This is a genomic window from Treponema sp. R80B11-R83G3, assembly GCF_054786115.1.
In genome coordinates, this window is sequence record NZ_BDHF01000011.1 from 1 (window position 1) to 57671 (window position 57671).

49 protein-coding genes, 1 tRNA gene and 1 pseudogene (1 of these 51 running past the window's edge) are annotated in these 57671 nt (G+C 38.4%); 34 read left to right on the forward strand and 17 right to left on the reverse strand.

Annotated features, from left to right (window positions below; translation table 11 throughout):
* The 28 genes from ACYVRH_RS02735 to ACYVRH_RS02870 all read left to right on the forward strand — a co-directional run.
* Nucleotides 1-193: DUF3791 domain-containing protein (locus ACYVRH_RS02735; RefSeq protein ID WP_461255399.1), on the forward strand; the 193-nt coding region annotated here is incomplete at its 5' end.
* A gap of 81 nt (nt 194-274) precedes the next feature.
* Nucleotides 275-1519, forward strand: a complete 1245-nt coding sequence (locus tag ACYVRH_RS02740; protein ID WP_461255400.1) for an ATP-binding protein — start codon at nt 275-277, stop codon at nt 1517-1519.
* Between the two features lie 14 nt (nt 1520-1533).
* Nucleotides 1534-2307, forward strand: a complete 774-nt coding sequence (locus ACYVRH_RS02745) for a TIM barrel protein (RefSeq protein ID WP_461255401.1) — start codon at nt 1534-1536, stop codon at nt 2305-2307.
* On the forward strand, nt 2291-2866 hold the full coding sequence (gene pseH / locus ACYVRH_RS02750; protein WP_461255402.1) for a UDP-4-amino-4,6-dideoxy-N-acetyl-beta-L-altrosamine N-acetyltransferase: 576 nt from the start codon (nt 2291-2293) through the stop codon (nt 2864-2866). The genes ACYVRH_RS02745 and pseH overlap by 17 nt, the downstream gene beginning before the upstream one ends.
* Nucleotides 2859-3887, forward strand: a complete 1029-nt coding sequence (pseI, locus tag ACYVRH_RS02755; protein ID WP_461255403.1) for a pseudaminic acid synthase — start codon at nt 2859-2861, stop codon at nt 3885-3887. Before pseH ends, pseI begins: the two co-directional genes overlap by 8 nt.
* 1 nt (nt 3888) lies before the next feature.
* The gene (locus tag ACYVRH_RS02760; protein ID WP_461255404.1) at nt 3889-5244 is read left to right on the forward strand and encodes a hypothetical protein; all 1356 of its coding nucleotides are present in this window, start codon (nt 3889-3891) and stop codon (nt 5242-5244) included.
* Between the two features lie 3 nt (nt 5245-5247).
* A complete protein-coding gene (locus ACYVRH_RS02765; RefSeq protein WP_461255405.1) occupies nt 5248-6279 on the forward strand; it encodes a glycosyltransferase in 1032 nt (343 codons plus the stop codon).
* Nucleotides 6280-6286: 7 nt separating this feature from the next.
* On the forward strand, nt 6287-7015 hold the full coding sequence (locus ACYVRH_RS02770; protein ID WP_461255406.1) for a hypothetical protein: 729 nt from the start codon (nt 6287-6289) through the stop codon (nt 7013-7015).
* Nucleotides 7008-7958, forward strand: coding sequence for a hypothetical protein (locus ACYVRH_RS02775; RefSeq protein WP_461255407.1), 951 nt, complete (start codon nt 7008-7010; stop codon nt 7956-7958). The genes ACYVRH_RS02770 and ACYVRH_RS02775 overlap by 8 nt, the downstream gene beginning before the upstream one ends.
* A 6-nt stretch (nt 7959-7964) precedes the next feature.
* On the forward strand, nt 7965-9248 hold the full coding sequence (locus ACYVRH_RS02780; RefSeq protein WP_461255408.1) for a polysaccharide deacetylase family protein: 1284 nt from the start codon (nt 7965-7967) through the stop codon (nt 9246-9248).
* Nucleotides 9245-10321: a non-hydrolyzing UDP-N-acetylglucosamine 2-epimerase gene (wecB, locus tag ACYVRH_RS02785; RefSeq protein ID WP_461255409.1), complete on the forward strand. Its 1077-nt coding sequence runs from the start codon at nt 9245-9247 to the stop codon at nt 10319-10321. The genes ACYVRH_RS02780 and wecB overlap by 4 nt, the downstream gene beginning before the upstream one ends.
* A 97-nt stretch (nt 10322-10418) precedes the next feature.
* Nucleotides 10419-11705 carry an ATP-binding protein gene (locus tag ACYVRH_RS02790; RefSeq protein ID WP_461255410.1) on the forward strand — a complete coding sequence of 429 codons (1287 nt, stop codon included), beginning with the start codon at nt 10419-10421 and terminating at the stop codon, nt 11703-11705.
* Nucleotides 11659-12978, forward strand: a complete 1320-nt coding sequence (locus tag ACYVRH_RS02795) for a nucleotide sugar dehydrogenase (protein WP_461255411.1) — start codon at nt 11659-11661, stop codon at nt 12976-12978. Before ACYVRH_RS02790 ends, ACYVRH_RS02795 begins: the two co-directional genes overlap by 47 nt.
* A complete protein-coding gene (locus tag ACYVRH_RS02800) occupies nt 12975-14057 on the forward strand; it encodes a hypothetical protein (RefSeq protein ID WP_461255412.1) in 1083 nt (360 codons plus the stop codon). The genes ACYVRH_RS02795 and ACYVRH_RS02800 overlap by 4 nt, the downstream gene beginning before the upstream one ends.
* A 16-nt stretch (nt 14058-14073) precedes the next feature.
* On the forward strand, nt 14074-15369 hold the full coding sequence (gene aepX / locus ACYVRH_RS02805; RefSeq protein ID WP_461255413.1) for a phosphoenolpyruvate mutase: 1296 nt from the start codon (nt 14074-14076) through the stop codon (nt 15367-15369).
* Nucleotides 15370-16518 (forward strand): phosphonopyruvate decarboxylase, encoded by a 1149-nt coding sequence (gene aepY, locus ACYVRH_RS02810; protein ID WP_461255414.1) that lies wholly within the window; start codon nt 15370-15372, stop codon nt 16516-16518. It abuts the gene before it with no gap.
* A gap of 9 nt (nt 16519-16527) precedes the next feature.
* Complete coding sequence (locus ACYVRH_RS02815; RefSeq protein WP_461255415.1) at nt 16528-18357, forward strand: 2-aminoethylphosphonate aminotransferase; 1830 nt, start codon at nt 16528-16530, stop codon at nt 18355-18357.
* Entirely contained in the window at nt 18354-21032 is a 2679-nt protein-coding gene (locus ACYVRH_RS02820; RefSeq protein ID WP_461255416.1) for a YidC/Oxa1 family membrane protein insertase, read from the forward strand. The genes ACYVRH_RS02815 and ACYVRH_RS02820 overlap by 4 nt, the downstream gene beginning before the upstream one ends.
* Nucleotides 21029-22252, forward strand: a complete 1224-nt coding sequence (locus ACYVRH_RS02825; RefSeq protein WP_461255417.1) for a CDP-glycerol glycerophosphotransferase family protein — start codon at nt 21029-21031, stop codon at nt 22250-22252. The genes ACYVRH_RS02820 and ACYVRH_RS02825 overlap by 4 nt, the downstream gene beginning before the upstream one ends.
* Complete coding sequence (locus ACYVRH_RS02830; RefSeq protein WP_461255418.1) at nt 22245-24938, forward strand: YidC/Oxa1 family membrane protein insertase; 2694 nt, start codon at nt 22245-22247, stop codon at nt 24936-24938. Before ACYVRH_RS02825 ends, ACYVRH_RS02830 begins: the two co-directional genes overlap by 8 nt.
* Complete coding sequence (locus ACYVRH_RS02835) at nt 24935-26002, forward strand: glycosyltransferase family 4 protein (protein ID WP_461255419.1); 1068 nt, start codon at nt 24935-24937, stop codon at nt 26000-26002. Before ACYVRH_RS02830 ends, ACYVRH_RS02835 begins: the two co-directional genes overlap by 4 nt.
* 31 nt (nt 26003-26033) lie before the next feature.
* A complete protein-coding gene (locus ACYVRH_RS02840; protein ID WP_461255420.1) occupies nt 26034-27131 on the forward strand; it encodes a glycosyltransferase in 1098 nt (365 codons plus the stop codon).
* Nucleotides 27132-27133: 2 nt separating this feature from the next.
* Complete coding sequence (locus ACYVRH_RS02845) at nt 27134-28420, forward strand: hypothetical protein (RefSeq protein ID WP_461255421.1); 1287 nt, start codon at nt 27134-27136, stop codon at nt 28418-28420.
* Nucleotides 28421-28479: 59 nt separating this feature from the next.
* The gene (locus ACYVRH_RS02850; RefSeq protein WP_461255422.1) at nt 28480-30204 is read left to right on the forward strand and encodes a hypothetical protein; all 1725 of its coding nucleotides are present in this window, start codon (nt 28480-28482) and stop codon (nt 30202-30204) included.
* A 50-nt stretch (nt 30205-30254) separates the two neighbouring features.
* Nucleotides 30255-31898 carry a capsule assembly Wzi family protein gene (locus ACYVRH_RS02855; RefSeq protein WP_461255423.1) on the forward strand — a complete coding sequence of 548 codons (1644 nt, stop codon included), beginning with the start codon at nt 30255-30257 and terminating at the stop codon, nt 31896-31898.
* Nucleotides 31899-31943: 45 nt separating this feature from the next.
* A complete protein-coding gene (wbaP, locus tag ACYVRH_RS02860) occupies nt 31944-33398 on the forward strand; it encodes an undecaprenyl-phosphate galactose phosphotransferase WbaP (RefSeq protein ID WP_461255424.1) in 1455 nt (484 codons plus the stop codon).
* Nucleotides 33399-34187, forward strand: coding sequence for a DUF6675 family protein (locus ACYVRH_RS02865; RefSeq protein ID WP_461255425.1), 789 nt, complete (start codon nt 33399-33401; stop codon nt 34185-34187).
* 52 nt (nt 34188-34239) lie between these two features.
* Nucleotides 34240-34321, forward strand: a tRNA-Tyr gene (locus tag ACYVRH_RS02870).
* Between the two features lie 77 nt (nt 34322-34398).
* Here ACYVRH_RS02870 and ACYVRH_RS02875 read toward each other — a convergent pair.
* Complete coding sequence (locus ACYVRH_RS02875) at nt 34399-35067, reverse strand: hypothetical protein (protein ID WP_461255426.1); 669 nt, start codon at nt 35065-35067, stop codon at nt 34399-34401.
* A gap of 23 nt (nt 35068-35090) precedes the next feature.
* Here ACYVRH_RS02875 and ACYVRH_RS02880 point away from each other — a divergent pair, with 23 nt between their 5' ends.
* The 3 genes from ACYVRH_RS02880 to ACYVRH_RS02890 are packed head-to-tail and all read left to right on the forward strand — an operon-like array spanning nt 35091 to nt 37054.
* Complete coding sequence (locus ACYVRH_RS02880; protein ID WP_461255427.1) at nt 35091-35312, forward strand: hypothetical protein; 222 nt, start codon at nt 35091-35093, stop codon at nt 35310-35312.
* Nucleotides 35313-35355: 43 nt separating this feature from the next.
* Nucleotides 35356-36432 (forward strand): sensor histidine kinase, encoded by a 1077-nt coding sequence (locus tag ACYVRH_RS02885; RefSeq protein ID WP_461255428.1) that lies wholly within the window; start codon nt 35356-35358, stop codon nt 36430-36432.
* 10 nt (nt 36433-36442) lie between these two features.
* Entirely contained in the window at nt 36443-37054 is a 612-nt protein-coding gene (locus ACYVRH_RS02890; RefSeq protein ID WP_461255429.1) for a response regulator, read from the forward strand.
* 289 nt (nt 37055-37343) lie between these two features.
* On the opposite strand, the gene ACYVRH_RS02895 is transcribed toward ACYVRH_RS02890, so the two are convergent.
* Nucleotides 37344-37577, reverse strand: a complete 234-nt coding sequence (locus tag ACYVRH_RS02895; RefSeq protein WP_461255430.1) for a DUF5678 domain-containing protein — start codon at nt 37575-37577, stop codon at nt 37344-37346.
* A 253-nt stretch (nt 37578-37830) separates the two neighbouring features.
* Here ACYVRH_RS02895 and ACYVRH_RS02900 point away from each other — a divergent pair, with 253 nt between their 5' ends.
* Entirely contained in the window at nt 37831-38367 is a 537-nt protein-coding gene (locus ACYVRH_RS02900; RefSeq protein WP_461255431.1) for a hypothetical protein, read from the forward strand.
* 179 nt (nt 38368-38546) lie between these two features.
* On the opposite strand, the gene ACYVRH_RS02905 is transcribed toward ACYVRH_RS02900, so the two are convergent.
* The 8 genes and pseudogenes from ACYVRH_RS02905 to ACYVRH_RS02940 all read right to left on the reverse strand — a co-directional run.
* Nucleotides 38547-38879: a hypothetical protein gene (locus ACYVRH_RS02905; protein ID WP_461255432.1), complete on the reverse strand. Its 333-nt coding sequence runs from the start codon at nt 38877-38879 to the stop codon at nt 38547-38549.
* Between the two features lie 99 nt (nt 38880-38978).
* Nucleotides 38979-41441: a leucine-rich repeat domain-containing protein gene (locus tag ACYVRH_RS02910; RefSeq protein ID WP_461255433.1), complete on the reverse strand. Its 2463-nt coding sequence runs from the start codon at nt 41439-41441 to the stop codon at nt 38979-38981.
* A gap of 41 nt (nt 41442-41482) precedes the next feature.
* Complete coding sequence (locus ACYVRH_RS02915; RefSeq protein WP_461255434.1) at nt 41483-43486, reverse strand: hypothetical protein; 2004 nt, start codon at nt 43484-43486, stop codon at nt 41483-41485.
* Between the two features lie 33 nt (nt 43487-43519).
* Nucleotides 43520-45550: a hypothetical protein gene (locus ACYVRH_RS02920; protein WP_461255435.1), complete on the reverse strand. Its 2031-nt coding sequence runs from the start codon at nt 45548-45550 to the stop codon at nt 43520-43522.
* 14 nt (nt 45551-45564) lie between these two features.
* Nucleotides 45565-46116, reverse strand: coding sequence for a hypothetical protein (locus ACYVRH_RS02925; protein WP_461255436.1), 552 nt, complete (start codon nt 46114-46116; stop codon nt 45565-45567).
* Complete coding sequence (locus tag ACYVRH_RS02930; protein ID WP_461255437.1) at nt 46113-46616, reverse strand: FliG C-terminal domain-containing protein; 504 nt, start codon at nt 46614-46616, stop codon at nt 46113-46115. The genes ACYVRH_RS02925 and ACYVRH_RS02930 overlap by 4 nt, the downstream gene beginning before the upstream one ends.
* Nucleotides 46617-46633: 17 nt before the next feature.
* Nucleotides 46634-47008, reverse strand: coding sequence for a hypothetical protein (locus ACYVRH_RS02935; protein WP_461255438.1), 375 nt, complete (start codon nt 47006-47008; stop codon nt 46634-46636).
* A pseudogene (locus ACYVRH_RS02940) lies at nt 47005-47286 on the reverse strand (FliG C-terminal domain-containing protein); the annotation flags it as partial. The gene ACYVRH_RS02935 and the pseudogene ACYVRH_RS02940, both read right to left, overlap by 4 nt.
* 683 nt (nt 47287-47969) lie before the next feature.
* Between ACYVRH_RS02940 and ACYVRH_RS02945 the strand changes: the two are divergent.
* Together ACYVRH_RS02945 and ACYVRH_RS02950 are read left to right on the forward strand one after the other, a co-directional pair.
* A complete protein-coding gene (locus ACYVRH_RS02945) occupies nt 47970-49007 on the forward strand; it encodes a FliG C-terminal domain-containing protein (RefSeq protein ID WP_461255439.1) in 1038 nt (345 codons plus the stop codon).
* 12 nt (nt 49008-49019) lie between these two features.
* Nucleotides 49020-49460: a hypothetical protein gene (locus ACYVRH_RS02950; protein WP_461255440.1), complete on the forward strand. Its 441-nt coding sequence runs from the start codon at nt 49020-49022 to the stop codon at nt 49458-49460.
* 97 nt (nt 49461-49557) lie between these two features.
* Here the strand turns inward: ACYVRH_RS02950 and ACYVRH_RS02955 are convergent, their stop codons facing one another.
* The 7 genes from ACYVRH_RS02955 to ACYVRH_RS02985 all read right to left on the reverse strand — a co-directional run.
* Nucleotides 49558-51156 (reverse strand): HD domain-containing phosphohydrolase, encoded by a 1599-nt coding sequence (locus ACYVRH_RS02955; protein ID WP_461255441.1) that lies wholly within the window; start codon nt 51154-51156, stop codon nt 49558-49560.
* Entirely contained in the window at nt 51153-52280 is a 1128-nt protein-coding gene (locus ACYVRH_RS02960; protein WP_461255442.1) for a BMP family ABC transporter substrate-binding protein, read from the reverse strand. Before ACYVRH_RS02960 ends, ACYVRH_RS02955 begins: the two co-directional genes overlap by 4 nt.
* A gap of 628 nt (nt 52281-52908) precedes the next feature.
* Complete coding sequence (locus ACYVRH_RS02965) at nt 52909-53664, reverse strand: lysostaphin resistance A-like protein (RefSeq protein WP_461255443.1); 756 nt, start codon at nt 53662-53664, stop codon at nt 52909-52911.
* A 75-nt stretch (nt 53665-53739) separates the two neighbouring features.
* Nucleotides 53740-54510 (reverse strand): hypothetical protein, encoded by a 771-nt coding sequence (locus ACYVRH_RS02970; protein WP_461255444.1) that lies wholly within the window; start codon nt 54508-54510, stop codon nt 53740-53742.
* Between the two features lie 82 nt (nt 54511-54592).
* On the reverse strand, nt 54593-55906 hold the full coding sequence (locus ACYVRH_RS02975) for a tetratricopeptide repeat protein (protein WP_461255445.1): 1314 nt from the start codon (nt 55904-55906) through the stop codon (nt 54593-54595).
* Nucleotides 55903-56802 (reverse strand): hypothetical protein, encoded by a 900-nt coding sequence (locus ACYVRH_RS02980; protein ID WP_461255446.1) that lies wholly within the window; start codon nt 56800-56802, stop codon nt 55903-55905. Before ACYVRH_RS02980 ends, ACYVRH_RS02975 begins: the two co-directional genes overlap by 4 nt.
* 264 nt (nt 56803-57066) lie before the next feature.
* Nucleotides 57067-57671: the 3' portion of a DNA-binding domain-containing protein gene (locus tag ACYVRH_RS02985; protein WP_461255447.1), read on the reverse strand. 115 nt of this gene lie beyond the right edge of the window; 605 of the gene's 720 nt are visible here — the last part of the coding sequence; its start codon lies off the right edge, out of view; it ends in the stop codon at nt 57067-57069.

Below are 57671 nucleotides of genomic sequence, written 5' to 3' on the forward strand. Positions count from 1 at the left end.
AACTGATATTGTAAATGATTTTTTAGTTTATGTTATAGAAGAATATAAATTTCTAGAAAACAAAACGGCAAAAGATACAATGGAATTATTTTCTAAATATAATGTGTTCAATTACATATTAAAACATTATAACGCCTTACACACAATGGGTGGCAGAGCAATTGCTGATGATATTAATTGTTTGATAAAATGAAAAAAGTCCCAATGAGAAAGAAATATATATAATTTCCTTGACAAATAAATTTACATAGGATTGTTTGGCGAAAAATACGGAATGGAAGACGCTGAAAGCGTTTCGCCTACCGAAAAGGAGTACGATTTATCAGCCGAATTACATAAAACACGATTAATATATATCAAAAATACGGAAAAGCGCGATAAAAAAGAAGAAATATTAATTAAGAAAATAGAAAAAGATGTTGTTCGTAAGTCTTTTTCTGATTCAGATGAATTAAAAACAGAAGTTTATGCGTCATTGATACGTTACCTTGAAGAAAAAGAAATTATACGTTTGTCTCCATATGACGCAACTTTTAACAGAACGGCGACGCTTGAAGATATTGACGAGAGAAAAGTAACAGACTTTGTTGCAAGAGCGCGAATTAAACGAAATTTTCCTTTTGATGAAAGTGTAAGTTACAAAGCAATTTTATCGCATTTGGATTTAATTGCAGATGAAAGAGTTACAAATGTGGCAATTTTGCTGTTCGGTAAAAAACCGCAAAAATTAATGATTACGTCTTCTGTAAAATGCTGTCAATTTTATGGAAACAAGGTAGAAAAGCCAATACCCTCGTATCATATTTATGATGGCGATGTGTTTCAGCTAATAGATCAGGCGGTAAGTTTTGTGATGTCGCGCATTGACGCAAAAGTGGGAGATAGGAATAAAAGCATTTTAGCGGACGTAGAATCTGAACTTCCGTTGCAAGCCGTAACAGAGGCAATAGTGAATGCCGTCTGTCACTGTGACTATACAAGCAACGCAAGTATACAGGTGATGCTTTTTAAAAATCGCCTTGAAATTTGGAATCCCGGTCAACTTCCTTACGGGTTGACTATCGAAATGCTGAAAACAGAACATCCTTCCCGTCCGGCAAACCCGTTATTGGCGCGTCCGATGTATCTTTACGGTTCCATCGAACAAGTAGGAACCGGTACAGAAATGATTGTGGAAAAATGTATTGCGCAAGGTTTGCGTTCCCCTGATTTTAAACAGGATACCGATTTTGTTACAACCTTTTGGAGAACTGAAAAAGACACTGAAAGAAAAAATATAGCTGAGAAGAAAAGTTCGGAGAAAAAGGGGACAGAAAAGGGGACAGAAAAAATATCAAAAAATCAACAATTGATAATTGACAATATTATTAAGAATCAACATATTACAATAAATGATCTGGTTATTGCCGTTGGTATTTCTGCGAGTAAAATAAAAGAAAATTTATCAAAACTCAAGGACAAATGTCTTATTGAACGTATCGGACCCGACAAAGGCGGTCATTGGAAAGTCCTAAAGTAAATTTTTAAGTGACAATGGATAAAATTTCATATACAAAAATCATGCAATTCGGTTTAAAACTTGGCAGTAAAAACATTAATTACACTAAAGATATCCTTTCATTTTATGAAGCGGGATATTTTCAATATATAGAATTATTTGCCGCCCCTGACAGTATTAATGATACTATTGTGTATTGGAAACAGTTTTCCATACCTATAATTATTCACGCGCCACATTCATTCGCTGGTATGAATCTTTCATTGCCGGAAGAACGAGAGAGTAATAAAAAGAAATTACAGGAGACTTTTCAATTTGCCGATGCTCTTAAATCGGAAACGATTATATTTCATTCCGGGGTTAATGGAAAAATTGAAGAGACGATTAATCAACTTAAGGCATTTGTTGATTCCCGATGCGTAATTGAAAATAAACCGTTAAAAGGGTTGAATGGGGAAAAATGTTTGGGGGCTACTCCGGAAGAAATCAAATATATTTCTAACGAACTTATGTTAGATTTTTGCCTTGATTTTGGTCACGCGATATGCGCCGCCAATTCAATGAAAAAAGAACCGTTTGAATTAATCAAAGAGTTTCTTGCGCTAAAACCACGTATGTACCATTTAACTGACGGCGATCACAAATGTGAATATGATTCGCATCTGCATTATGGCAAAGGAACTTTCCCAATTAAGGAATTGTTTAAAATGGTTCCAGATGGAGCAAAAGTAACCAATGAAGCCAAACATGATTCTGAAAATAAATTAGATGATTTTAAGGAAGACTTTTTCTATGTCAAAAACATATAGATTAATTCCGTTAATCGACTTAGATAAAGAAACTCAATTAAAAGTCTTAGAAATAAGAAATGAAGAGTATATTCGGGCATGGATGTTCACAGGAAATAAAATAAACGCGGATGATCATCTTGCATGGATAGAACGATTAAAGAATGACAAGAGCCAAATTTGTCTGATAATTATTGATGAAGATGACAAAGCCTTTGGCGCTGTAAATATAAAAAACATTGATAAAGAGAATAAAATTGCCGAGTTGGGATTTTACAAGAGCCAAAATATAAATGAAAAGGGACTAATGACTAAATCCTTAAGTACAACTATTGATTATTCTTTTAATAACCTCGGCATGGAAAAGATTTACAGCGAAGTTTTTGACGGTAACATAAAAAGTTTAGCAATACATAAAAGGTTATTGTTTACAGAAGAAGGCTTTTTGCGTTTGCATAAAATTAAAGGGGGAAAACGCATAGGGGTACACTTATTTGGCTTGTTAAAAGACGAATGGGAAACCGGGAAAAAGAAAATAAATATCAGAGATGATATAATTGTAAAAATAAATAATGTTTAAAGAATTAACCAAACCATTTATAATTGCCGAAATGAGCGGAAACCACAATCAAAGCCTTGAGAGGGCATTGGCTATTGTTGAATCTGCGGCAAAAACAGGCGTTGACGCCCTAAAAATACAGACATACACTCCCGATACGATAACAATAAATTCTGACAGAGATGAATTTAAAATAAAAGATAATAACAGCCTATGGAAAGAAGAAACCCTTTACTCGCTATACAGTAAAGCATATACTCCCTGGGATTGGGATAAGCCGATATTTGACAAATGTGCCGAATTGGGAATAATCGGTTTCAGTACCCCGTTTGATTTTTCAGCGGTTGATTTCCTTGAAAAACTAAATGCGCCTTTTTACAAAATTGCCAGCTTTGAGAATTACGATCTGCCCCTTTTAAAATACACAGCAAAAACAGGAAAACCTGTTATAATGTCTACAGGCATGATACAACTGGAAGAATTAAAAGAAAGCGTAAATGTGCTAAAAGAGAATGGTTGTCCTGAAGTTGTACTGTTAAAATGCACCAGCACATATCCTGCTGTTCCAAAAAATACTAATTTGTTGACTATAACCGATATGCAAAAACAGTTTCCAGATTGCGTTATTGGTTTATCAGATCACACATTGGGAACCGCTGTGTCAGTTGCGAGCATAGCATTAGGCGCAAAAGTTATTGAGAAGCATTTTACCCTCTCAAGGGCTGAAGGCGGCGTAGATAGCGCGTTTTCTATGGAGCCGTCCGAAATGAAGGATTTGGTTAATGACGTTAATATGGCTTACCAGTCATTGGGAAACGTGTTTTATGGTCCAACCGAAGCTGAAATTCCATCGTTAAAATTCAGGCGTTCTCTTTATGTTGTCAAAGACATTAAAAAAGGAGAACTGTTTACTCCTGAAAACGTCAGATCAATACGGCCCGCAAATGGGTTATCGACAGAGATGTATAATGATGTTCTTTCAAAGAAGTCTGCCGTTGATATTAGAGCAGGCGTACCCTTAGATAAAGGCATGATTTGTTGAAATGAAAAATTTATTGATATCTATCCCCTGCGCCAGAAATGTCAGATATTTTGTCGATACAAAAATTTTTGATGATATAGCTAATTATTGCAGTCAAAATGATATTCATATTTATTTGGTTCATAAACAAGAAACGCTCTCTAATTTTATTTCGCTTTATAAAAATATTACAGAACTTCGTTACCCAAATATAAATAAATCATCAAAATTAGTTAAGCTTTTTAGAAATCTTGTCAATGAACCTTCATTATTTTGGAAATATCTCTTTCATGGCCGTGTTTCTCCTTTCAAAATATCACCACGTGACTCTATAAAACGAAATATTCTAAGATTAGTTTTATTTCCATTTTCTTTATTATATTATATTCCAATTATTAGTAAGTTTATTATTAATTTTTCTTTTTTTGATATAAACTACATACAATTTTTAAAGAAATTTCAAATCGATGCAGTAATTTTAAATTTACCGGAATGTATTGAAGAAAGATTAATATCTCATTCATGTAATAAAATGAAAATACCTATTGTAGCAGGTTGTGATGGGTGGGATACCTATCTAAATAATGGTTATGTGCATATATTTTCTGGTGTAATGGTCTGGGGGAAAGAAATGGCCATACATGCAAAAGAATCAGGAATTAAAGAACATCAATTAATATATATTGGAATGCCCCATAAAAGCAGAATTCAACATTCTATGGCTAATATGGATAAAGATAAAATACAAAAAAAATATAACATTGATAAAGATAATAAAGTTATACTTATCCCATGTAACAGATGGTATCAGACAAATGATATGGAAAAAAATTTTATTAAAGCGCTATTACATTATATTGAAAATAATAAAGAAATAAATTATATAATCATTTTAAGAGATAATCCCGGCGGAATTCCCAGGAAAGAAGATATAAATTATAAAATTATCTATAAAAACAACAAATATATTCGTTTTCAGGTTCCTGTCAAATCATTTATGGATTCTTGGACAGGTATTATAGAAAACAATATTATTAGCGAAATTGCTGAGTTGTTTTTGATTACTGATTGCGTGTTTTCTATAACGTCTCTTTTTATGCTTGAAGCGGCTATTTCAAATATTCCAGTTAATTTTTATAACATTAAAAATGAAAAATATAATGTCCGATATGCTACAAAAAAAAGATTCTATAAATCATTACTAAATATGGGAATTCCTGAATTAACAGATTATAAAGATATTCCAAGTTTTTTGAATAAAATAAATAAAAAGGATAATCTGGAATATTTAAAAAATATATCATTTGCCTTTGATTATTGTGAACCAAATTATATAAGTAAATTATTTTCCCTACTGGAATTAATTAACAAAGAATGAAATATGAAAAATAAATCTATTATAATCGTTCCATTTAATGAAACTGAACAATATTTATCTTTAATGATAAAAGCTTATAGAGCAAACAATTGTTGCGTTTTATCTTTTTCTATAAATAATTTGTTTAAAGTTAATTATTTAATGCTTAATTGGTTTGAAAATATTTCGTATAAAAATAATTTAAGCTTAATTGTAAAATTTATAAAAAATATAACAGCTATATTGTTTTTTAGAGTATTAAATAAAAAGATTATCTGGACATTACATAATAGAAAACCACATAGAACAGAAATCAATAAAGCTATTGTTAATATTTTTTCTAAAATAATTATGAAATTATTATTTTTAATATCATATAAAATTATTATTCATTCTAAAGCGCCTGTGATAAAATATAACTTATCAAAATTCATTTATGTTCCTCATCCTAATTTTATAAATTTTTATGGAAATCCAGAAACAAAAAATACATTAACAAATGAAAAAATAAAATTGCTTTTCTTTGGAACAATTATACCTTATAAAAATTTAGATATTTTAATTCAGGCGATTAATGAACTTAACTTTCAAAATCTTGAATTACAAATTGCCGGTAAAATTTCAGACAATTATATTAATTATATAAATCATTTAATAGGAAACAATAATTCTATTAAAACAAATTTTAATTTTATTTCAAATCATGATATTCCAAAATTAATAGCAAATTGTCATTTAGTAATAGTACCCTTTGATTTAGAAAGCTGTTACAACGCCTCAACTGCGATTTTATCATTTTCTTATAAACGTTCTGTAATATGTACAGAAATAGGAACTGTTCTTGATATAGAGAATAAAAGCCTATATTTTGGATATACATATGAAGAACGTATACAACACAAACAAAGATTAAAAGAATGTATTAGTCATGTATATAATAATTATTCAGGTAATTACAATAATCTTTTACAACTTGGTGAGCAATGCTATAATTTTATTAACGATAATAATAATATAGAAGAAACGATTAAATCATTACGCAACATTTTTATATAGATAATAAATGAACATACTAAAAGAAAAAATAAAAAAAAGCAAATGCTTCTTATTTTATAAAAAGATAAATAATACAATTTTAAAATTAAAATATATTATTATCGGTAAATTTCTTGGAATAGATATTAGTCTAGTTTCTTATAATCAGAATGAAAATTCTGATTATATCCAATATCAACCTGCATATACTTGGTATATAAAAAAAATAATGAAACTTTTTTCTATAAATCAATCTGATAAACTGCTGGATTATGGCTCTGGAAAAGGAGCAGCTATGATTTTCTTTGCACGGTATTCTTTTATTGAAATAGGTGGTGTTGAATATAATAAAAATCTTCATGAAACGGCAATAAACAATTTTAAAAAAATAAAATTAAATTATTTGAAATCATATAATTATGACGCTGCCTTATTTGCAGATATTGATCAATATACATATTTTTTTATGTATAATCCTTTTATTGGTAATATTCTTGAACTGACTATTGAACAAATAAAACAAAGCCTCATAAGAAATCCACGGAAAATTACTATTTTATATCAAAATCCTATTGGACATGATTTATTTGTTAATTCAAAGTTGTTTCCATATATCAAATCATGTTTTATACCATCATTACTAAATCTTAATAAAAAAAATAAACGTTATGGAAGACAATTCATAAATATATATTGTACAGAAATATTAAATATTAACTTTTCTAAATATGGAATCATATTAATTGATAATGTCTAATAAAAACAAATATATTGAATTTTGTACAGAACGCTCCGATATTCCCATTTTCAGCCAACCGTGGTGGCTGGATGCGGTTTGTCCTAACAGTTGGGACGTTATTCTTATCGAGCAAAATAATAAAATAACAGCGTCTTTCCCATACTATAAAAAAAAAATTAAAGGGATATTTAGCCATATCGGGATACCGCCGCTTACGCAGAAACTTGGCCCTTATATCGTATATGATTCTAAAATAAAATCAGAAAACAAAAAAATTGGATATGAGCATGAAATTTACGGTGAAATAATAAATAAATTGCCCAAATGCGATAGTTTAAAAATAAATTTTGACTGGAAATATAAAAATTGGCTGCCATTTTACTGGAAAGGTTTTAAACAAACAACAAGATACACTTATATGCTGGATAATATATCGGATCACGATTCTATAATTAATAACTACTCAAAAAGCAAAAAACAGCCAATACAAAAAGCAAAAGATATATTTACCTTAAAATACGATTTACCTAAAGATGATTTTTATTCCTACTTTTTAAACGTTGTCCGTGAACGCCATGAAGTTATTGAATTTTCCAAAGATTTATTTAATCGTCTCTATGACGCAGTATATGAACACAAAGCAGGCAGAACATTTTATTGCATAGATACGGATAAAAATATTCATGCTATTAACATGGTTGTATGGGACAGTGAATGCGCGTATTATCTTTTGGCAATAAGAAGCAAGAAATATAATACCAGCGGCGGTACGGAATTCCTTGTTGATGAGACTATAAAATATGTATCGCAATTTGTAAACAAGTTTGACTTTGAAGGCAGTATGATTAAAGGAGTTGAAGAATCTTATCGTCATTATGGAACACGGCAAATTGAATATTATACTATTTCAAAATGCGATAATCTTATTTTAAGAATACTCTATGCAATCAGAAATGATTAATAATTTATGGATAAATTAACAGCCTACATTATTGATTTCCTAGCCCGTTTTCCCCTTTCTGAATCAAGCATTATCCATTATGGTAAAATTGAAGACGCTTCCGTTAATGCAAAAATTATTATTATTCCTGCATTTCATAACTTTGAAATAACAAGTTTACCTGAAACGCCATTTAAACATCTTAATGATACACCAATACTTTATGGCAATTCTAAAATTGAAAAGCAAAACGGAAAATTAACAGTATACGCAGATATTATCGCTTCATCTTTTTTTCTTCTTTCCCGTTACGAGGAAATATTAAAACAGCAATGCCGTGATCATCATGGCAGGTTTTTGGCGAAAGATTCCGTTGTTTTTCAGCAAGGTTACGGAAACAGCCCGTTGGTTGATGAATATGGCGTACTGCTCCGCAAATGGTTACGTGAAATCGGGGCGAATGTTCCCGCCGAAAATAAAGGATTTGGTAAAATATGCCTTACCCACGACGTTGACGAACCGTTTCATTTTAGCCGCCTTCACACGGTATGCAAACAATATCTTAAAAATCTGTTAAAATACAATTATTCTTCTTCTCCTTTTAAAAAATATTTGGATGAGCGGTATGATGAGTATTATACGTTTCCAAAAATTATAAACTATGATAAAACTTTGCGTGAATCATTGCCTGATGTGACACTAGAGAGCATATATTTTTTTATAACGGCAGGATCTTTCTTTAATACAAAATACTATAATTTTTTTTCAAAAAAAATAAATCGTTTAATTAATCTTCTGATTGAAGAAGGCGCCAGACCGGGACTTCACATAAGTTATGAAGCCGGTAAAAACCCAAAAGAAATAAATTATGAAGTAAAAATGTTTAAAAAAAAGTGGGGAGGCGCCAATGTTGTCAGCCGTCATCATTATCTGCAATGGCGCGAACCGGAAGATATTGTATTTATGGAACAGGCGGGAATTAACGATGATTTTACCTTATCTTATGCTGACAGCGCGGGGTTCAGGGTTGGAACTTGCCGTCCATACAGATTCATTAATCCCAAAACAAAAGAAATAACCAATGTAATAATCCATCCGCTTGAAATTATGGAATGTACTCTTAACCTTAAAAAATACATGAATCTTGATTATGAAAAGGCATTAAGTGCATGTAAAGAAATAATTGATCAAGTCTATAAACATAATGGGGAACTCGTGCTATTATGGCATAACACTGAATTTACAGGGTTGAACTATCAGGAAAAATTGTATATTTCTGTTTTGGAATATATAAAAAAAATAAATAAATGAACATCCTAACCGTCATAGGCGCGCGACCTCAATTTATCAAAGCCGCCGTATTAAGCCGCTTTATCCGCGATAATCCTTCTTATGGCATTACAGAGACGCTCCTTCATACAGGCCAGCATTATGACCAGAATATGAGCGACGTGTTTTTTGAAGAGATGGATATCCCTAAACCGGAAATAAATCTTCATGTGGGATCTGGCAATCACGGAAAAACTACAGGGTTGATGCTTGAAAGAATTGAAGAAGTAATTCTTGAACGAAAGCCCGAAGCAGTTTTGGTATATGGAGATACCAATTCAACATTGGCTGGCGCGTTGGCGGCAAGCAAACTTCATGTTCCGGTCGCGCATGTGGAAGCGGGACTTCGTTCTTTTATGATGGCAATGCCTGAAGAGCAAAACAGGCGCTTAACGGATCATCTCTGTACATGGCTTTTTTGTCCAACTCAAACCGCAGTGAACAATCTGGCTCATGAAGGCATTGTCAATCTTAAAAACGCTTCCCTGCCCTCTTCCGATAATAAATGTGTCGCGCTGACAGGTGATATTATGTTTGATGCTTCGCTTTATTATCGAAAAAAACCCGGCGTTCAAACAAATGAAAAAGATTTTATTCTTTTAACAATTCACCGCGCCGAGAATACCGATGATCCAAACAGGCTTAACGCTATTTTTACCACGCTTAATGAATTATCCGGTTTTCGTTTCATTTTTCCCGTCCATCCGCGCACTATAAAAATTATTGAAAAAGAAAAAATAAAACTGTCAAAACATATAAAAATGATAGAACCGGTAGGCTATCTTGAAATGTTGGCGTTGGAATCAGCCTGCACTGCCATTTTAACCGATTCAGGCGGCGTGCAAAAGGAAGCGTATTTTTTTAAAAAACCCTGCATTACCATGCGTGATTCCACAGAATGGATAGAACTGGTTAACGCCGGCTGGAATACGCTTACTGGCGCGGATACCTGCAAAATTATCAACGCCGTCCGGAATTTACATATTCCTGATGAATACCCCTCTTTATACGGCGACGGAAACTGCGCTCAAAAAATATGTGATTTTATGAAGTAATATATTCCACTGATAGTGGAATATTTATTCCATTATTACTGAAATAAATATTCTATTACTACTGGAATATTGTCTTGTATTGGCGTATACTAATACTATGAAATTATCGGAAATACAGGATATAAGCGTCACTCAAAAAGTGAAGCTGGAGGAGCAGGAACAGGGACTTATACGCAAATCATTAGCTGAACTGCCAGACATAAAAAGCCACGCGCTGGTTGTATGCGGCATCAGGCGGTGCGGAAAAAGTACGCTGCTCCGGCAATTTGTACAGAAATTAAAGCGGCCTTACTTTTATTTAAACTTTGACGATATGCGCCTTGCGTCTTTTTCTCATGCGGATTTCCGGCTTATAGATAAAGTTATTGCCGAATCAGGCGCAAAACTGATTTTTTTTGATGAAATTCAATCGGCGCAACGGTGGGAATTGTATGTACGGCAAAAACTTGACGAGGGCTTTCAGGTTATTATTACAGGTTCAAACGCTTCCCTTTTAAGCCGTGAACTTGGAAGCCGTTTAACGGGGCGGCATCTGTCAAAAGAGCTTTTTCCGTTTTCTTACATGGAATTTTGCGGTTTTACAGAAGCTAATCCCGGCTCGCAATCCCTGTCAAATTATATTGAAAAAGGCGGCTTTCCTGAGTATCTGAAAACAGGCAATACAAATATTCTGAGTCAGTTACAGTCGGATATTTTATACAGGGATATTGCGGTGCGTTACGGCATTCGTGACGCCTCGTCATTACAGCGTTTGTTTGTGTATCTTGTGTCAAATCCGGCCCAACTTTTTTCACCAAGCAAGTTGACAAGCGTTGCGGGAGTTAAATCGCCCACTACGGTTTTGGAATATATCTCCTTTTTTGAGGCGGCTTACCTTATACGCCTTTTACCCCGTTTCGCATGGTCAGTCAAAGCTCAAAATCTTGCGCCTAAAAAAGCGTATATCGCCGATACGGGGCTTATAAAAACAGGCGCTGTTTCATTTAGCGGCAATTTGGGCGCCCTGCTTGAAAATTGCGTATATAACGTCCTGCGGGATAAGGCTGGCAGTTCCGCTTTACCATCGGAGATTGGAATTTACTATTTTACCGGTAAAAGCGGCGGTGAATGTGATTTTATTTTTTCGCCGCATAGCAACCCGTCATGTATTCAGGTTTGCTGGGAACTGACGCATGATAACCAGGATCGGGAAATTAACGGTCTGCTTGAAGCTATGGAGTTTTTTAATTTGGATTGCGGCACTATCCTTACATTCGATACTGAGGATATAATTAAAACTGACGGGAAAAATATTGATGTAATTCCCGCATGGAAATATATGGCAAAGGAGGGCAATAATGGCAAACGCGGAAATACTAAAAAAAATCCACGAAAAAAGCGTTAAAATCGGAGTAATCGGCCTTGGCTATGTGGGGCTTCCTCTGGCGGTTACATTTGCGCGTAATGGCGTTTCCGTGCTTGGCTTTGAAAAAAACGCCCAAAAAACAGACGCTGTAAATAAGGCGCAGAACTATATCAGTGATGTTGACAATACGGATTTGAAAAATGTTGTTTCTGAAACAAAAGCGTTTTCCGCAACAGTTGATTTTTCCCGTATAAAAGAATGCGACGCGGTAATAATTTGCGTGCCTACGCCGTTGGATAAATTTAAAAAGCCGGATATGAGTTATATTGAACAGTCCTGTATTGATATTGGCAGGAATATGAAATCAGGCACGTTTATCAGCCTTGAAAGCACCACTTATCCTACAACGACAGAGAATTTTATGAAACCGATAATCGAGCGGGAATCAGGATTGCAGGAAGGGATAAATTTTTGGTTATGTTTCAGCCCGGAACGAATTGATCCGGGGAACAAAGACTACAAAACAGATAACACGCCTAAAGTTGTAGGCGCCCTTGGAGAAGAATCAAAACAAATCGCCGCCGCATTATACGGTCTTGCAATACAACATTTACATGTTGTGTCTTCACCGAGAATTGCCGAGATGGTAAAGATTCTTGAAAACACATACCGGCTTGTAAACATTTCCCTTATTAACGAGCTTGCCTTGCTCGCCGGCAAAATGGATATTGACATTTTGGAAGTGATAGAAGCGGCAAAGACAAAGCCTTACGGTTTTCAGGCTTTTTATCCCGGTCCAGGCATCGGCGGGCATTGCATCCCGCTTGATCCTTTTTATCTTGAGCATATAGCTAAAAACTTTAATTTTGAACTTTCAATGATCCATACGGCGGGAACTATAAACGATCTTATGCCTTACCGTATTATGAACAAAATTTCTTTTGCCTTAAACCGGCATAAGAAAGCGTTAAATGGCTCTACTGTTTTGTTTCTCGGCATCGCTTATAAACCCGATATTGACGACGCGCGTGAAAGCCCCGCGCTGTTGGTGATGGAACAAGTAGCAAAAAAAGGAGCGAAAGTTTTCTACCATGACCCTTATATATTAGATGTTACAGATGAGCATGGGAATCATTATACCGGCGTTTCACCCACTGATGAACTGCTCAGCTCTGCTGATTGCGTTGTGTTTACAACTAATCATTCATGCTTTAATGTTGAGTATATCGTTAATAAAGCGCGGTTGGTTGTAGATACAAGAAACGCCGTTAAAAATATTTCTATTGAATCGGATAAGGTTTTTAAGTTATGAAATTTCTTGTAGTTAGCGACCGTGAATACAAAAAAACCAACCGCGGCATTGATATGATAACGACCTATCTTGCTGAAAAAAAACATACTTTGGACCATCTTGTGTTTTTTACGAGAAAAAAATGTTCTGCAAAACAAGTAAGCGGGAATATACGGCAACTTTACACTTATGATCCTATTAGGCTTTATTATAAGATAATACAATTTGTTTTTCCTTCTTTTATTCTTCTTGCCTATTTCCGTTTTCTAATTAAGAAACAAACTCCTGTTGATTTTTCACAGTATGATTATGTTGTTCTTGAATCCGGTTTACCGATTTATTTTTCACTTGAAATATCAAACAAAATAATCTACCGCCAGTCCGATCCCATTTTTATATGTTTTAATTCAAACAGGCGTTTTTATAAATCGCTTGAAGAAAATGTTATTAAAAAATCAGTCTTTGTTACAAGCGCTCTTAATGAGCGTTATTTTCCCGTTGAATACAAAGATAAAATTATACACTTTCATTCAGGATTCATTCCGTATCAAGAATTAAATCCCATAAATCCTGAAAAACAGTTTGTTGTTATGGGCGGAGAAATCGACTTGCATTTATTAAAGAAAATGGCAAAAAATTATCCTGAGTTTATTTTTTCGGTAATAGGCATTAGAAAGAAGAAAATAGGCCGGAAAAATATTATTTTTAAAGGTTATCTTGATTTCCAAAATTATCAAAAACTTCTTTCTTCATGTTTTGCCGTTATCATCCCATTTTCAAAACATTATGTCAGGCAGCTTAAACAAGTTTCTTTTACGGCAAAAATTCTTTTTCCCATGTATATGGGACTTCCAATATTATTAAGAAGTTATGGCTCAATTTTCCATACTAATTTAGAAAAAAAATTATTTGTATATAAATCACACAAAGAAGCATTAATTATGCTTAATACGCTAATTGAAAAATTTGAACATGGTGAATTTGACCGAAAGGTGTCAAAAGAGACGATGGAGTTTCTTATTCCGCAAACATACGAGAACCGATTAAAGAAACTTGATGAAATTTTTAATCGTTATTTGAATATTGATATTAACAATTAATATTATGAAAGAAATTATGGAAAAAACAGTATATCTTGGAATGCGCGGTGATATAATTCATCCGGGAATAATCAACATTATCCGAGAAGGCGCAAAACTCGGCGAGCTAACCGTAGGACTCTTAACCGATTCGGCTATCGCTTCCCATAAACGCCTGCCCTATTTAACTTATGGGCAGAGGAAAGACGTTATTGAAAATATAAAGGGCGTAGCGCAGGTAATCCCACAGGAAGAATGGAGTTATGTGCCTAACTTGCGAAAGTTAAAACCTGACTACATCATTCACGGAGACGACTGGAAAAGCGGTCCTTTGCGGAAAGAACGCGATGAAGTTTTTGCTGTTATGAAAGAACTTGGCGGTGAAGTCATAGAGATTCCCTATACTGTGGGGATTAATTCATCTTCAATTAATGAGGCGATACGTTCCATTGGCACAACGCCGGACATTCGCCTAAAAACGCTCCGTCGCCTTCTTGATTCAAAACGGATTGTAAGAATTATGGAAGCGCATTCAGGGTTGTCCGGTTTAATAATAGAAAATCTTGAAATTGAAAAAGAAGACGGCTTGCATAGTTATGACGGAATGTGGTCTTCAAGTTTGACAGATTCTACAAGCAAGGGAAAACCGGATATCGAAGCGGTTGATCTTACTACCCGCCTGCATGATTTGACAAATATTCTTGAATGTACGACAAAGCCGATAATTTTTGACGGCGACACAGGCGGTCAACATCTTGCCTTCACTGTAAAAACGCTTGAAAGAAACGGAATATCAGCGGTCATCATAGAAGTGTCAAACTTGAAGACCACATTCCGTCATAATGGAACTGACGTTAATCAGGAATTATGCCCCATTCCCGAATTCTGCGATAAAATTAAAGCCGGCAAACAGGCGCAGGTAACAAAAGAATTTATGATTATAGCGCGGCTGGAAAGTTTGATTGCCGGTTTCCCCGTCTCACACGCTATGGAAAGGGCGAGGGCATTTGTCGAAGCGGGAGCAGACGGCGTTATGATACACAGCAAAGAAAAATCTGGCGATGACATAAAAGAATTTTGTACGCTTTTCCGCGCCGAATATCCTCATGTGCCGATTGTTCTTGTTCCCACAACATATAACAAATTTACAGAGAAGGAACTTGCCTCATGGGGCGCGAATATTATTATATACGCTAACCATATGCTACGCTCGGCGTATCCTGCGATGGTCAACACCGCAAAAATGATCTTACAAAACGAACGCTCTCTTGAAGCGGATTCGGTTTGTATGCCAATAAAAGAAATACTGGAATTAATTCCGGGCGGAAAATAATTGATAACTGCTGAATATTTTTACAACAAACTCACAGAAAAAGGAATAGGGTTTTTTTCCGGCGTGCCTGATTCTCTCCTTAAAGATTTTTGCGCATATATAACCGATCACGCTGAAAAGAAAAACCATATTATCGCAGTAAACGAAGGGGCCGCTATTGGCCTCGCCTGCGGGTACCATCTTGCAACAGGACGCGTTCCGCTTGCGTATATGCAAAATTCAGGCATCGGCAATGCGGTTAATCCCCTGCTCTCCCTTGCCGACAGCGAAGTTTACCGCATTCCTATAGTGCTTATCATAGGCTGGCGCGGAGAGCCGGGCATTCATGACGAGCCTCAGCATATCAAACAAGGCAAGGTTACCCGTTCTCTCTTTGAAAGCATGGGTATTCCATACGCTGTTCTTGAAAAAGATGAGAACGGCGTTAACGGCCAGATTGAAACTTGTTTTAAAACGCTTTCTAAAACAAGTTCCCCATACGCTCTTATTATACGCAAAGACACATTCGCGCCTTATACCCTTCAAAAAAAAGAAGATCATGACGCGGTAATGACTCGTGAAGAGGCTATAGAAGAGATTACTTCTGGCCGCGGCGGAATTATTGTTTCAACTACCGGCATGATCTCACGCGAATTGTACGAGTTACGCGACAAAACCGCCGATGGTCATGAACGTGATTTTCTTACCGTAGGCTCTATGGGGCACGCGTCTTCCATTGCGTTGTCCATCGCTTTACAAAGGCCTGAATTGCAGGTTACATGCCTTGACGGAGACGGAGCGGCGCTTATGCACATGGGATCGTTAGCTGCAATTGGCACGCAAAAACCTCGTAACTACCTCCACGTTGTTCTAAATAACGCGGCTCATGATTCTGTCGGAGGGCAGCCTACAATAGCCCCGTTAATTGATATGCCAGCAGTCGCGCGCGCCTGCGGCTATACAAATGTTTATCAGGCTAAAACAAAGGAAGAACTTAAAAATATTTTGGCTAACAAACGCGAAGGACTTACATTTATTGAAGTAAAAGTAAAGAAAGGCGCACGAAAAGATTTGGGGCGCCCAAAAACAACGCCGCAGGAAAATAAAACTGCTTTTATGAAATATATCGAAGAATATCGTCTTCGCGTTGATCACGCGGCTATAAACTAAGGATAAAAAATGATAAAACAGGCGGTTATTGTCGCGGCGGGTCTTGGTTCCCGCCTTAAAGAAAAAACAGTTTCAAAACCAAAAGGATTCCTTGAATTGGGCGGAATCGCCATTGTTGAATGGTCGGTTCAAAAACTGCTTTCATGCGGAATTGAAAAAATTATTATAGGCACTGGTTATCATGCCGAAGCGTACAATGATCTTGCAAAAAAATATCCTGCTATTCAAACGGCGTTTAGCGCCGACTATGAAACAACCGGCAGTATGGCTACTTTAAGCGTTTGCGCTCCTTATGTAACAGATGATTTCCTTTTGTTGGAATCCGACCTTATCTACGACAGTATAGGGCTTTCAGTCCTTTGCAACGATATTCATGAAAATGTAATCCTCGCTTCAGGCGCGACTAATTCAGGAGACGAAGTGTATCTGGAAGCGGCTAACGGCTCTTTTTTAAAGGCGCTTTCAAAAAACAAAAACGAACTTGCTTCAACTTACGGCGAACTTGTCGGAATTACAAAAATTTCTCCGTCTCTCCTTTCCGCAATGTGCGCCTATTACGATAAAAAACGCGCGGGATCTCCTAAACTTGACTATGAACACGCGATTATGGCGTGTGCTGACTCAAATCCGACCTTTATCCGCAAGATTGAATATTACGCGTGGCGCGAAATTGACGATGATAGCCATCTTGAAATGGCGCAAAGTAAAATACTCCCGCTTATTCAGGAAAATGAATCGTTACGCCAAATACGCCGCGAAGTCCTATTAAATCCCGGTCCCGCGACAACAAGCGACAGCGTTAAATACGCCCAAGTCTGCGCCGATATTTGCCCACGTGAAAAGGAATTCGGCGATGTGATGAAATGGATATGCCGAGAACTTACCGCCATTGTCGCCGACGCATCTGAATATGAAACGGTCTTTTTTGGCGGATCAGGCACTGCCGCCGATGAAGTTATGGTTTCCTCCTGCGTTCCTGAAACCGGGCACATTCTTATTGTTGATAACGGTTCTTATGGACAGCGGCTTGCGAAAATAGCGTCAGTTTATAAAATTAACCACACTGTTTTTAAAAGCTCAACTTATGAAAAAATTGATATATCCGCTCTTGAGAAAGAATTTAAAACCGGCAAATATACTCATCTTGGCATTGTGTACCACGAAACCACAACAGGACTGCTCAACCCACTTGATATTATTTGCCCATTGGCAAAAAAATATAACATTGTAACAATAGTTGACGCCGTTAGCATATATGCCGGAATGCCGATGAACCTGTCCAAACTTGGCATTGATTTTATGGCTTCCACTTCCAATAAAAATATTCAAGGGATAGCCGGCGTTTGTTTTGTTATCTGCAAAAAAAATGAGCTTGAAAAAACAAAAACTATTCCCATGCGAAATTATTATCTTAACCTTTATGATCAATACGCGTATTTTTCTAAAACTGGACAAACCCGTTTTACCCCTCCCGTTCAATCTCTTTACGCGCTCAGACAGGCAATTCTTGAAACAAAACAAGAAACTGTGGAAAAACGCTGGGAGCGTTATACTGAATGTTGGCGTATTCTAGTTGACGCTGTTAAAAAATTAAACTTAAAAATGCTTGTAAAAGAAGAAGACCAGTCTCATTTAATAACCGCTATTTTTGATCCTGAATCGCCAAAATACAGCTTTGACAGTTTGCATGATTTTGCCCGTCAAAGCGGATTTACGATTTACCCCGGAAAATTGGGTAACATAAACACTTTCAGAATAGCGAATATCGGAGACATTAAACCGCACGAGATGAAAAGATTTACTGAAGTTTTAAAGCTTTATTTAGATTCCATTAAATGATTGATTTCTTATATAACATATTTATCTTTCCTCTGGTACAAATAGTTGAAATTTCATTTGTAATCGTATACCGAATATTCAAGGACAAAGCGCTTGCCATATTCGGAGTAAGCGCCGCCATTACCGCCTGTACCATGCCTCTTTATTTTATTGCTGAAAAATGGCAGCAAATTGAAAGGGAGTTGCAGGCAAAGCTAAATCCTAAAATAAAAAAAATAAAATCTGTTTTTAAAGGCGATGAACAGTATATGGTTCTTTCCGCCTATTACAGGCAGAATCATTACCATCCGATTTACGCCCTAAGAAGTTCTTTGGGGGTTTTTATACAGGTTCCCTTTTTCATTGCGGCCTACGCGTATCTTTCAAATTTGGAATTTTTAAAGGGAGCGTCTTTTCTTTTCATACGGGATTTAGGCGCTCCTGACAGGCTTCTCTCTTTCGGGGGTTTTTATCTTAATTTGCTTCCTGTTGTTATGACGCTTATTAACTGCGTTTCAGGCGCGGTATATACAAAGGGATTAGCAGTCCGTGAAAAAATTCAGGTTTACGGAATGGCTTTAGTTTTCCTTGTTCTGCTCTACAATTCGCCGTCCGGCATGGTTCTTTACTGGACCATGAATAATATATTCTCCCTTATTAGAAATATTCTGTCTAAAACAAAACACGCGAAAAAAATAGTATACTGTTTTCTTTGTCTTTGCGTCATTTTTATTGATATTCGCTTTATCTCTCTTGGTTTTTCCCCCAAGCGTTTATTTGTCGCTGGGTTATGTTCCTTGATTTTCTTTGTCCCCCTCTTCATCAAATTTTATAAGTTCTGCGTAAAAAAGTTTTCAACAATGGTTCAGCCGGAACAGAATTCTTTATCTAACAATAAAACTTTTATCCTTTCCGCCTGCATTCTTTTTATCCTTTGCGGCCTTGTCATTCCAAGCTCACTCATAGCGTCTTCGGTGCAGGAATTTTCCTTTCATGCTCCTTATACTACTCCCCTGCCTTTTATTTTCACGATTTTTATCCAGTCTGCGGGTTTTTTTCTATTTTGGCCTCTTTGCGTTTTTTATCTTTTTCCAAAAAAAGTTAAATACGGCCTTACTCTGATAATTTCGCTCTTTTCCATTATGGCCCTTATTGATACGTTTCTTTTTCCCGGCGACTACGGTTTCCTTACCACTTCATTCAGGTTTTCCAATCCCGATACATTTGAATCAAAATACAAAATAATTATTCTAAGCGGCCTTGCCACTATCGGCTTATTATGCGGGTTTACATATCTTCTATTAACTAAAAGAAAATTTATTTTTTATTCATTTCAATTAATTATTCTTACAGCCCTTGTTTTTTTCGGCGTCTATAATGTCTTTAAAATTAACAGTGATTTTTTAAATTATGATAATCAAAGACGGCAATCCGGCATTAACGCGGCTTATTCACAAAAGCCTGATACAGTTTATCATTTTTCCAGAAACGGAAAAAATGTTATTGTCATTATGCTTGACGCGGCAATTTCAGGTTATGTTCCTTATATATTTGATGAAAAGCCGGAGCTTTTAAAAGATTTTTCCGGCTTTACCTATTATCCCAACTGCGTCAGTTTTGGCTGCCATACCAGAATTGGCGCTCCTGTTCTGTTCGGCGGCTATGAATATGAACCGCAGTTTATTCAAAAAGACCGTTCCTTTGCGATGCAAAAACATAATGAGGCACTGTTAATGATGCCTCGTATTTTTCTGAAAGAAGGTTACCGCGTTACCGTTACAGAACCTGTTTTTGCAAATTACAGTTGGAAGCCCGATTTAAGCGTTTTTGCCCCTTATCCTGAAATTACGGCCATGAACATCATTGGCAATTACACTGGATTGTGGCTGCGTTCACATCCGGAACTTAAAATATTATCCGTTCCCGAATTATTACGAGAACTGTTAATTCGTTTTTCTTTATTAAAAATTTCACCGCCAGCGTTTAGAATATTTATTTATGACAGAGCGGACTGGCTTAAAGTGCAAAATAACTCTTCAGAACAGCTTTCGCTGGATACGATTGACAGTTACACTACCCTTGACTCTTTACCTTTGATAACTGATATTACAGATGATACGGTTAATACTTATACCGCAATAGTTAACGACCTGACGCACTACCCCGCCATATTTCAATATCCCGATTATGTCCCTAAAATGGACGTTACCGACATGGGCAACGGAATTTTTGCGGATGAAACAACATACCATGTCCTAATGGCTTCTATTCTGCTTTTGGGAAAATGGTTTCATGTTTTACAGGAACAGGGAGTTTATGACAATACACGGATTATTATCGTTTCTGATCACGGAAAGCAAGTTAAATGCGCGTATTCGGGTAATATTCTTCTTCCCAATAATGATATGCTTTCGGCTTATCATGCGCTTCTTATAGTTAAAGATTTCAACGCGCATGGGGAACTTGCCGCAGATTCAACATTTATGACTCATGGGGATGTTCCTGCCATTGCTATGAATGAATTAATTGACAATCCAAAAAATCCCTTTTCAAATAATCCGGTTACGATTAATAAGAAAAATGGCGCTTTTATCACAAGCGCAAGCACCCTGCAATTTAAAATTACGGATGATCAATGGCTAAGCGTCCATGATAATATATTTGATCCTAAAAATTGGAAAAAGGAGAAAAAATGAATATTCCTCTTCTGTACATTGACCCGGGAACTGGAAGCGCGTTATTCTCAATTTTAATCGGAGCTGCGGCGACTATTTATTTTCTTGGCCGCGCGCTAATAATAAAACTGAAAGTCTTTTTTTCAGGCGGAAAAGCAGCAAATGCCGTATCTACGGAACATGCTTTTGTCATCTATAACGAAGGTAAACAGTATTGGAATGTTTTTAAGCCTGTCCTTGACGAATTTGAAAACAGAAAAGTCGAACTTCTTTATCTTACTTCCGCGCAAGATGATCCTGTTTTTAATGCCGCATGGAACTTTGTCAAGGCTGAATTTATCGGCGAGGGTAACCGAGCTTTCGCGCGCCTTAATATGCTCCGCGCCGGAGTCTGCCTTATGACCACCCCCGGTCTTGACGTGTACCAGCTCAAACGTTCAAAAATGGTAAAACATTACGCGCATGTTCTTCACGCTCCTGTAGACGCGACATTATACCGTCTTTTTAGTTTTGATTATTTTGATTCCGTGCTTTTAACCGGCGATTATCAGGCGCAAGACATTAGGGCTTTAGAGCGTCAGCGTAATATTCCTGAAAAAAAACTTGTTACTGTAGGCTGTAGTTATCTTGACGTATACGCAGAAAAAATTAAAAACCTTCCCAAAGAAGAAAACCATCCTTTTACCGTGCTTGTCTCTCCTTCATGGGGTACTTCGGCGCTTTTGACCCGTTACGGTGAAAAACTGCTCGATCCGTTAGCCGCCGCCGGATGGCGAATTATTATCCGCCCGCATCCCCAATCAAAAAAATCAGAAGCCGCAATGCTGGAACGCCTGCAAATGCGCTACAAAAATACAAAAAATATTGAATGGGATTATGAACGGGAAAATATTTATTCCTTAAATAAAGCCGATATAATGATTTCTGATTTTTCAGGAATTATTTTTGATTATATGTTCCTGTTCGATAAGCCGGTACTGTATGTAACTCAGAGTTTTGACTCGCGTCCCTATGACGCAGACGATATTGAACATGAATTATGGCAGTTTAAAACTGTCAAAGAGGCTGGAATTGAACTTAGGGAAGAAGATTTTCCGCGAATTACAGAAGTAATAAAAAACGCTGGGGACAGCGAATCTCTTAAAACAGCCCGCAAGAAAGCCCGCGAAACGGCATGGCAGTATCCCGGCGAAGCGGGAAAACGGATTTTTGAATTTATCAATGGAATTGTAAATGGCTGATATTTTTTATACAATTATTATTTCTCCCATTGTTCAAATTATAGAATTTGTATATGTTTTCTTTTTTAAGGTTTTTAAGAACGCGGCATTCTCCGTTCTTGGCGTCAGCTTAACAGTTTCTTTTTTATCTCTTCCGCTTTATATAATGGCGGAACGCTGGCAAATTATTGAACGCGATACAGTTAAACGGCTAAAACCCGCCATAAAAAAGATAAAATCAGTTTTTTCAGGCGATGAACAATTCATGATTCTTTCCACTTTTTACCGTCAGAAGCATTATCATCCGCTTTACTCTCTTCGAAGCTCTATCGGGCTTATAGTTCAGATTCCGTTTTTTATTGCGGCATATTCATTCCTGTCAAATCTCACAGCCTTGCATGGGGTAAGTTTTCTTTCCATAAAAGATATAAGCCTCCCTGATTCACTATTACATATTGGCAATTTTTCCGTAAATATTCTCCCTATAGCGATGACTCTGATTAACTGCATAGCCGGATTTGTTTACACTCAAAACCTCTCAGCCCGCGATAAAATACAAGTTTATGGAATGGCTGCCATTTTTATGATACTGCTTTATAATTCGCCATCGGCGCTTGTTTTGTATTGGACGCTCAATAATATTTTTTCACTTGTTAAAAATATTTTTTATAAGATAAAAAACCCGGTAAAAGTTTTATATATTATCCTATGCGCCGTCTTTACATTATTTATTATTTATTTGTTATTTTACATGAAAACGCGCCAATTAAAATTCAGGCTTCTTATTACATTTATTATATCTTTATTTTATTTTTTGCCTTATTTCCTTAAAGGTTATAACTTTCTGCATAATCAACTTTTAATTAAATTATTTCAAAACAGGAAAAACATGATTATCCTTTTAATGCTTTCATGTTTTACGCTTTTTCTGCTTGCGGGCCTTTATATTCCGTCTTCCGTAATCGCGTCTTCTCCTGATGAATTCTGCTATATCGAAAATCACGCTTCTCCTTTTGTTTATATTATCCATTCCGGTTTATTCTTTTTTGGATTTTTTGTTATTTGGCCGGTAAGTATTTTCTTTCTTTTTTCTGACAGAATAAAATCTTTAATAATTTTTATTATTGTTTTTCTTGCGTTAATATTTTCAATTTATACTGTCGCTTTCAGCGGAAATTACGGCACAATGAATACGCTTTTTAATTTTAATACTACCGGCGTATTTGGGGTCAGATTTATTCAGGCTGTTCTTTCAATAATTATTCCACTTTTATTATTATTCATTTTATTTTTTATTATCAGCAAACGCAAAATTACATATCTAAATTCTTTTTTATCAATATTGATAATTTCACTTGCTGTCATTTCCCTATCCAATATTGTAAAAATTAAAAAAGCATATACTTTACTGAGCGTTAAAATGGCAAATACTCCGGAAAAAACTTCACTTGAACCTATTTTCAATCTTTCAAAAGAAAATAAAAACGTAATTGTTATTATGGCAGACGGCTCAATTAACGGATATGTGCCTTTTATTTTTAATGATCTTCCAATTCTTAATAAACAATTTGACGGTTTTACGCTTTATAAAAATACGGCTTCATTTGCCGCTCATACGCTAATGGGCGTGCCTCCTCTTTGGGGCGGTTATGAATATACTCCCATAGAAATGAACAAAAAAAATAACATTCCTCTTGTTGAAAAGCATAATCAGGCGCTTTTAACAATTCCTATTTTATTGGAAAAAAACGGTTTTAATGTTACCGTAACGGATCCTTCTTGGGCAAATTATTCATGGATACCGGATAATTCCATATATGATGAATATGATAAAATAAACGCTTTTAACATAATACGCCATTATACCGGTTTATGGTATGAAAAAAACGAACCTGATAAAAAAGAATTTACCTTTCCAAGAATAAAACGTAATATCATCTGGTTTTCCATATTAAAAATGAATAACCCGCTTTTACGTCTTATTATTTACGATTCCGGCTGGTATTGGGGCACGGATAACATGGGAAGATCCATAATTAATTTTATAAATTCTTACGCAATTCTGGATTTTTTGCCTGAACTTACTTCTTTTGACTCTACAGAACAATCAGCTTTATTAATAACCAATGAATTAACTCACGAAGACGTATGGCTTCATGGTGAAAATTTTAAACCTTCCGAAATACCGTCAACAATCGGAAATAGCATATATGCGTCTTACGGAACGTATCAATCTAATATTGCCCTATATTTAAAATTAGGCGAATGGTTTGATTTATTACGAAAAAACGGAGTTTATGATAATACAAGAATAATAATAGCCGCCGATCATGGCGCCCGCGTTAACAATTTATTATCAAATGATCCATTATCCATAAATGGTGAATCACGCGAAAAATATAATCCTGTTTTATTATTTAAGGATTTTAATTCTCATGGCGAATTATCCATAAACAATGATTTTATGACAAACGCCGACGTTCCTTTTTTAACGCTTAACGGCTTAATTGATTATCCCACAAATCCGTTTACAGGCAATGCCATTACGACACAGCCAAAAGAAAATGGGATATTAATAACTACGCAACATTCGCCAATGACCGGTAATCACGGAAAATACGCATTTAATATAAAAAAGAACGAATGGATATATCTTCATGATTCAATTTTTGAAGCGTCAAATTGGGAAAGTTTTGAATTGCCATGAAAATACTTCTTGATTGCAGGCATATCAACGCGAGCGGAGGAATAGGGGTTTATTTTAGGGGACTTCTTCCCTTTTTTCTCTCATCAGGAGCTTCAATTGCTCTTCTGGGCGATGAAAATATATTAAGGCAATTCACGCAAAACAATGCCGCTGAAATAACTCATTGCACAATAAAACCTTTTTCCCTGCGCGATACATTCGCTTTTCCTAAATCAATCCTTAAAAAAATAAATTCATGCGATGCCTATTACACTCCCTATTTTAATGTTCCTAACGGCATAAAAATTCCCGTATACTCCACAATTCACGATATAATTTTTCCTGATATGCCCGACCTTGTTTCTAAACCGGGACTTTGGGCGCGTATGTATTTTTATAAAAGTGCGGCGCGGCTTTCTAAAACTATTTTCACTGTTTCAGAATTTTCAAAATCTAGAATTAAACATTTTCTTGGCGAATCGTTAAATGTAATTAACGCCTCAAACGCGGTTAATACGCCGTTTCAAACAGGTTATAAAAATATAACAGAAAAAAAGAAAAATATCATATTCATCGGAAATATCAAAAAACATAAAGGCCTTAACATACTGCTTGACGCTTTTTTACAATGCAGTAAAGAAGGCTTAAATTATAAGCTTGTTATTGTAGGTTCACAAAAAAACTTCCGATCTGAAGATAAGAAAACATCAAAACGGCTTAACAATTCGCAAGGACAAGGGGTTACATTTTCAGGTTATATTAGTGATGATGAAAAATGGAAACTCCTCGCGCAAAGCGCACTTTTAGTTCAACCTTCCCTGTATGAAGGCTTCGGCTACCCTCCTCTTGAAGCTATGCTCTGTGGAACTCAGGCCATTATCTCAGATATAAGCGTTTTTAAGGAAGTTTTTTCCGGTTTTCCCGTTATTTTCTTTAATTCTGGAAACAGCAGCGACTTGCATGATAAGTTAATGGAAATTCTTTTTAATAAAAGTCCGCAAGTATTACATCTGAATGACACATTAAAAAACAAGTATTCTTTTGAAAAAACTTTTTCTATAATTAAGAAAGCCCTTTGGCATTAATTTTCTTATTAATTTGGAGAAACGGTAAAAAATGAAAGTCGCCATCGTCCACTATTGGCTTGTCAATATGCGCGGCGGAGAAAAGGTATTAGAGGCTCTGTTTGAACTTTTTCCCAACGCGGATATATTTACCCATGTATACAACCCCAAAGCGGTTTCCTCTTTGATAAAAGAAAAGCGCGTTATAACATCACATATTAACCGCCTGCCCTTCGCAAAAAAACTTTATCAGCTTTATATGCCCCTAATGCCTAACGCCCTTAATGACTTCGACTTGCAATCATACGATCTTGTCATCTCAAGTGAATCAGGTCCCGCAAAGGGCGTTATTCCAAACCCAAACGCTTACCATATATGTTATTGCCACAGTCCCATGCGCTACCTGTGGGATATGTACCACGAATATTTCAAGGGGACTAACTTTTTATTACGCTTTTTTATGAAGCGTCTCGTGCCAAAACTCAGGCTCTGGGACGCAATTTCCGCCAATCAGGTTGATTTCTTCATTGCCAATTCAAATTATGTCGCAAGGCGCATCAGGCGCAGTTACAACCGTGAGGCGGCGGTAGTTTATCCGCCTGTTGATATAGAAAAATTCCTCTCCGTTGAACGGAAACCTGAGGATTATTATCTTTTTTTTGGACAGCTTACCGGTTATAAACGGTCTGATCTTGCCATTGAAGCCTGCATTGCTTCCGGCCGTCGTCTTGTAGCGGCTGGTGCGGGAAAAATAAACAAAAAATGGCGCAAGTATGAAAAAAAAGGGCTTGTTACCTTCATGGGCAGAGTTTCTGATGATGACGCGCTGAAACTCTATTCATCGGCGCGGGCGTTGCTTTTCCCCGGCATTGAAGATTTTGGCATTATTCCGGTAGAAGCCAATGCCGCAGGCTGCCCTGTAATCGCATACCATGCAGGCGGCGCGATTGACACGGTAAAAGAAGGAGTAACGGGCATTTTCTTTGACGAGCAAACTCCTGATTCGCTGATTAAAGCAATGGATCGTTTTGAAGCTTGTCAGGAACAATTCTGTAACCGCGAAAATTTTAACGCCCATGTGCGTAAATTCTCACGCGAGGCATTTAAGGAAAAAATAATGCGCGTCGTTACGGAAAAAAAGAGAGTTTAAAAATGAAAATACAAAAGCATATTATCAAATTTGTTTTTATAGTATTATTTTTCTCAATGGTTTCAATGTCATGTTCAACAACTTCTAAAACATCTTCAAAGCAAGTTGCCGTTCCGCCTGATTATCTAGGCATAGTGGCGGGAATGGCAGTTGAGGAATATCCGTTTTTAAACGAAATGCATCCGGCATGGGTGCGTAAAGTTTTTAATTGGCATCAAATTGAAAGGGAAAAAGATAATTTTAATTTTACCTTTTATGATGATTTTGTTAATAATGCGAAAGCGCATGAGAAAAAAATACTTGCAGGGCTTGCTTATTCAACGCCTTGGATTAATAACGGCATAAATAAAGACTATATCTCCAGAGAAGATTTTCAATATTTCATAAATTACGTGGAAGTTACAGTAAAGCGCTATAAAGGAAAAATTGACGCGTGGGAAATATGGAACGAACCTAATTGGTTATTTTGGAAAGGAACAGATAAGGAATTTTTTGAATTATCAAGGCTTGCGGCTATTAAAATAAGGGAAGTCGATCCTGACGCATATATTATTGGCGGAAGTTTTCAACGTCTCCCCTCTAATTTTATTATAAACATGAAAAAAGCCGGAGCTATGGAAAATCTTGACGCTCTTTCATTTCACCCTTACGACGTAAATCCAAAAGGCGCAATAAGACTTTTGGATAACTTTTTTAATTTAGCTTCAAAAATTAATTTTAACGGCGACATTTGGATTTCGGAAATAGGTTATCCTACATCGGGTTGGTATCCGTCAACTGTGTCTTTAAAAAATCTGCCGTCTTATGTAATAAAAACTATTGCCCATGCCGCAGTCCGTGGAACGCGCGTCCTTATATGGTATGATTTTAAAGATTCATATAAATTCGGAGAATATCCTAATAAATTCAATTCGGAAATGTATTTTGGCCTTGTTTATTCAGATTTTTCAAGGAAAAGCGGCGCATGGGCTTATGAATTATGCGCGCGTTATCTTCCCGGTACGCGATATAATCCCGAGTTGCCGTTAAAAGAAGGAATAAAATCAAATATTGTCACTTTATGTTTTATCGGAAACGAATCGGATACTAATACTCTGATTATTTGGAATGACGTAAATATTAAACAAAAAATAAAGGTTGCAATTCAGGCGGTAATTAGCATTCATGATATATCATCAGCGGACAATTATTCATTATCAGACGAAGCTATTGTTGAAATTTCAAATAAGCCCGTATTTATCACATGGCAAGGTTCGTCTGTTCCCCATATATCAAAATTTAAGAATTAATAAAATAGTTACTGGACAAAAATAGTTATTATTCATATTATGATATTCGGAGTTTCTTTATGAAAGTTAAATTCTTTATTATCCTGTTTTTATTATTTTCGATAATTCTTGGCGCTCAAACCGTCCATGATCCAAATGGTGAGATTTATAAAGATATAGATATTTGGATTGTTAGGGGATATGTTAAAGAATTTCCCCCTACGATTCGCCCGTATCCCGTAAAACTTATTAATAAAATCCTTGAACAGGTCATCGAAAATGGCGATGAAAAAGCTGTTGGATTGGCTCAAAAATACATTGACGCGTTAGCCCCGGGATCAAGATTTTTACATCCCGGTTTAAAAACGTATGTCCATGGTAATGATGAAGATTACGGTATTGTCGTATCCCCGTTTGTTGAAGGTTTATTCCGTATTCGCGATTTATTTTCCGTAAGTTATAATTTTGCTTTTCATGGGGATACGGATAAATATGACGGTAAGATCAATCGATTTGGCGGAGAACAATTTGACGTTCCGGGAACGTATTCGCCATATCCGGATCTTCAAAATGATAAGGCGGATGTAGGGCCATTTCGCTTTTTACAGAATTGGACAAGCCTTATCGCGTTGGGAAACGACGATATTTATTTTCAAGGAGGCTTAAGCCGCGCTTCTTACGGGCCTTTTTATGATAATGGCGTTGTAGTCGGCCCTCAGGCTCCAAGAGCCGGGCATTTTTCTTTTGTTTATTGGGATCCTAAATTTTCTTTTGAAATGCTTTTTCAAACCATTACTGCCACTGATTATTATTATGAGGAATGGTATCCCTCAAAATATAATATTATTCATACGATTAATTTTCGTCCAATACAAAACATTGAATTTGGATTTATTCAATCTTTAACTTTTGGAGAGCGTATCGAACTATTATACCTTATACCTTTCAGTTATCTGTTTGGCGCTCAATCCATAACCGGCTTTAATGACAATGCGTTTATGGGGCTTAATTTTCGTTGGCGGCCTTTTAACACTTTTCTTGTAAATACTCAGGTTTATATTGATGATTTTTCAGTTAACGGCATTTTAGAGGGAACGCCTAATTTTAAATTGGCTGCGGAAATTGGCGTTTCATGGGCTCCTATAAAAAGCATACTTTCCAAACTTGATCTTGATTACACCGCCGTTATGCCATATACTTACACGCATTGGGTTATACCTTCAAATATGAGGTATAACGGAGGTTACGATCATGATACCCGTCCCGATGGAATCACGGGGACTCCCGTCCCGAATTTTTATGATTATACCCACAGGGGAAGAAACATTGGCCCCGATCTGGAACCAAATTCAGACAGGATCTCTTTACGAAGCAATTGGAAAGTTATCCGTAATCTGGATATAAATTTGTCAGCTTATTTAATACGCCACGCTAACGCTTCGGCTGATAAACCTGTATTTGATCCCGAATATCATGACGGCTCCATTTTTGACTCGGACGGTACCGATCCATGGTATAATGAAATAGAAGAACAGCCCAGTAAAAAATCAATACAAAATTACTACGATAAAGAAACGAATTTCTTAACTCAAAGCTTAATAGAAACAAAATTGGGCGGAACAATAGGCGTAACATGGTCAATTCCCACGTCGTTTGGAATTTTCAAATTAATGGGAGGATACGGAATCCAATACGGTTGGAACAGAAGCATTTATAGTACTCAAGTAAATATTAAAACTGAAATTATAGAAGGCAACAACGGTTTTGACCATTTCTGGAATATCGGCGTAATGTGGAGCTGGTAAGAATTTCTATCCGCGTTTACATAATTTAAACATTATGCTACACTGCCTTTATGAAGGCGGCTCTCTCTTTTTTAATTCTAATATTTTTCTTCTCGTCTTTTAATCTTTTTTCAATTCCTTATGACATGATTCTAGCGGACGATCCGGTATTGGACGACCTTCGCTTCCTTTCCGTAGAATCGGGAAATTCAATCCTTTCATTTACCCCGCCATTCGCTCCTCATGAAATTCAAACTTTTTTAAATTCACTTGACGCATCCCTCCTCTCCCCCGCCGCGCTACAGGCGTATTACCGCTTGGAAAAACGCCTTAATCCAACCGCTCCAATAAACATATCAGGCGATTTTTTCACTTTTTTTCTTAATATTAATTCCACGCTGGAAACAAGAACTAGGTTTAATTCTGAAATATCATGGCATCCTCAAAATACAAAAACTCCCGCCGTACTTTCATTCCCATTAAGATTTTTTTTCTCCGATTCTGTAACGCTCTATCTTGAACCGATGTACGCTATGGACCCGGAAGATTATAAAAAATTAGATTATTTTGGCGTAAATATTCCCATCGATTCTTATTATCCATGTGATTTAAATATCCCGTTACGTGCATTTTTAGCCGTTGGCGGCCCTTTTTGGAATTTCCAAATTGGAAGGGACCGTTTGTCTTATGGCACGGGGCAAAACGGAAATCTCGCCATAATGGATAACCCGGATTATCATGATTTTATGCGGCTGTCTTTATTCTCTAAATTTTTCAAGTATTCATTTCTTGTAAGCCATCTGCCTCTCGCGCTGTCTGATGATATAGTACCTTCTAATGTAAATATTGGGGATAATGACTTAAAAAGAACGACGCAACGTTATTTATACCTTCATCGCATTGATATTTCCTTTTTTAATAAAGTTTCATTCGGGATAATGGAAGGAGCGCTAATAGGCAATTCAAGCCCTGAATTGCGTTTTTTAAATCCAATGAGCGTATATCATTCATTTTTTTCATGGTGGAATTATGACGACTGGCAAGAAAATTATGATCACATGGTAGGATCCCTTTTAAGCTTTGAAGTTAATTGGAATATTCTGGACTCGCTTGCTTTTTACTGTCAGTTTATAATGAACGACTTTGCAACAGAACATGAACTCAGCATAAGCCCTGAGGGGCAACCGCCAAACGCCCTCGGTTACATGGCGGGTTTGCGTTATGCTCATTCTTTTAACTCATGGGGTTCTTTATTTTACGTTGAATTCTTTTACACCGATCCGTATCTTCATATATTAGCGTCTCCTTTTGCGAGTTACATCCACATGAGGTATTTGGCTTGGGCGCCTGACCGTTATTACTATAATTATATCGGATATCCAAGAGACACAATTGCAATTTACGCGGGTGCGGATTTCTTCAAAAATGATATTATCAAACTAAGCGCGTTATTTTCATGGATATTAAGCGGACAACACAATAAGGACGGCGTAAAATGGGATTTTGAATATGGCCCTCCTTATAACAGAGAAAAAACGCCTTGGGGGATTGTTGAAAATAAATATATACTGTCATTTGCCGCCCAATGGAAGATATATTCATATATAACAATAAAAGGTGACATTTCCGGGATTTATTCTTTAAATAACGCTTATATCAATAACGAAAAAGCTTTTGGCGGCCAGTTTGGTCTTTCAGTTAATTTTTATTATTAATTAATATCTTGAAAGACCTTTTAATTTAAGTTATATTAAATATAAATGACTCTCGCCGAATTTGATATATGGTACAGGACAAGATACCGCCGAACCAGCTCCGCGCTTACGGCGGCGGCATTTGTTTTTTCCGACCTTTTGGCGGTTATGTTATCTTTTGCGTGGGGATTCTTTTGGGTAAGAATTTACGGGTTTCTCAATAATTATGCCAGTATTAACGCAAAGTCATTTATTACATATTGGCCGTATCTTCCCGCCTTCATTCTTATTTTCCAGCTTCATAAGCTGTATCCGGGAGTCTCCCTTGCCCCCTCTGAAGAAATGAGAAGGTTTTTTATCGGCTCATTAATCGCTTATGGCGGCATAACCATGTCCCGATTTATCGAAAATGACAGATGGGATGCGGTCAATACCGCATTCTTAATAAGCGGAATATTTTCAACAATTATCCTTCTGACAATCAGAAGCGCGACTCACTGGTTTTTGCATAAAACAAAACTGGGCGGCATCCCTACGGTAATTTACGGCTCTGGAAAAACGGGAAAATTGGTTACCGATTGCCTTTTGGGAAGCATTAGAACAGGTTATGCGCCCGTTCTTATTTTAGACGATAACCCCCTGGGAGATGACGAATATAAAGGCATCCCAATAATTCACGATACTTCCGCAGGTCCTGAAATTGTAAAACGGTACAATATAAAAATGGCAATTGTAGCCATGCCGTCTCTTGACCCGCAAAAATTAAAACGTCTTCAAAATACGTCAGTACGCGCATTCCGTTATAACGTGCTTATTCCAAACTTTTATAATATATCAAGTATTTGGATGTCCGTGCGTGATTTTAGCGGCGTCCTTGGAATTGACGCGAGCAATAAGCTCAATATGCCCTTTAACCTTATAATTAAGAGGTTTATGGATATTTGCGTAGTTATTTTTGGCGGTATTATAGCCTTACCGTTTCTTTTAATTATAGCGTTAATAATTAAATTAGATTCGCCCGGCGACATACTTTATAAACATAAAAGACTTGGCATAAACGGCAAACACTTTTACGCTTATAAATTCCGCACAATGGTGGAAAACGCGGATATAATTTTGCAGAATTTATTGGAAACAGATCCTGAAATAAAAAAAGAATGGGAAGAAAATCAAAAACTGCATAATGATCCAAGGATAACCAAAATCGGCAAATTCTTACGCCGTACAAGCATTGACGAATTCCCCCAGCTTATCAATATTTTAAAAGGTGAAATGTCCCTTGTCGGCCCGCGTCCTATTGTAGACAATGAAATAGAAAAATACGGGGAAGATTTTAACATGGTATTTTCCGTAAGACCGGGATTAACCGGCCTTTGGCAAGTTTCGGGAAGATCGGACTCCAATTACCTCGACAGGGTCGCTTATGACATATATTATCAACAGAGCTGGTCAGTATGGCTGGATTTCTGGATAATATTTAAAACTTTTGGCGTAGTACTTATAGGCAGAGGCGCGTATTAAATGAGAAAAATATTTTATTTGCTTTTATTTTTATTTTTTACAAATAACATTTTTGCCCAATTACGCGCATTTAATGACGTTTTTCCAAATCTCAATCAGGATATAAAAACTTTAGCTTTTAAAGAATCCGGTTATGTGAAATCAAGTCAAAAAACAAGCGGTTTTGTCATTATTGGAAACGGACAAAACTCAAAACTGGATACTCAAATTGTTAATAATGTATTGCGTAAAAACCCGGGCTTTCTTGTAGAATCAATATTGGTTCTCCAGAGAAATTCCGGTTCTGTTAGCCTTCTTGACGTATACAACGCGTTGGGAAATATCGGCGATCTTAGGGGGAGGCTGTACAATTCTCATACTAGAAAACAGCTTGTCCCTCTTTTTGAAGAAGCGAATCGAATCGTCAGCGACAGGCAAACAACCGCAATCCCCGACCCGCCTCCGGCAAAAACGCTGCCAAGAAATGAGACCGTTTATATCAGGCTTAAAGACGTCAATTTTGGAAACACTTACTATCGCGCGGAAATGTCTCTGATTCAAAACGGCTTGCGCTATACCCTGACTAATTTCCGCAATATGAGTTATTTATTTATTCCTGTAATTAAAGAAGAAAAATTCATAGCCCAGCTTTATTTTGAACCGATTCAGGAGGGCATTTTAGTATACAGTATCGCCGGAGCTGATATTTCTGATTTTGTCGCGTCAAAGATAGACATGGATTCCGCTATTTCCAAGCGGCTTAATGTCCTAAATTCATGGGCAATAGACGGGATTAAAAAAAAGCGTTAAAACCCCTTGCCAAAACTCTTTTTCTTTTATATAAATATAGTGTCATAAAAACGGAGAGTTTCCAGAGCGGTCAAATGGGGCAGACTGTAAATCTGTTGGCTCAGCCTTCGAAGGTTCGAATCCTCCACTCTCCAACAAGTTATTCTCTTACGGGTTTATATGCCTTTTTTATTTGTCTATTTTTCTCTTTTCATTGCTCTTTGCTCATTCATCATTTTTCTCTGATAATTTTCTTCACTCCCATAGAAATAAAAAACCCGCCAAAAACAACAATAAAACGATCCACCGTATTTATCGAAATGCGCGAGACTATATCCACCGCAAGCGTCGGGATGCCGCTTCTTGAAAGCCCTAATTTAAGTATGTCCACAGTGCTTAAATACGGCTTGGGGTTGTGCCATATACCGTAATACAAAAAATCAATCAGCCCTCCTAAAACGCTAATGGTAATAAGGCATACAATGTATAAAAGCAGCAATCCGGCTAAAATTGTAACGAAGGCGGCGGATTTTTTTTCTTGCGCCACACCCACCGTATGCGCCGCTCCCATTGGGTGCGTAGCACCCAGAGGATAATCAGGGTTCAGCCACCATACCAATACCACTTCCGCAATACTGCACAGAATAAACGGAGACAAACCGCTCCAAAAAAGACTTGCCAGTATTTGGGTGGCAACGATGGTTAAAAGGCCGGGCAACAGGCCGAATGTGAAGCATATTGCCGCGTTAAACACCGTATCCAGAAACAACGGAATTTTAAAAATTGAGAGGAAGGTAGACAATCCGCAGTTTAACGCCGCCGCAAGAAAAATGAGAACAATGAGCCGTATCCAGTAAAGATGAGTCTTTCCTTTTTTCATTTTTCTTTCTTCTCTTTCCATTAAAAGAAGCCTACACCAATAAAATGAAAATGTATATAATGATAGCATCCGCCATTAAAACGGCAGATGCTATCACGATAAGCGACATTGAAACGTCGCTTATCTCAGCGGTTTACGGTCTGACCACTTATGAGTGGTCAGACTCTACATTCCGCCTGTGGCGGAACGTCGTAAACCGCCATAGGGGTTATTATGAAGCAGATTGTCAGAATATGTTTTTTTCATTGCTCATTGCTCATTATTAATTTCTCATTGTTCATTTCTCCCGCGTACGGGCAGGATATTACCGTGCCGGATATAATGCGGCAGTGGACGGACATTGAACGCCTTTTTCTTGCAGGCGGACAAACGCAGCCCATGCTTAATGCCCTTGACTCCTTCCTAGATACAATGGAGGCGTTTGGTCATTCGGAAACATACCGCATACTCCGGCTGCTTCCAGCGGACAATGCGAGCGCGTATTCATTGGAAAACATTACCGGCATGGTTTGCAGCTTCCGTGAATCCGCCGTCATGGAAGACAGGGAGAAAGCGGCTTTTCTTTTCGGGAAAATTAACGAAACGCTTGCGCAATGGCTGGCGCTGGATACGGAAATTGAGCGTTTTCCCGGCGTTGCGTATTTCCGCCTGTCTTTGGTCTTTGTCCTGTTTATAACGCTCGCGGCGGCGGCGGCTTTAATTATGAGAAAAACGCTCGCGCGCTCGCTTGACAGGGAAGCGGAAAATTCCGCTTTTTCGCAGGCTATTCTCATAGCGCAGGAAGAGGAGCGTGGAAGGATTAGCCGCGAACTGCACGACACCGTGGCGCAGGATCTGCGTTATCTTTCTTTGAGAATGGACAAGATCGGACGGACGCGTGAAGACGATGAAAGGGAAAAACTATGCGCCGAAACAGCCGAAGCGCAGTCAGGGTTGATAAGCCGGTTACATGAAATTTGCAGCACTCTTGTTCCGCCGGACTTCCGCATATTGGGGCTTGCCGATGCAGTGCGGCAGTTATGCTTTAATTTCAAAAAACGCGCAGGAATTGACTGCCGCGCCGAAATAACGGAAGGCGTCAATTTTGATTTTCTGAATCAGGAAAAGCAACTGCAAATATACCGCATAGTGCAAGAATCCCTTATCAACATTGAAAAACACGCACATGCCTCGGAAGCGGTTGTTGTAATACGCTCCAATCCGCAAAAAATGTACATCGGCATTCAAGATGACGGAAAAGGATTTGACGCGCAAGGCGATAATAGCCAGGGACGGCTTGGCATAAGCGGAATGAAAAAACGCGCCGCAATACTCGGCGGCAGTCTTACAATAAACAGCATACCGAATGAAGGGGCTTTAGTATGCCTCGAATTTCCTGTAAAATAAAAGCAATACTATGAATAAAATGAACGTATTATTGATTGACGATCATCCTCTGGTAAATTACGGGCTTGCTTCCTGCCTTGAAGAAACAGGCCGCTTCCGCGTATGCGGGCAAGCGACATCTCTTGCCGTGGCCGCGAAATATCTGAAATCCCCTCTGCCTCATCTTATTATCCTTGACATAATGTTAGGTGAAGAAAACGGGCTGGACTTTATCCTCTTTCTGAAAGATTTCTGCCGCGAGAAAAATATATCACCCCCTCCGGTACTGGTTTGCTCGGTAATTGAAGACGATTTCCGCATACGGACAGCTCTTCACATGGGAGCGGCAGGCTATATTGCCAAGTCCAGCGCAAAAGCGCAACTGCTTGAAGCGATTGACGCGGTTCTGCGCGGGGAAACGTATGTCCTTGACGGAAACAATGAAAAACCACAGGAAGCCTCCGCCGCCCTCGCCCGCTTTACCAGACGTGAACAGGAACTATTGCATTTGATAAAACGAAACAAGACAAACCAGCACATTGCTAAAACCCTCGGTTTAAGCCTGCGCACCGTAGAAAATTACATCAGTAACATTTATTTTAAAACAGGCGCAAGCACGCGTCAGGAATTGATGAAACTGTAATTAACATTGCTTGCTTCTCATTTCTTCACTTGATGCTATTGCTCATGGTTCATTCTGTCTTTTGGAAAAATCTATTTTATCCTTAAAAGTATGTATCGTTTCAGCTTTGAGTTTGTCTCTAATTTCAGGAGTAATGGCCGACATCGTTGCGCCGGTGTCCCAAAGAGCGTTTGCAGATACCGTCAGCATGGAATTAAACGGATAAGAGTAAAGTTGTACGGGGATAATAAGCCTGTTTTACCTGTTTTCAAAATAATATGAAATTGCCGCGTGTTTTGAATCTGCCATGTTAGATACCGAAGGGCGAGAGGGTGGCAACTTCGTCTTCCATGTTTACCGGCACTTGATAGAGCATAAAAGTTCCGGGTTTGTAGGACTTTACAGTTTCCGTATAGGCTTCTTCTAAATTATCATAAGCTGCGATTATTTGATCCCCGACAATGACGATTTCTTTGCCGAGATACTTTTCCCGAATTTCCGTCATATTTTTCTGGTAATAATCAAATTCCCTTTCAAGCGCCACAATAATCTCCTCTTATACGCTATATTATATATACTACCACAATCCATTGTATTTATCAAGGTAAACTCAACAGTGACACCACTTGCGCTGTTTTTACAAAACCTGCAAAAAATTTGTAAAAAAAGCAAAAACCGTGCGTTCACACTCTACTCCGATATTTACCGTTATGAGATAATTTCCCTATAAAAAAACTGTTCGTCGAACGGTTAAAGAAACGTAATAGTCATGCGGACTTAAAACGCAAAGGTAAATTATGGCAGAGACATATAAGTATTGGGGTATTGGTGATTATAGGTTCAACAAATGCCCGGATGACCGGTGCAGTTCTTGTCAGTATTTAAAGAAAATCAGTAATGACAGTGACTATAGCTATCAATGCACCGCGAATACCGGAAGTAAAGCGGCTGAACTGGGCCGGGGTAAACCTACACAGGAAAAATGTGATGCGTATCAACAAATCAATCAAGAGACTGATGAAGACAGGAGAAGAGCGTCCGGGGCAGGCGGCGGCTTTTTAATGAAATTCTTAATTATTTCCATAATTGCGTTTGTCGGCGCTGAAGTAATTTCATTACTTGTGATGCATAACTCCTTTTCAATTATAAAACTTCTCCTTAGGATTCCGTCCGCGTTTGTAGGATATTTAGTTGGCTGGGTTTTCCGCTGGATCATGATAAACATCGGCAAAGCGACAACTTCCGATTGGAGGGATAAATTGTTCTCGACAATTTTACCACTGCTGGTGGCGCTTATTGCCGCTATCGTAGTGCCGATGGTCATCTTGAAGTGATTAGTATATTTTTTTATAATAAGTTGTTCGGATACTGAAGTTTCCGAACAACTCTATTGTGAAAGAAACAAAAACTATTATTGCTTGGACAGGGATGGACTTTAGACCATAAACGCGCGCTACAGACGGAATTAAAGGAGACAAAATGAACAAGAAAAATATTAATCAAACAGAAATATTTAATTAACCTTTTTATTAATTTTTCTGCCGAACTCCCGATCTATCGCCTCATTGAACTCGTCTTTATGGCCGTAGACCCAATCTTCGTCGATTTTTCGTACTGGACTAACTAGTAACTCGTCTTGACCAAGACGCCTCCAGTAGAAGCGGTAGGCTTTGCCCAACAGACTTGCCCTGTCCATTTTTATCTTAGACGCAAGCGCACCGATACAGTCGTTGTGATCCATACTCGGATTATTGGCGTGGAAAGAGTAACCATTATAGATTACCAGACGGCCAGTATCAAACGAAAGCTTTCCATCTTGGATTTCCCATGAAAAACGAATTTTCATAAATAGCATTCCTCGCCTCTTGTAATATATCGGAAATATATCATATTGCTCTTGCTCAATCTCATAATCTTAAGTTTACGTTAAGGTATAATCCTGTTATTAAATGTCGGATGGATCAAATTTAGACAAAAGCTCTTCTTTAACGCTGTCATCAAAATAAAACAGTAAGGTCATTAATAATATCCGCCGATTTTCACCGCTTTGGATCATTTTAATCGCGTCTTTTTTCGCGATAGCGATATTTTTAAGCACGGGATCGGTTTCAAGGGCGATCAGCTCATCAAGGATTGCGTCTATATCTTTTTTATCCCAGCCGTCAATTATCATGGGAAGCCCGTATTCAAAAACGTCTCTTGCCTCTATGCCGTCTTGATCAAGGAAATTGTCAAGGGCAAGCAAGCCTTCCCTGCGCGCTGTTTCACACAAATTCATGGCGCGTTTTATAAACCGTACTTCTTCGCGTTCTTCTTCCGGCTGTATTGCCGACTTAAAATCAATATTGTTAAGAGCGCCGATGTCGCCCATAAAGTATTTCGCGATGGCTGTGTTCAAGGGATTGTTTTTTATGTCAACCAGCGTGGCAAGTTTAAAAACAATGAGCAATTCGTTTGTACCGCTTTGAATGTCCATAATCCCTTCAAACGCGATTTCCATCAGCTTCTTTTTGTAATAGCCATGCTCGCGTTCAATTGATAACGTAAGTAAATGTTTAATCACCTGCGCGTCCGTCCCGTCAACCACAAGCCTGATTCCCTGAATGAAAAAATCATCGTAATAATTACCTATTTCATCTTCAAGCGCCAAAAGGCCTTCGCGTCTTGCTTTTTGATGAAACTGTAATATGATTTGGGCCAGTTTGAAATAACAGTTGCAAAAAGTACGGTAGGAAAAAATGTTTTTTGTTGGCAGTAACGCGATTGACCGCAAGAAGGTAATTTTTGTAGGCGCGAAATCGGGAAATGAATTGATATTTGTTCTGTATGCGAATATAAATTCCAGAGAGGGGCAGTCTGTAATTGTACAGGGGAGTTTTTCTATTGCTGAATCGCAAAGATCAAGTTTGACCAGTTTCTTTAGGGCGCCAATGCTGTCGGGGAGGCATTTTATTTTAGTTCCGATTAGGTAGAGTTCAGACAAATTGGCAAGATCGCCAATGCTGTCCGGCAGTTTTTCCAGAGGAGAGTTGTCAAGATAAAATTTCACCATATTTTTCAGATTGCCAAAGGTATCGGGTAACGCGTTTAAATTTTCGCAATTGGATAACGTAAAATTAGTTAAGGATGACAAATCACCAATGCTGTCGGGAAGTTTTTCTATTCCAAGATAGCTAAGATCAAGTCTGGCGAGGTTCTTTAGAGCGCCAATGCCGTCGGGAAGATATTTTAGGCTTTTATTGTTTGTTAAAGAAAAATTATAGAGATTTATCAAAGCGCCAATACTTTCAGGTAATTTTTCAATAGAAGTTTTGTACAAATATAATTCTTCCAAATTTGTCAGATTACTAAGGTTATCGGGCAATGTCTTTAAATTTTCGCAGTCATACAAGTAGAGCTTTTTTAAGGAAGACAGACTGCCAATAAAATCAGGCAGTTTTTCCGCCGCTAAATAGTAAATGTAGAGTTCTGTAAGATTCTTTAAGCCGCCAATGCTGTCGGGTAATGTTATTGAATTATTATGACCACAATCGATCCTAAGATACGTTAAAGATTGCAGATCGCCAATCCAATCGGGAATACTTGCAATGCCTGATCTTCCATATAATCCCGTGTTAATAGAGAGAGACTGCAAGGAAACAACATTACGTATCCATGTCGGGAATTCGGCTGTTCCTTTATTTGCGTATATGCTTAGGCTGATTGATTTTAATGTCCGGCAGTTCTCCAAAAACAACGGCCATGTTCCTTTGAATTCACCGGAAATATCCAGCTCCTCAATTGCCCCTGTTTCAAAAAGCAAGGCGAAGGCAGGCAAATATTTCACGTCTATATCTAAAGTTTTTATCTTTTGCAATTCATTCCGCCGAGTTTGAAACTCTTCAAACGCGCAGTGTATGTCATCTTTCGAAAATTTATCAAGGTTATGTATAGACAGCCGTCCTGATTCGGAATCGCGCGCTTCTTCAATTTCTTTTATTATTTTTTCAACAGGAGACATATCTTTTTCAGATTTCGTCTTCCTCCAGACAATATACTCTGGGAAAAAAAAGTTCCATCCTTGTGTTTCTCCGATATAAGATATTAATTTTGCCCTATCTTCCCGCAGATAACGGTCATTCTTTTTATAATAGGACTCAACATTTTTAACGCCTTCCTCAATTTGACTGCGGATTCGCCGTGACAAATTGCGGTAAGCCATGTTCTTTATTTTCTCTGTCGCAAACGCCAAGGCGCCCGCCAGATAAACGTCAGGCTTAAAAACATATTGAAGCGCCGGTTCGTGAATTAAAGGAAGTATGTCTTCCAATTCCGCTTTTCTTTCTATCCCGTCTTTAGTTATAAAACATTCCATTTTTATCTTCTTGTCTTCCGCTTTCGCGACTACAAGTTCATCGTCATTCTCCATGTCTTCCTCCAAAAAACGGCGTCACACCCGGCACTGCATCCTTACTTTGATTTATATTTCCATGAGTCCCGTATTAATCCAATCATGTATTCGTACTCGCCCGCTTTTTTACCGTTACTGTTGTAATAAGAAATAAACTCCTCCATTAATTCAGGAGTCATATCTTTTGGGGGGGTATAATTATATTGATATGAATTTGCAAGATTATAAGCTTTTTTATATTGATTTGTAATGTCATTAAAAAGAATTAAATTACCGCCGATAATTATTTTTTCGAAAAGTATGCCAAAACGGACGCCTGTTACCGGATCGCCCCATACGCTTGCCGGAATTGTAACCGACCTGAGCCAATAAACTTGGTCTGACATGAGCGTTCTGATTTCTGGATTGATAAAATTGATAAGATCGCTTTCAGCAAGATTTATGCGGGATAATTCATAAGGAATCGACCAGATGCCTTTGGAAAAGAAAAGGGAGCTTATCAATTGCTTATTAAACTCGGCATCCGCAACCGCCTGTATTTGCAGCACGCCGTTTTGTGCAGCAGTTTGCGCGTCAACGCCGTTTACCGTGGCGATCCGTATGGTCAGCCAGTCGGTAATATCAGCCGCATTGACGCCGGTAAACTTTACAATCTGACGGGAGTCTATTATTTTCCCCTGACGGGAGTCTATTATTTTTTCCGCCGCTATTCTACTGCGATATATTTCATCTATGTAATAATCCCATCTCATGCCGTTATCAAACGTTAAGCGTCGCTTATCATCATCACCCCTCTCCGGTCTATTACCACTTTTCCCCCATTTCCATGCGCTTTCCAAGGTAAAATCACACGAGCCGATCACCTGATTACGGTCGTTAAGCAGTTCCGCCCTAATCGTGAATTTTTTAGATCCGCTGTTAAAAGGGTTTAATTTGGTAATGGTCTTATCAAGAACAACATCACCATCACGAATAGTACCGGTACTATAAGGCCAATCGCTAAGCCCCCAGTCTTTTTTCCGATTGGTGGCGTTAAGACCTTCATATACCGTATTCAACGCGTTCTCTGCCGCAGCCGCCCATATCTGGGAAGGGTGAAGGTACACGGCAAAACCCAGAGTAGCGGTTGCCTTTTCGTAGTCGATGTCACCCTGCTCTATTTTGGTAGAGTAATACAGGGTATTGGGCTGGGAAGAAGTCTTAAATAAGTTGGCAAAATACTGTTCGGTCTCGGTAAGCCGTTCTACCCAAGCCTTGCGCCACGCAATGTCGTTGCGGACGTTGTCGCCTATGTTACCGCTGGAAATGTTGGCTGCCAATATGGAGGATCTGTTTGCCGCTTCTATCAGTGCAGGTTGAAAAGCGGCGGCTTGAAAATAGTAACTAAGGGCGGCGACTTCGGTTCCCTGCTTTTGGGCGGTAATGCCCTGCGCGAGGGCGGTCTGCGCGTTTATCTGGTTTGCCGCCGCCGCGCCTGTAAGTTCCTTCTTTGCCAACTCGGTGGGTTTTACCCCCATCTTTTGCAACAGGTCAAGAGACGCCCTGCGCACGCCGCTGAGGTTGTCCAGTTCCGCAAAAGTTATGGTTGCCGAATATGATGCTACCGTAATTTTGTCGGCGCTTTTGGTTATGCTGATTTGCATGGCGTAGCCTGTGGCGGTTTTGGTGATGTTCCCGCCCATGATGTAATCGGTGGGGGACAATTTCCCTAAGTCCATACTTGCCTGCGCGTTGTCGTCATAATAGCCGGACAAGAGTTCGGCGTATTGGGCGTCAAGACTCTGGCGGTCTAATACGTTTATTGCGGAAAAGCCGGAAAAGTTGCTGACAAACTCGCCCTGCACCAATGAGGGGATATACTCCTGCTCTTTAGCAAGGCCGTTGCCATTGGGGGCGAGTATGGCAATGCTCTTGCCCTTGCCCCCGTCTCCGTCCCAGTATTTCACGGCAGATGAAGAAGCGCTTTTCTGTGAAGAACCGCTCTCCTTTCCTCCGCCGCCGAAAACGGCACACGGAATAAACAGGCATAATAGCAATGAAATTATAAATTTACGGCTTTTCATGTCGTCTCCTTTTTTGTCAAATTCATATCTGTCTTACTTTGATTTATATGTCCATGAGTCCCGTACAAGTCCTTTTTTGTATTCGTACACGCCCGCTTTTTTACCGTTACTGTTGTAATAAGAAATAAACTCCCTAATTGATGATTTAGGAAAACTAAGAACATAATCATAATTATATTCACTAACATCACTAAGAAGAATTAAATTACCGCCGATAATTATTTTTTCGAAAAGAAAACCAAAACGGACGCCTGTTACCGGCTCGCCCCATACGTTTGCTGGAATTGTAATCGACTTGCCCCAACTATCATAGTCCCAACTGCCATTTTCTCTTTTTGTTAAGAACTGTACGAGTTCTGGATTGATAAAATTGCTTGGATCGTATCCAGCAAAATATTTAATTCTGTGGCCAAAGTCGATAGAAACCTCCCAGACACCTTTGGAAAAGTAAAGGTTGTATGTCCTTTGCTTATTAAACTCGGCATCTGTAACCGCTTGTATTTGTAGCGCGCCGTTTTGTGCCGCGGTTTGCGCGTCAACGCCGTTTACCGTGGCGATCCGTATGGTCAGCCGGTCGGTAATATCATCCGCTTTGACACCGGTAAACTCTACAATCTGCCTGTAGAATCTGTCATAATTCCCTCTCGTGCTATCGTAGTTATAAAACGTTAAGCGTCGATTATCATCACCTGTCGGTCTATCACCACTTTTCCCCCATTTCCATGCGCTTTCCAAGGTAAAATCACGCGAGCCTATCACCTGATTACGGTCGTTAAGTAGTTCCGCCCTAATCGTGAATTTTTTAGATCCCATGTTAAAAGTTTTTAATTTGGTAATGGTCGTATCAAGAACATCACCAGCATTACGTGAACGAATATAATTGGGATCTTTCCTATCATCAAAATCATTAGATGAATAATCGGTTCTATAAGGCCAATCGCTAAGCCCCCATTCTTTTTTCCGTTTGGTGGCGTTAAGGCCTTCATATACCGTATTCAACGCGTTCTCTGCCGCAGCCGCCCATACCTGAGAAGGGTGAAGGTACACGTCAAAACTCAGGGAAACGGTTTCCTTTTTGAAGTCGATGTCACCCTGCTCTATTTTGGTAGAGTAATACAGGGTATGGGGCTGGGAACCAGTCTTAAATAAGTTGTTAAAATACTGTTCGGTCTCGGTAAGCCGGTCTACCCAAGCCTTGCGCCACACGATGTCGTTGCGGATGTTGTCGCCTATGTTGCCGCTGGAAATGTTAGCCGCCAATATGGAAGACCTGTTTGCCGCTTCCGCAAGCGTCGGTTGAAAGGTAGCGGCTTGAAAATAGTAACTGAGGGCGGCGACTTCGGTCCCCTGCTTTTGGGCGGTAATGCCCTGCGCGAGGGCGGTCTGCGCGTTTATCTGGTTTGACGCCGCCGCGCCTGTAAGTTCCTTTTTTGCCAACTCGGTGGGTTTTACCCCCATCTTTTGCAACAGCTCAAGAGACACGCGGCGCACTCCGCTGAGGTTGTCCAGTTCCGTAAAGGTCATAGTTCCCGAATACGAAGCCGCCGTCATTTTGTCGGCGCTTTTGGTTATGCTGATTTGCATGGCGTAGCCTGTGGCAGTTTTGGTAATCTTCCCGCCCATGATGTAATCGGTGGGGGACAGCTTACCTAAATCCTTACTTGCCTGCGCGTTGTCGTCATAATAGCCGGACAGCAGTTCGGCGTATTGGGCGTCTAGACTTTGGCGGTCCAATACGCTTATGGCGGAAAAGCCTGAAAAGTTGCTGACAAACTCGCCCTGCACCAATGAAGGGATATAGTCCTGCTCTTTGGCAAGGCCGTTGCCGCTGGGGGCGAGTATGGCAATGCTCTTGCCCTTGCCCCCGTCCCCGTCCCAGTATTTAACGGCAGATGATGATGAAGCGCTTGCAGATGAAGAAGCGCTTTTCTGTGAAGAAGTGCTGTTTGCAGATGAAGAACTGCCTTTCTGTGAAGAACTGCTTTCACTACTTCCGCCGCCGAAAACGGCGCACGGAACAAACAGGCATAGTAGCAATGAAATTATAATGTTACGGCTTTTCATATGCGTCTCCTTTTTTAGTCCTTTAAAATATCAAAATCAAGAGAGTCTTTAGAAGATTTAACAAAAAAAGGTCTGTTTAATTTAAAATCCGAAATTGAATTAAGCATGGCGTCTATTAACATAGGTTCGTCTAACTTAAAATCCGTAAATGAATTAAGCATGAGGTATATTAACTTAGGTTCTTTTCTTTCCAGAATCATGAGAACGGCTTCTTTTTGGATTCTTTTTAATGTCCGCGCGTATTCGTCTTTTTCCTGTTCAACAATGTTTGAGAGCGTTTTGTCAATAAATTCCCTTTCATTATCATCAGAAACAAAATCCCATTCATAATCATCAATCAACTGCAAGCCATATTCAAATACATCTCTTGTTTCGGCTGTTTTTTTGTCAATTTCATCTGTAAAATCCCAATAATATATTTCGTGTTCGACATCATCTTCGAATTCGACTATATCTTTTTCTCTGTACTTCTCATTGATTTTCTCTTTTCTTTTGAGCTTTTCAGAGATTTTAATTGTTCGTTCTACTGTTTCAAAATATTTTTTGGAAAATTCTTCACGGTTCATACTACCAACTCCTCTTCATTTGCTAAAGGAATTATGATTTCACCGGAAGTTTCTAATTTTTCTACAATGTCTGCAATCTTTTCCTGAGCGGCTTTAACATCTGATATTCGAACCGGTCCCATATAATCCATCTCTTCTTTTAACATTTCAGCCGCCCTTCTTGACATGTTTTTGAAAATTTTATCCTGCACTTCTTTACTTGTTATTTTTAAGGCTAATGCAGCGTCCTTGGAATCAACCTCTCTTAGCGTTTTCTGTATTGCTCTGTCATCAAGATATATTAAAATATCAAAAGGTAATTTAAAAAACTTGTCCAACGTATATCCTCTATCCGCCTTTATTACCTTGGCGACAACCTTTAATTCGCCTTCAATGTTAAGATCGTTTATGGCTTTACAATAAAAATCCGCATTGTCACGGTTATGATAACTTATTTTGAATTTTTCAAGCTTGTTGTCGCGCAAATATACAGTCATGACCGCGCTCATTTCATCATTCATCAATATCTCCTTTGTGATTATACATTGGAAGATTTTTCAAAAGGTTCATCTAATTTAAAATCCGAATATGAATTAAGCATGGGGCGTATCAACCGAGGTTTTGTTCCTTCCTGAACCATGAGGACGGCTTCTTTTTGAATTTTTTTCAGCATCCGCGCGTATTCGTCTTTTTCCTGTTCAATAATGTTAGACAGCACTTTGTCAATAAATTCCCTTTCATAATCATCAGCAAGCAACCGCAAGCCATATTCAAATATATCCCTGTTATTGACCATTTCATTGTTTAAATTATATCCAAACCTCCAAAATCCCTCTTCTTTGAACTGCTTGGAAAGTTCAATTGTCCGGTTCACCGTTTCACAATATTTCTTTGAAAATTCTTCCCGTTTCATATTACCAACTCCTCAATCACAATTTCACCGACAGCCGCTAATTCTTTTACAATGTTTAAAATCTTTTCCTGAGCTTCCTCAACATCTTTTAACCGAACCGGTCCCATATATTCCATATCTTCTTGTAACATTGATGCCACCCTTTTTGACATATTCTCGAAAATCTTATCCTGCACTTTTTTATCTACTGCTTTTAGGGCTTTCGCGAGTTCCTGGGAATCAACCTCTCTTAATACTTTCTGTATTGCTGCGTTAGTCATTTTTAAGAAAACATTAAAAGGTAATTTAGTAAAATCACTTAATTTGTATTCGGTATCCGCATTTATTACTTTGGCAAGAACCGTTAATCCGTCTTTAGTGTCAAGATCGTTTATGGTTCTACAATAAAAATCCGCATTTTCAGGGTTATGATGACTTATCGCGAATCTTTCAAGCTTGTTATCGCGCAAATATACAGTCATAACCGTTTTCATTTCTTCACTCATAAATATATCTCCTTATAAAAATATATGATCTATTGTTAATATGTTAAACAACATTATTCCTTTTCACTGTCCTTTTGGGCGAACAGTTCTAAACTGCTTCCAATTACTATCGATGGCCCGGAGAAAATAAGAATATTTGTCCCGCAATTCCTTATTCTCGACCCATGATTGCTTTGTATCCGTAGTTATACCTTCTTTGTATGTTTATTACATACTAATATTAGTTTGCTGTTCTGTCAATTTAAAAATGAAAAATAAGAAGAAGAAAAGTGACGGCACGCATGGTGATTAACATAAAAAACTTTAAAACAGTGCGTTTACGCACTGTTTTTCCAACAAAGGCAGATAAAAACCGTGCGTTAACGCACGGTTTTGCCCCAAACTCGCAAAAGATTTGTAAAAAAAGAAAAACCATGCGTTCACACGGATTTACATTAAAGACTTAAATTTTATATATTTTATAAAGGGGCGGAAATATGGATGATATTTTTACTTTTGACAATATTGCGGACGTTGATGATAAGGTTCTCAAAAATTCATTATGGAAAATTGATAAAAATGAATTGTCAAAGGCTCTTATAGATGAAAACGCGGAAATAAGAAAAAAAGTATACCGTAATATGTCTTTACAGGATTTACATGCGTTAAATAAAGATATGCTTGATACAGGGCGTTTTACCCGTTTTGAAAAAAAAGAAGCGCAGCGAAAAATATTATCTGTTATTGCAAAAACTCCTGAATACAATAGCAAGCGTTTTGAAAACGGATTTGAAACTTTAGAGGATTTTGAGGATTACTTGACATTACGTAAACCAAATGATGGCATGTACGGAATTTTCAATAAAGATGTTACCATGTGCAGATTGTCCGCGACAAAAAACGGAGAAGAGTTGTTAGCTGATATAGAACAAAAAAACAAAGAACAGGGGATGGGAAATATTGAAATACCGAATACAAAAATAAAATTGATAAACTATTCAATATGCCCCACTTGCGGAAAAATATACTCATTTAAGGATCTGTCGGACTATTATATAAAACCAAAACATGACTCAAGATTCAAAAATAATACCGAACAATTCAGGCTTGATACCCGTGTTTATTGTAATGATTGCGGAACATACTTTTTACCGGCATTAATAATTTCAGACGGAACGCCCAAAAATGAAGTTCAATTTCTCTGCCGCATTCAAACAATGCATGCCATAGAATCATATTATTCGGGAAAAAATATGAAAGTCCTGTCAAATAACAAGGTTAATATACTGACAAAAGATTTATCGGATGAAACATCGACAGTCCAAAACACAAGCGCAGTAGTTATGAGAAAATTATTTAATGAAACCCCGTCCAAGATAACCGCAATTCGTAATGATGTTTTTTTAAAAGACATGGAGGAGAAGCCGTCGTTAATAACAAATTTAATTCAATACACGCCGGCAAATATCGTGTTAAATTTAATCGACGGGACAAATTACAGGAAAAAAGACGTTTTATTCGGCGCATGGGGGTAATTTTTAAGTAACATGAAAATAGCTATAGATTTTGACGGCACTTGCGTTACGCATGAATATCCTGAAATCGGGAAAGACATAGGGGCTGTTCGAGTTCTTAAAAAACTGGTCGCGGCGAATCATTTGCTAATTTTAAACACCATGAGAAGCGGAGTTGAATTACAGGAAGCCGTAAACTGGTTTAAGGAAAATGACATTCCCCTTTACGGCGTGAATCAAGACCCCGAACAAAAAAAATGGACGCAATCGCCAAAAGTACACGCGGATTTATATATAGACGACGCTGCTTTGGGCTGCCCGCTAATTCAAGAACGGGGAAACTCATCTTACGCGGATTGGGCAGCAATAGAAAAGATATTATTCCCAGATGCGAAGGACGGCAGGACTTGTACCACTTGCAACAAATTTGACAGTTGTTGGGATGTTATTGGCGATAAAACGGGCATGAATTAACTGTTATGCGACATATACGCATTTTTATTTGTGTTGGTTCATGTGGTTCGCAGTAAAATTAAAACTTACGGGATGCCCCCGCAACCATGAATCCGCATCACTCCATAACTTTTTTAAACTTGTCGGCAACCGCCAAAAATATATCAACAAGGCAGGGGTCAAATTGTTTTCCCTTACTTTCCATTATTATTTTTACGGCTTCTTCGTGCGTAAACGCCTTTTTATATGATCTTACGGAAACAAGCGCGTCGTATACGTCGGCAATCGTCATGATGCGCCCTAATAATGGTATTTCGTATTCTTTTAACCCTTTTGGGTAACCTGTGCCGTCCCATTTTTCATGGTGGCTGACGGCGAGTATTTTCGCGTATTTCAGGAATTCGTTTTCTTTTGTCATTGTTTCAATTTTTGTAATTATTTGCTCTCCATACGTCGTGTGCTTTTTCATTTCGTTAAATTCTTCTTCACTTAGCTTGCCGGGTTTTTTTAAGATTCTGTCTTCTATGGAAATCTTGCCAATGTCATGCAACTGGCTGGATTGGATTATCAGGTCTATGTCCCAGTCTTTTGTTATTTCCTTATAAACGCCATTTTTGCGAATTTCGTCTAACAGTATTTTTATTCCCCTCTGCGTTCTGTCTATGTGGCCGCCTGTTACGTCATCTCTGCAATCTACCAGTTCCGCCATTGTTTTTAACAGGGCGCGTTCAAGGCTGAGGGATTTTTCTACGGCGCGGCCTTTAGCCACGGCTAAACGCAGCAGTATTGCGCCCAGCGACAGGGCGAGAACCAGCCCTAACACGATGAGTATGCGCGCGGAATTATAAAGATCGTAGTAAAACCGCGAGAGAGGCGTTGTAATCCCAATATACCAGTTATTAAAAATACGTTTAAAAAAAACGATTGCTGAACTGCCGTTTGAATTTTTTATTCTGACGGCGGACATTTCTTTTCCTGAACGCAGTTTCCTGGCAATGTCGCGATAGTCGCCTCCTAAATCCCGCAACTGGCGGCCTATGAACTCGGTGTCAGGATAGGTCATAAATGTCAGGTTTTGGCTGAGAAGCATTCCGTAGCCGCCTGACGCAAGTGAAAGCGAATCTACATATTTTACCAGCCAGTCAATCTTAATAATCAGCACGACAATTCCAGCCATATCGCCGTTTTTTAAGTCGATGTTCCGAACTGCGGACATAACGGTATTCCCGTTTCTCCAATCTCTGTACGGGACGGTAAAGGCGACTGATTTTCCGCTTCGTATCCCTACCTGATACCAGGGGCGCGTCTGCGGAATAAAATCAGAGCCGGCCTTGAGTCCAACGCTGTCGTAAAATTCCCCGTTAATATACGCGAAAATACCGTCGTAAACCATCAGCCCTTGATCTCGTTTGCGAATCCATTCGTTGGTGAGGGCAAGGTAATCAATTATCTCTTGCCGTTCGGCGTTCTGTTCTATCATATTTTGTATGATGTAATAAGAATTGAGGAGAGTTGTTTCGGCTTCCGAGAGGCCGGCTCTCACATTTGATTCGGCGGAAAACAGAATTCCGTTTGCCTCTCTTGACAGGCGGCTTTGCAATATGCGCCCGATGAAGAGAAACGACGTGATTGCCATGAGCGCGAATGCGGCAAACACAAATAACAATTGAAGGTAATTGTTACGCGATACTAAACGCGGCGGTGTAAATAGTTTCATTCTGCCACCGTCCGATAATACCAGTTCATTCCGTTACGGATTTCATCATCGGTCAGGTTTCCGCCTTCCCTGCCGATACTTTTGCCGTCGTTGGTTTCCATCACTCCGTTGAACACGTCAAACTCGCCGCCTTCAATGCGCAGACGTTCTTCATTAATTATTCGCTCTATTTCCACGTTAAGAGGGATATTTTTATTGAGGGGAGTAATGTCTACTACCCTGTCTTTCAGCGAGCCGTACCAAGGGGCGGTTGTAAACGTGCCGTCTATTACACTTTGCACGAGGAATGTATAATACGCGCTCCAGCGCCATATTACCGAAGTTATGACCGCTGCGGGGGCGTCGGCGCTCATATCCGTACTGTAGCCTATTCCCCATATTCCTGCCCTTTCAGCTTCTATCATTGGCGTGGGCGTGTCGGTGTGTTGCGCGATGACATCACAGCCTGCGGCGATGAGGGCGCGGCTTGCAAACGCCTCTCCCATTGGATCAAACCAGCTATATGTAACTTTGACGTAAATTCGCGCTTTGGGATTTACCTTTTCTACTCCGAGCGCAAAGGCGTTTATGCCGCCGGTTACGTCGCTATTATCTTTTCCCCAAGCTGTTACAAAACCGATTTTATTTGTTTTTGTTTTCATGCCCGCGGCAAGTCCTGAGAGGTAACGCGCCTGATAAATTTTGCCATAGTAATTGGTAAGGTTAGTGTCATTGTGTTTATCTCCTATGACGGCGAATATGACTGACGGAAAATCCCTCGCCAGTTGTTCGCAAGTGTCAATATAACCCCAGCTTGTTGAAATAATGATATTGGCTCCCTGCGCGATTAGTTCGCGGTGCGCGTTTTCAACGCTTGTTAAATCCGTGTCATCTATGTGGGTTCTGTAAAGTATCTGGCTGTCCGTCAAACCAAGGCTTTTTTTCATTTCTTCTATGCCTGTCTGATGAGAGTAGGCGTAACCGGAACTTTCAGAGAAAGGGTCGGTTGTGTAGACAACTCCTATTTTTACTGTCTCTTTTGAGATAGGCATTCCGGATTTCCAGTTTTCTTTTTTACAGGAGAGGGGGAGTAAAAGAAAAATTAGTAAAATAATCCCCTTTGTTATAAATTGTTTTAGTATCAAAATTACTCCTCCTTATGATTTTTATAACAAATTGGTTATTATTCTAATTTACTTCATGCGATAATAATATTCAATGGGGTGGATATAGTGCGTAGGTTTTAAAAGATGTATGCCCAAAGAATTTATTTAGTACAGTCGGGCAGGCTGCGCACGCTGTAAAAACTTCGGAAGAACCCGCCTCGCACTGGCGGCCACCTAAAGGCGGCCTTGCTTTTATTGGGGACTGCGGCATTTTTTGGTGCTCTCAGCGTGCGGCATTATTGATCTACACGGCTACGCCGTGCGTTTATTTGGCTGTGAGCCTTTTCGGCGACTAAACAGCAGTAGTTAGAAGGCTTTATCTAGGGTACGTCGCCGAACTCTTATTCTCTGAATTTTCTTTGTTTTATTCCAAAGTCTCTCCGGCGGGGAATTCCGAAAGATGTTTCTACAGCGTGCGCAGCCTGCCCGACTGTACTCAAGGATTTTATTGGGCATACATCTTCTAGCGCTATTTAGCAATGAGCAATGAGCAATAGACACTATCGGTCAACGTATAAATGTTGCCTAACGACAATACCAAAAAGTGGAGTTACCGTGCGTTACCGGATATCGTCAGCCATACCATAGAAAAGTGGTATCAGTTACGTTACTTTTCCTTCTCAGCCTTACTTAGCTTATACATCATATACGAACCAATGCCTAACAGCACAAGAGCCGCATAGAAAGTGCCAAGACTGGAAAAAGGTTCGCTTATTAATACATCTGCAAATAAATTGTTGGTAAAATGCAGAAGCATTGGGAGAATCAGACTGCCGCTGCGGAGATAAATCCAAAAGGTGTAACATGAAAGCAGAAAAAGGGGAATGATCCGTATAGGGTCCAAGTGAAGAACCGCAAACAGGAGGGAAGCGATAATAACTGCCGCTATTGTCGGATAATGTTTTTTCAGGATTGTAAAGACAATACCCTTGAAAAGCATTTCCTCTGCAACCGCCGGAATAATCGCGCTGTCAATCAAATTAATGAAAAAATTACCTTCTGTTATTCCAAGGTATGTATCCCAACCGTATAAAAAAGAAAAAAACAAAAAATGAAGGTAAAAACCAAACAATGTGTAACCTATTGAACATATTATCGCCACGCCCCAAACCAAGCCGCTTACCTTCTTGAAAGAACAAACCGAGGCAAGAGTTTTTCGTTGGTCTTTCAGCCCCACGCCGATTACTACGATAAAAACCGCCGCATGAGTGATTATTCCCGCAATTTGGGCTGACAAGCTGTCATAAGATAAATCGAATATTTTAACGAATAAGAATTTTACAAAATTACCAACTTTGAACATCAGCAGAAGCAAAACGCCAAGCCCAAGAACATATAATAATCGTACCCATTGCTTTTTCATCAGGTGTCCTTAATTAAACTGTTTGCAAATGTGTCAAACATGCTGTGTTACCGTTGCGTTACTTTTCCTATCGTATCATGGAAAGAATGAACCGTCCAACTCAATAATTATTGATAGATCTATATCAAGCGATATAGTATATGAAGTTATCTTCAAAATATTTTGTCCATTTTTAGGATAACTAGGCCCATAATATATGCCATCTTTGCTATTGTAATACATTGTAAACGGATTTATCTGAAAGGAATGTGCCTCCCAGTATGTATCGATGTCTCCAAAATAATACCAAGATATATTTTTCCAATAATAATCGCCAAATTGCAAAAAACCATTACCGAAGGTAATGTCTGGGAATAAACCCCATTCCACGGAATCATTAAAATTGCCTTCTTTATCATTATACGAATTATTATAACCGTAGGATAATTCTAAAATGCCGTTTTCAGGCTGGTTTTTGTATTTGAAAGTCATTTTTAACCGCCACAGATTTTCAAGGCCAATTTCCCTTATAGTGTCAATTTGCTTTTCATAATAACTTATGACATCAGCGCTCAAGTTTTTTCTGTTCTCGGCAAGGTATTTTTCCAGCGGATTAACAGTTTCTCTGCTCCATTGAATTTCAACATAATCAATGTTTTTGGCATAATCTTCGTTTGCATCGACCATTGTATATAATAAAACTTTTCTTTTAAAAACTTTGAACCGATCCGTTGATGGAGTCTGACTTTTTTTCGGATCAGTGTTACCGACTTTTTGCGCAAAGACGGATTTACATGGAAATAATCCTAATCCGATTACAAGACACAAGAAAACAATTTTTTTAATTTCAAACCTTTTACTATTCATTTTCATCCTCCAAAAGATGTAAAATTATGCGTACTATGCCCGTTGGCATTTATTAACAAAAGTGGTATCAGGTGCTTTTGCGTTACCTTGACTCCACCAACCGCCGCTGCTGCTCACGGGTGAGAGTGGTAACCGTACTGGATACCCGCACATCGTCTATGACTTTTTGTACCAAACCTTCATTAAATGCATAAATAACTCTTTCATATGCGTGATAAACATCTCCATACCTGATATTTTTTGTCGATATTATTGCATTAGATAATACAATGTGTGTTTCTTTAACGCACGTATATGTCCCGGCGTTGGGGTTGATATAAAAATTGGTCAAAATATCTTTTACCTCATTCAGTGCCGTATTGCTCAAAACAGCCGCCGGGATCAACGCGGCTTGGGTGCGAACAGTGTCTAAATCGAACTGGACAAAATCTGGTTTATTATCCGTTTTCTTATTTCGCATAGCAACCAATAATGCATTTAGCGTCTGAGCAGAAAGTTCCTTTCTGCTATTTTTGTTTTCTGGTCTTTCATAACTTAAAACATATTCTCCTGTCTTATAATTTCGTGATAAAACTGAATTATACGTTCTATCTGCTGATAAATTTCTTAATGGAAAACTAAACTTATTAAACTCCTCGTCCATGACATCGGAGATGAGGGAGCGGATATTGTCACGGTAAAAAGCTTCTATCTCCTGACGGGTTACTTTGTCTTTATCGCTGACTGTTTTTAACCAGTTTTCATATTTGGTAACAACATCGTTTTTGCCAAGAAAGCGGTTTACTATTATCTCCATATACATTGCTCCGCAAAACCACATATCCGCCTTATTGGTTTTGTCTACGGTAAAACCGCTTGGGTCAAAGCCTTTTTCCAAACCTGTTTTGAAATCCGCTATTGCTTTGTGATATAAGCCTTTTGCTCCGTAGGCAATGCCACGAAATATGTAATCTATTGGATTCAATGAATCGGAATTGAGGCTAAAAGCTTTATTAAAATCGGCAATAGCCGCGTCGTAATTCTTTGTACCAATATATGCTCTCCCTCTATTAATATAAACGTATGCAATAGGCTCATCCTTTATTATCTTATCAGAATCAAAATCAATATAAATTCGTGCAGTATATGGCATATCAGTTATTACCTTACTATAATCAGCAATAGCTGCATTATAATTTCCAGTATTTAAATAGCAATCACCTCTACCCCAATATGCGTAAGAATTGGTACTGTCAAGCTTAATTGACTCGCTGTACGCTGTTATTGCGTTGGCATAATCGCCTTTATCAAAATATTCTCCGCCCTTTTTAACCAATTCTTCTGCGGTTGTCTGCCCAAATGTGTTGGTTGCGAATACGGCAAACAGTAAAATTGCCGCTACTGCGATTTTCTTCATGGTTTGGCTCCTTTTTTAGTTATGGCGGTAACATTTTGTATTTCATTTATAGGCGGATCAGGTAATATTTTCCACAATGAATTGAAATGTCCTAGACACTGACCGCAAATAGTTTCTTCGTTAGCTTTTACTTCTTTCTCCAATACAAAAGACATAGTTTCAGGAACTGTTAAACCTGTGTGATAAGGCGTCCACCATGCCCATACATTATTAATAATAATGACTGAATAACGCACCTGTGTAGTAAATCGTTTATAATCAAAATGTTTATGTGTGCTTATTGCAAGCTTTTTTAATTTTTTAATTATCTCAAAAGCTTCTTTCTGATGCTTTTGTCCATCTTTCTTAATAGCTGTTATTGGATCTCCACTGTGAACACTTTCCATGTTCCATACATCATTTATTAAATCACCATTGTCTTCAGCGATTATTATTTTTACTTCATTATTTATACTTTCTGTTATTATTTTTTCTAGTAGTTTTTCTATGCTTCTCAATAATTCATAACCATGATAAAGAATTATTTTTACCTTGTATACTTTCCCTATTTGAGTATCTCCTCTAAGCGTGTCTTTAATTTGTGAAAAATTTCCTCTATTGTTTTGATAAAGACCAGTTACGCCTGCAAGTTTTAGCGCATACATAAATTTTACAGGAAAATCAATTGTTTGTTTATATACTTGGTTCCATTTTGCGGCAAAAAATAACGCAATAATTATAACGGGCATATAAATAAAGCTAAAAACAATAATTATATTATTGATCGGTGCGATAGTTGAAGTAACAACATTAAAAACAATGTTAAACACCGCAATAATTGTTCCGCTTATAGAGCCAATAATCCCGAATATTAAATACTGGTTATAAAGATTGTCCTGATTTTCAATCTTTTTCATTTTCATCCTCCTAAAGATGTAAATTATGCGTTTATTGCCCGCCGGCATTTATTAACATCCCTGCCGCCCAACGGGCGGCTTAAAAACCGTTTTTCCCTCTCACCCCCTGATATTGCTAGGTCAGCCCCTTGCGCTAACCTAGCTCAGCCCCCTGCGCAAGCCTAGCGCAACATTTTGCGCAAGCTTAGCTTGACTCTTTGCGCTAGGCTTGCTTGATACCTTGCGCTAGGCTAGTTTACGGCTCTTGCAGGGGGAAGTTGGCTTTTATAACACGGAGTGTTTTAAGAACTTGTCGCTTGAGCCGGTATATTGGGTGCGGATTTCCAGTTGTAGGGGGCTGCCGGGGGTTGGGGGAATTATGCCGATTATTTTGGATGAGGTGTTTTCCGCCTGTTTGGTTACTTTTGTTGGGTTGTTGCCTTCTTCGTCCAGAAAGAAGACTCCTACGCCGGGGTTGTCTCCGGCTACTTTGATTTTATGCCCGTGGATTATGAACTGGTTGCCGCTTGTTACTACGTGGTTTATCGAGTCGGCTTCTACGTCTATGAACTCGTCTATCCAGCCGTTTACGTCGGCTATGCCTTCGACTTCTACTTTGATGTTTTCGGCTAGTCTGCGGAGTTTGTTCTGGATGCGGAAGCGGAAGCTGATGGGGTGTTTTTTGTGGTCGTGCATTTCGGCGGCGTTGTTGAAGGTTCCGCCGATGTTGGGGTGGATGGAGTAATACCCTGTGTTGACGGCGAAGCCGTCGCATAGCTGGTAGGCGGCTTCATCGAAGAACTCTTTTACGTAGTTGATGAGGTCTTCGTAGTCGCCTGTGAAGCCGCCCCTGTTTTTGAGTGCGGCGCATACCTGTTCAATGTTGAGGG

Excerpts from the sequence above, each read along its gene's own strand:
- ACYVRH_RS02740 (WP_461255400.1), top strand. The coding sequence starts at position 275 with ATGGAAGACGCTGAAAGCGTTTCGCCTACCGAAAAGGAGTACGATTTA.
- ACYVRH_RS02745 (WP_461255401.1), top strand. The coding sequence starts at position 1,534 with ATGGATAAAATTTCATATACAAAAATCATGCAATTCGGTTTAAAACTT.
- pseH (WP_461255402.1), top strand. The coding sequence starts at position 2,291 with ATGTCAAAAACATATAGATTAATTCCGTTAATCGACTTAGATAAAGAA.
- pseI (WP_461255403.1), top strand. The coding sequence starts at position 2,859 with ATGTTTAAAGAATTAACCAAACCATTTATAATTGCCGAAATGAGCGGA.
- ACYVRH_RS02760 (WP_461255404.1), top strand. The coding sequence starts at position 3,889 with ATGAAAAATTTATTGATATCTATCCCCTGCGCCAGAAATGTCAGATAT.
- ACYVRH_RS02765 (WP_461255405.1), top strand. The coding sequence starts at position 5,248 with ATGAAAAATAAATCTATTATAATCGTTCCATTTAATGAAACTGAACAA.
- ACYVRH_RS02770 (WP_461255406.1), top strand. The coding sequence starts at position 6,287 with ATGAACATACTAAAAGAAAAAATAAAAAAAAGCAAATGCTTCTTATTT.
- ACYVRH_RS02775 (WP_461255407.1), top strand. The coding sequence starts at position 7,008 with ATGTCTAATAAAAACAAATATATTGAATTTTGTACAGAACGCTCCGAT.
- ACYVRH_RS02780 (WP_461255408.1), top strand. The coding sequence starts at position 7,965 with ATGGATAAATTAACAGCCTACATTATTGATTTCCTAGCCCGTTTTCCC.
- wecB (WP_461255409.1), top strand. The coding sequence starts at position 9,245 with ATGAACATCCTAACCGTCATAGGCGCGCGACCTCAATTTATCAAAGCC.
- ACYVRH_RS02790 (WP_461255410.1), top strand. The coding sequence starts at position 10,419 with ATGAAATTATCGGAAATACAGGATATAAGCGTCACTCAAAAAGTGAAG.
- ACYVRH_RS02795 (WP_461255411.1), top strand. The coding sequence starts at position 11,659 with ATGGCAAACGCGGAAATACTAAAAAAAATCCACGAAAAAAGCGTTAAA.
- ACYVRH_RS02800 (WP_461255412.1), top strand. The coding sequence starts at position 12,975 with ATGAAATTTCTTGTAGTTAGCGACCGTGAATACAAAAAAACCAACCGC.
- aepX (WP_461255413.1), top strand. The coding sequence starts at position 14,074 with ATGGAAAAAACAGTATATCTTGGAATGCGCGGTGATATAATTCATCCG.
- ACYVRH_RS02815 (WP_461255415.1), top strand. The coding sequence starts at position 16,528 with ATGATAAAACAGGCGGTTATTGTCGCGGCGGGTCTTGGTTCCCGCCTT.
- ACYVRH_RS02820 (WP_461255416.1), top strand. The coding sequence starts at position 18,354 with ATGATTGATTTCTTATATAACATATTTATCTTTCCTCTGGTACAAATA.
- ACYVRH_RS02825 (WP_461255417.1), top strand. The coding sequence starts at position 21,029 with ATGAATATTCCTCTTCTGTACATTGACCCGGGAACTGGAAGCGCGTTA.
- ACYVRH_RS02830 (WP_461255418.1), top strand. The coding sequence starts at position 22,245 with ATGGCTGATATTTTTTATACAATTATTATTTCTCCCATTGTTCAAATT.
- ACYVRH_RS02835 (WP_461255419.1), top strand. The coding sequence starts at position 24,935 with ATGAAAATACTTCTTGATTGCAGGCATATCAACGCGAGCGGAGGAATA.
- ACYVRH_RS02840 (WP_461255420.1), top strand. The coding sequence starts at position 26,034 with ATGAAAGTCGCCATCGTCCACTATTGGCTTGTCAATATGCGCGGCGGA.
- ACYVRH_RS02845 (WP_461255421.1), top strand. The coding sequence starts at position 27,134 with ATGAAAATACAAAAGCATATTATCAAATTTGTTTTTATAGTATTATTT.
- ACYVRH_RS02850 (WP_461255422.1), top strand. The coding sequence starts at position 28,480 with ATGAAAGTTAAATTCTTTATTATCCTGTTTTTATTATTTTCGATAATT.
- ACYVRH_RS02855 (WP_461255423.1), top strand. The coding sequence starts at position 30,255 with ATGAAGGCGGCTCTCTCTTTTTTAATTCTAATATTTTTCTTCTCGTCT.
- wbaP (WP_461255424.1), top strand. The coding sequence starts at position 31,944 with ATGACTCTCGCCGAATTTGATATATGGTACAGGACAAGATACCGCCGA.
- ACYVRH_RS02865 (WP_461255425.1), top strand. The coding sequence starts at position 33,399 with ATGAGAAAAATATTTTATTTGCTTTTATTTTTATTTTTTACAAATAAC.
- ACYVRH_RS02875 (WP_461255426.1), bottom strand. The coding sequence starts at position 35,067 with ATGGAAAGAGAAGAAAGAAAAATGAAAAAAGGAAAGACTCATCTTTAC.
- ACYVRH_RS02880 (WP_461255427.1), top strand. The coding sequence starts at position 35,091 with ATGAAAATGTATATAATGATAGCATCCGCCATTAAAACGGCAGATGCT.
- ACYVRH_RS02890 (WP_461255429.1), top strand. The coding sequence starts at position 36,443 with ATGAATAAAATGAACGTATTATTGATTGACGATCATCCTCTGGTAAAT.
- ACYVRH_RS02900 (WP_461255431.1), top strand. The coding sequence starts at position 37,831 with ATGGCAGAGACATATAAGTATTGGGGTATTGGTGATTATAGGTTCAAC.
- ACYVRH_RS02905 (WP_461255432.1), bottom strand. The coding sequence starts at position 38,879 with ATGAAAATTCGTTTTTCATGGGAAATCCAAGATGGAAAGCTTTCGTTT.
- ACYVRH_RS02910 (WP_461255433.1), bottom strand. The coding sequence starts at position 41,441 with ATGGAGAATGACGATGAACTTGTAGTCGCGAAAGCGGAAGACAAGAAG.
- ACYVRH_RS02915 (WP_461255434.1), bottom strand. The coding sequence starts at position 43,486 with ATGAAAAGCCGTAAATTTATAATTTCATTGCTATTATGCCTGTTTATT.
- ACYVRH_RS02920 (WP_461255435.1), bottom strand. The coding sequence starts at position 45,550 with ATGAAAAGCCGTAACATTATAATTTCATTGCTACTATGCCTGTTTGTT.
- ACYVRH_RS02925 (WP_461255436.1), bottom strand. The coding sequence starts at position 46,116 with ATGAACCGTGAAGAATTTTCCAAAAAATATTTTGAAACAGTAGAACGA.
- ACYVRH_RS02930 (WP_461255437.1), bottom strand. The coding sequence starts at position 46,616 with ATGAATGATGAAATGAGCGCGGTCATGACTGTATATTTGCGCGACAAC.
- ACYVRH_RS02935 (WP_461255438.1), bottom strand. The coding sequence starts at position 47,008 with ATGAAACGGGAAGAATTTTCAAAGAAATATTGTGAAACGGTGAACCGG.
- ACYVRH_RS02945 (WP_461255439.1), top strand. The coding sequence starts at position 47,970 with ATGGATGATATTTTTACTTTTGACAATATTGCGGACGTTGATGATAAG.
- ACYVRH_RS02950 (WP_461255440.1), top strand. The coding sequence starts at position 49,020 with ATGAAAATAGCTATAGATTTTGACGGCACTTGCGTTACGCATGAATAT.
- ACYVRH_RS02955 (WP_461255441.1), bottom strand. The coding sequence starts at position 51,156 with ATGAAACTATTTACACCGCCGCGTTTAGTATCGCGTAACAATTACCTT.
- ACYVRH_RS02965 (WP_461255443.1), bottom strand. The coding sequence starts at position 53,664 with ATGAAAAAGCAATGGGTACGATTATTATATGTTCTTGGGCTTGGCGTT.
- ACYVRH_RS02970 (WP_461255444.1), bottom strand. The coding sequence starts at position 54,510 with ATGAATAGTAAAAGGTTTGAAATTAAAAAAATTGTTTTCTTGTGTCTT.
- ACYVRH_RS02975 (WP_461255445.1), bottom strand. The coding sequence starts at position 55,906 with ATGAAGAAAATCGCAGTAGCGGCAATTTTACTGTTTGCCGTATTCGCA.
- ACYVRH_RS02980 (WP_461255446.1), bottom strand. The coding sequence starts at position 56,802 with ATGAAAAAGATTGAAAATCAGGACAATCTTTATAACCAGTATTTAATA.